Origin of the sequence: Brachyspira pulli (assembly GCF_036997785.1) — a bacterium.
Taxonomy (GTDB): Bacteria; Spirochaetota; Brachyspiria; order Brachyspirales; family Brachyspiraceae; genus Brachyspira; species Brachyspira pulli.
Genome location: NZ_JAWLQI010000011.1, coordinates 1 through 57,671, shown reverse-complemented (window position 1 = coordinate 57,671; position 57,671 = coordinate 1). Strand labels below are relative to the sequence as shown.

The 57,671-nt window shown below is 27.6% G+C and carries 46 protein-coding genes and 1 tRNA gene (1 of these 47 running past the window's edge); 38 read left to right on the top strand and 9 right to left on the bottom strand.

What is annotated here, in order from left to right; translation table 11 throughout:
* The 3 genes in view from gmk to miaA are tightly spaced (at most 25 nt apart) and all read left to right on the top strand, a layout consistent with a single transcriptional unit that may run on beyond the window.
* Positions 1 to 357: the 3' portion of a guanylate kinase gene (gene gmk / locus R4K56_RS04215; protein WP_335771940.1), read on the top strand. It extends 195 nt beyond the left edge of the window; 357 of the gene's 552 nt are visible here — the last part of the coding sequence; its start codon lies beyond the left edge, outside the window; it ends in the stop codon at positions 355 to 357.
* A 25-nt stretch (positions 358 to 382) separates the two neighbouring features.
* Positions 383 to 793: a DNA-directed RNA polymerase subunit omega gene (locus R4K56_RS04210; protein WP_297297514.1), complete on the top strand. Its 411-nt coding sequence runs from the start codon at positions 383 to 385 to the stop codon at positions 791 to 793.
* A gap of 5 nt (positions 794 to 798) precedes the next feature.
* Positions 799 to 1,725 (top strand): tRNA (adenosine(37)-N6)-dimethylallyltransferase MiaA, encoded by a 927-nt coding sequence (gene miaA, locus R4K56_RS04205; protein WP_335757943.1) that lies wholly within the window; start codon positions 799 to 801, stop codon positions 1,723 to 1,725.
* Positions 1,726 to 1,746: 21 nt separating this feature from the next.
* On the opposite strand, the gene R4K56_RS04200 is transcribed toward miaA, so the two are convergent.
* Entirely contained in the window at positions 1,747 to 2,403 is a 657-nt protein-coding gene (locus R4K56_RS04200; RefSeq protein ID WP_335757944.1) for a tetratricopeptide repeat protein, read from the bottom strand.
* Positions 2,404 to 2,639: 236 nt separating this feature from the next.
* Here R4K56_RS04200 and R4K56_RS04195 point away from each other — a divergent pair, with 236 nt between their 5' ends.
* From R4K56_RS04195 to R4K56_RS04140, 12 genes are all read left to right on the top strand, one after another.
* A complete protein-coding gene (locus R4K56_RS04195; RefSeq protein ID WP_335757945.1) occupies positions 2,640 to 3,119 on the top strand; it encodes a CinA family protein in 480 nt (159 codons plus the stop codon).
* 234 nt (positions 3,120 to 3,353) lie between these two features.
* Positions 3,354 to 5,057: a flagellar basal-body MS-ring/collar protein FliF gene (fliF, locus tag R4K56_RS04190; protein ID WP_297297521.1), complete on the top strand. Its 1,704-nt coding sequence runs from the start codon at positions 3,354 to 3,356 to the stop codon at positions 5,055 to 5,057.
* Positions 5,058 to 5,106: 49 nt separating this feature from the next.
* Positions 5,107 to 6,138, top strand: coding sequence for a flagellar motor switch protein FliG (fliG, locus tag R4K56_RS04185; RefSeq protein ID WP_297297523.1), 1,032 nt, complete (start codon positions 5,107 to 5,109; stop codon positions 6,136 to 6,138).
* Between the two features lie 41 nt (positions 6,139 to 6,179).
* On the top strand, positions 6,180 to 7,082 hold the full coding sequence (gene fliH, locus R4K56_RS04180; RefSeq protein ID WP_297297525.1) for a flagellar assembly protein FliH: 903 nt from the start codon (positions 6,180 to 6,182) through the stop codon (positions 7,080 to 7,082).
* A 40-nt stretch (positions 7,083 to 7,122) separates the two neighbouring features.
* Positions 7,123 to 8,580, top strand: a complete 1,458-nt coding sequence (locus R4K56_RS04175) for a FliI/YscN family ATPase (protein ID WP_335757947.1) — start codon at positions 7,123 to 7,125, stop codon at positions 8,578 to 8,580.
* Between the two features lie 36 nt (positions 8,581 to 8,616).
* The gene (locus R4K56_RS04170) at positions 8,617 to 9,069 is read left to right on the top strand and encodes a flagellar FliJ family protein (protein ID WP_297297529.1); all 453 of its coding nucleotides are present in this window, start codon (positions 8,617 to 8,619) and stop codon (positions 9,067 to 9,069) included.
* 24 nt (positions 9,070 to 9,093) lie between these two features.
* Positions 9,094 to 9,834, top strand: coding sequence for a lytic transglycosylase domain-containing protein (locus tag R4K56_RS04165; RefSeq protein ID WP_335771939.1), 741 nt, complete (start codon positions 9,094 to 9,096; stop codon positions 9,832 to 9,834).
* A 72-nt stretch (positions 9,835 to 9,906) separates the two neighbouring features.
* Positions 9,907 to 9,979: transfer RNA gene (locus R4K56_RS04160), tRNA-Thr, on the top strand.
* Between the two features lie 50 nt (positions 9,980 to 10,029).
* Positions 10,030 to 12,132, top strand: coding sequence for a 6-bladed beta-propeller (locus R4K56_RS04155; protein ID WP_335771938.1), 2,103 nt, complete (start codon positions 10,030 to 10,032; stop codon positions 12,130 to 12,132).
* 178 nt (positions 12,133 to 12,310) lie between these two features.
* Positions 12,311 to 14,665, top strand: a complete 2,355-nt coding sequence (hsdR, locus tag R4K56_RS04150) for an EcoAI/FtnUII family type I restriction enzme subunit R (protein ID WP_335771937.1) — start codon at positions 12,311 to 12,313, stop codon at positions 14,663 to 14,665.
* Positions 14,666 to 14,896: 231 nt separating this feature from the next.
* Positions 14,897 to 16,357 carry a class I SAM-dependent DNA methyltransferase gene (locus R4K56_RS04145; protein WP_335771936.1) on the top strand — a complete coding sequence of 487 codons (1,461 nt, stop codon included), beginning with the start codon at positions 14,897 to 14,899 and terminating at the stop codon, positions 16,355 to 16,357.
* Between the two features lie 374 nt (positions 16,358 to 16,731).
* A complete protein-coding gene (locus R4K56_RS04140) occupies positions 16,732 to 18,309 on the top strand; it encodes a restriction endonuclease subunit S (protein WP_335771935.1) in 1,578 nt (525 codons plus the stop codon).
* Positions 18,310 to 18,787: 478 nt separating this feature from the next.
* Here the strand turns inward: R4K56_RS04140 and R4K56_RS04135 are convergent, their stop codons facing one another.
* From R4K56_RS04135 to R4K56_RS04115, 5 genes are all read right to left on the bottom strand, one after another.
* Positions 18,788 to 19,633 (bottom strand): Rpn family recombination-promoting nuclease/putative transposase, encoded by an 846-nt coding sequence (locus R4K56_RS04135; RefSeq protein WP_335771934.1) that lies wholly within the window; start codon positions 19,631 to 19,633, stop codon positions 18,788 to 18,790.
* 118 nt (positions 19,634 to 19,751) lie between these two features.
* Positions 19,752 to 21,749, bottom strand: coding sequence for a ribonuclease R family protein (locus R4K56_RS04130; protein ID WP_335771933.1), 1,998 nt, complete (start codon positions 21,747 to 21,749; stop codon positions 19,752 to 19,754).
* A 346-nt stretch (positions 21,750 to 22,095) separates the two neighbouring features.
* Positions 22,096 to 22,944 carry a prephenate dehydrogenase gene (locus R4K56_RS04125; RefSeq protein WP_335756532.1) on the bottom strand — a complete coding sequence of 283 codons (849 nt, stop codon included), beginning with the start codon at positions 22,942 to 22,944 and terminating at the stop codon, positions 22,096 to 22,098.
* A gap of 45 nt (positions 22,945 to 22,989) precedes the next feature.
* Positions 22,990 to 24,096, bottom strand: a complete 1,107-nt coding sequence (locus tag R4K56_RS04120) for an NYN domain-containing protein (RefSeq protein ID WP_335760768.1) — start codon at positions 24,094 to 24,096, stop codon at positions 22,990 to 22,992.
* Positions 24,097 to 24,198: 102 nt separating this feature from the next.
* A complete protein-coding gene (locus R4K56_RS04115) occupies positions 24,199 to 26,358 on the bottom strand; it encodes an ATP-binding protein (protein ID WP_335771932.1) in 2,160 nt (719 codons plus the stop codon).
* A 153-nt stretch (positions 26,359 to 26,511) separates the two neighbouring features.
* Between R4K56_RS04115 and R4K56_RS04110 the strand changes: the two genes are divergently transcribed.
* The 5 genes from R4K56_RS04110 (at position 26,512) to pta (ending at position 32,482) form a co-directional block, all read left to right on the top strand.
* Entirely contained in the window at positions 26,512 to 27,180 is a 669-nt protein-coding gene (locus R4K56_RS04110) for a hypothetical protein (protein WP_335760770.1), read from the top strand.
* 27 nt (positions 27,181 to 27,207) lie between these two features.
* Positions 27,208 to 28,566, top strand: coding sequence for a magnesium transporter (gene mgtE, locus R4K56_RS04105; protein WP_335771931.1), 1,359 nt, complete (start codon positions 27,208 to 27,210; stop codon positions 28,564 to 28,566).
* Between the two features lie 159 nt (positions 28,567 to 28,725).
* Positions 28,726 to 30,363: an ankyrin repeat domain-containing protein gene (locus tag R4K56_RS04100; protein WP_335771930.1), complete on the top strand. Its 1,638-nt coding sequence runs from the start codon at positions 28,726 to 28,728 to the stop codon at positions 30,361 to 30,363.
* A gap of 89 nt (positions 30,364 to 30,452) precedes the next feature.
* A complete protein-coding gene (locus R4K56_RS04095; RefSeq protein ID WP_335760773.1) occupies positions 30,453 to 31,334 on the top strand; it encodes a DMT family transporter in 882 nt (293 codons plus the stop codon).
* A 140-nt stretch (positions 31,335 to 31,474) separates the two neighbouring features.
* Positions 31,475 to 32,482: a phosphate acetyltransferase gene (pta, locus tag R4K56_RS04090; protein WP_335756539.1), complete on the top strand. Its 1,008-nt coding sequence runs from the start codon at positions 31,475 to 31,477 to the stop codon at positions 32,480 to 32,482.
* Between the two features lie 101 nt (positions 32,483 to 32,583).
* Here pta and R4K56_RS04085 read toward each other — a convergent pair whose 3' ends face one another.
* A complete protein-coding gene (locus tag R4K56_RS04085) occupies positions 32,584 to 33,606 on the bottom strand; it encodes a diguanylate cyclase (RefSeq protein ID WP_335756540.1) in 1,023 nt (340 codons plus the stop codon).
* Between the two features lie 174 nt (positions 33,607 to 33,780).
* Between R4K56_RS04085 and R4K56_RS04080 the strand changes: the two genes are divergently transcribed.
* The 5 genes from R4K56_RS04080 to R4K56_RS04060 are packed head-to-tail and all read left to right on the top strand — an operon-like array spanning position 33,781 to position 39,194.
* Positions 33,781 to 34,665 carry a toxin A gene (locus R4K56_RS04080; RefSeq protein ID WP_335771929.1) on the top strand — a complete coding sequence of 295 codons (885 nt, stop codon included), beginning with the start codon at positions 33,781 to 33,783 and terminating at the stop codon, positions 34,663 to 34,665.
* Between the two features lie 20 nt (positions 34,666 to 34,685).
* On the top strand, positions 34,686 to 35,780 hold the full coding sequence (locus R4K56_RS04075; protein WP_335771928.1) for an FtsW/RodA/SpoVE family cell cycle protein: 1,095 nt from the start codon (positions 34,686 to 34,688) through the stop codon (positions 35,778 to 35,780).
* Positions 35,777 to 36,847 (top strand): UDP-N-acetylglucosamine--N-acetylmuramyl-(pentapeptide) pyrophosphoryl-undecaprenol N-acetylglucosamine transferase, encoded by a 1,071-nt coding sequence (locus R4K56_RS04070; protein ID WP_335769725.1) that lies wholly within the window; start codon positions 35,777 to 35,779, stop codon positions 36,845 to 36,847. The genes R4K56_RS04075 and R4K56_RS04070 overlap by 4 nt, the downstream gene beginning before the upstream one ends.
* A gap of 60 nt (positions 36,848 to 36,907) precedes the next feature.
* Entirely contained in the window at positions 36,908 to 38,296 is a 1,389-nt protein-coding gene (gene murC, locus R4K56_RS04065) for a UDP-N-acetylmuramate--L-alanine ligase (RefSeq protein ID WP_335756544.1), read from the top strand.
* Positions 38,265 to 39,194, top strand: coding sequence for a UDP-N-acetylmuramate dehydrogenase (locus R4K56_RS04060; protein WP_335771927.1), 930 nt, complete (start codon positions 38,265 to 38,267; stop codon positions 39,192 to 39,194). The genes murC and R4K56_RS04060 overlap by 32 nt, the downstream gene beginning before the upstream one ends.
* Positions 39,195 to 39,289: 95 nt before the next feature.
* Here the strand turns inward: R4K56_RS04060 and R4K56_RS04055 are convergent, their stop codons facing one another.
* The gene (locus tag R4K56_RS04055) at positions 39,290 to 40,336 is read right to left on the bottom strand and encodes an ABC transporter substrate-binding protein (protein WP_335771926.1); all 1,047 of its coding nucleotides are present in this window, start codon (positions 40,334 to 40,336) and stop codon (positions 39,290 to 39,292) included.
* Between the two features lie 576 nt (positions 40,337 to 40,912).
* On the opposite strand from R4K56_RS04055, the gene R4K56_RS04050 reads away from it, so the two are divergent.
* Positions 40,913 to 41,845 (top strand): tyrosine-type recombinase/integrase, encoded by a 933-nt coding sequence (locus R4K56_RS04050; RefSeq protein ID WP_335771925.1) that lies wholly within the window; start codon positions 40,913 to 40,915, stop codon positions 41,843 to 41,845.
* A 281-nt stretch (positions 41,846 to 42,126) separates the two neighbouring features.
* On the opposite strand, the gene R4K56_RS04045 is transcribed toward R4K56_RS04050, so the two are convergent.
* Positions 42,127 to 42,789 carry a helix-turn-helix domain-containing protein gene (locus R4K56_RS04045; RefSeq protein ID WP_335756548.1) on the bottom strand — a complete coding sequence of 221 codons (663 nt, stop codon included), beginning with the start codon at positions 42,787 to 42,789 and terminating at the stop codon, positions 42,127 to 42,129.
* Positions 42,790 to 42,954: 165 nt separating this feature from the next.
* Between R4K56_RS04045 and R4K56_RS04040 the strand changes: the two genes are divergently transcribed.
* From R4K56_RS04040 to R4K56_RS03985, 12 genes are all read left to right on the top strand, one after another.
* The gene (locus tag R4K56_RS04040; RefSeq protein ID WP_335756549.1) at positions 42,955 to 44,370 is read left to right on the top strand and encodes a hypothetical protein; all 1,416 of its coding nucleotides are present in this window, start codon (positions 42,955 to 42,957) and stop codon (positions 44,368 to 44,370) included.
* A 4-nt stretch (positions 44,371 to 44,374) separates the two neighbouring features.
* Positions 44,375 to 44,890 carry a hypothetical protein gene (locus tag R4K56_RS04035; protein WP_335760439.1) on the top strand — a complete coding sequence of 172 codons (516 nt, stop codon included), beginning with the start codon at positions 44,375 to 44,377 and terminating at the stop codon, positions 44,888 to 44,890.
* Between the two features lie 97 nt (positions 44,891 to 44,987).
* Positions 44,988 to 45,170, top strand: coding sequence for a hypothetical protein (locus tag R4K56_RS04030; RefSeq protein WP_335771924.1), 183 nt, complete (start codon positions 44,988 to 44,990; stop codon positions 45,168 to 45,170).
* Positions 45,167 to 45,391 carry a hypothetical protein gene (locus R4K56_RS04025; protein ID WP_335771923.1) on the top strand — a complete coding sequence of 75 codons (225 nt, stop codon included), beginning with the start codon at positions 45,167 to 45,169 and terminating at the stop codon, positions 45,389 to 45,391. Before R4K56_RS04030 ends, R4K56_RS04025 begins: the two co-directional genes overlap by 4 nt.
* A gap of 110 nt (positions 45,392 to 45,501) precedes the next feature.
* Positions 45,502 to 48,093 carry an ABC transporter substrate-binding protein gene (locus tag R4K56_RS04020; RefSeq protein ID WP_335771922.1) on the top strand — a complete coding sequence of 864 codons (2,592 nt, stop codon included), beginning with the start codon at positions 45,502 to 45,504 and terminating at the stop codon, positions 48,091 to 48,093.
* A 91-nt stretch (positions 48,094 to 48,184) separates the two neighbouring features.
* Positions 48,185 to 50,128: an ankyrin repeat domain-containing protein gene (locus R4K56_RS04015; protein ID WP_335760436.1), complete on the top strand. Its 1,944-nt coding sequence runs from the start codon at positions 48,185 to 48,187 to the stop codon at positions 50,126 to 50,128.
* A gap of 464 nt (positions 50,129 to 50,592) precedes the next feature.
* Positions 50,593 to 51,207 carry a hypothetical protein gene (locus R4K56_RS04010; protein WP_335771921.1) on the top strand — a complete coding sequence of 205 codons (615 nt, stop codon included), beginning with the start codon at positions 50,593 to 50,595 and terminating at the stop codon, positions 51,205 to 51,207.
* A gap of 48 nt (positions 51,208 to 51,255) precedes the next feature.
* Entirely contained in the window at positions 51,256 to 52,710 is a 1,455-nt protein-coding gene (locus R4K56_RS04005) for a hypothetical protein (protein WP_335756557.1), read from the top strand.
* 57 nt (positions 52,711 to 52,767) lie between these two features.
* The gene (gene fmt / locus R4K56_RS04000) at positions 52,768 to 53,706 is read left to right on the top strand and encodes a methionyl-tRNA formyltransferase (RefSeq protein ID WP_335771920.1); all 939 of its coding nucleotides are present in this window, start codon (positions 52,768 to 52,770) and stop codon (positions 53,704 to 53,706) included.
* Between the two features lie 24 nt (positions 53,707 to 53,730).
* On the top strand, positions 53,731 to 54,507 hold the full coding sequence (locus R4K56_RS03995) for a PASTA domain-containing protein (RefSeq protein WP_335756559.1): 777 nt from the start codon (positions 53,731 to 53,733) through the stop codon (positions 54,505 to 54,507).
* A gap of 75 nt (positions 54,508 to 54,582) precedes the next feature.
* Positions 54,583 to 55,386 carry a methyltransferase domain-containing protein gene (locus tag R4K56_RS03990; protein WP_335756560.1) on the top strand — a complete coding sequence of 268 codons (804 nt, stop codon included), beginning with the start codon at positions 54,583 to 54,585 and terminating at the stop codon, positions 55,384 to 55,386.
* Between the two features lie 26 nt (positions 55,387 to 55,412).
* Complete coding sequence (locus R4K56_RS03985; protein ID WP_335756561.1) at positions 55,413 to 57,149, top strand: DUF342 domain-containing protein; 1,737 nt, start codon at positions 55,413 to 55,415, stop codon at positions 57,147 to 57,149.
* The last annotated feature ends 522 nt before the right edge of the window (positions 57,150 to 57,671 follow it).

The window sequence follows — 57,671 nt, the reverse complement described above, 5'->3', positions numbered from 1 at the left end:
GATTTTATAGAATGGGCATCTGTTCATGATAATTATTATGGTACATCTTTCAGAGAATTAGAAAAAGCAGATGATGAAGAAAAGATTTTGATACTTGATATAGATATTCAAGGTGCTTTATATATAAAAGAAAAAGGAATAGATGCTAATTATATATTTATAACACCTCCTTCTATGGAAATTTTAAAGAAAAGGCTTGAAGGCAGAGGCACTGAAACAGAAGAAAGTATCAAACTTAGATTATGGAATGCCAAAAGAGAATTAGAATATAAAGATAAATTTGATATTATCATAGAAAATGATGATATTGATGAAGCTTATAAAAAACTTGAAGAAGCTATAAATTCTAAATTATAAAAATCAACTATATGGAGTTTAATATATGGGTATAATACCGTTAGAAAAACTTATAGAATATAAAGGCAATCGTTATGAGCTTAGCAGAGCCATGATAGAATTAGCTAAAAATGGAAATGCACTTCTTAAAGGTGAAACTAAATACAGAGGCGGAAAATATATACCTACTGTTATGAAAAATATACTTGACGGAAAAATTAAGTATGAATATGAAGAAGGTGTTGATATGACTATAGATGAAGAAGCACCTTTTAAACATTCTGAAACATCTTATGATGAAACTGAATATGCAACAGAAGAAGAAGTAGTAGAAGAAGAAGCTGTTCCTGAGTATTCTGCTTCTGATATGGACGATTCAGATGATGATTTTGAAGATGAAGAAGATGATGAAAAGCCAAAAAAGAAGAAAAGAGCTTCTAAGAAAAAAGATGAATAATTAAAGTGAAAAAAATAGTATTTATATCTGGTGCAACTGCATCAGGAAAAAGTAGCTTTGTACATAAACTAATAGATAATTATTTCAATAAAGCCGCCATAATATCTATAGACTCAATTCAAGTTTATAGATATATGGATATAGGCTCAGCAAAACCCTCCAAAGAAGAAATCAATAAATATAATTACAAAATGGTTGATATACTTGAACCTACAACCAATTTTAATATAAAAGATTATCTTGATATATTTAAAAATGTCATTGAAAATACAGATAATATTCCAATATTTGGGGTAGGGGGTACAGGTTTTTATATAGATGCAATAAAATACGGCATTTTTGATGAAGAAAATGATAATAAAGAAAATTCTGAAGCTATAAGAAAAGAACTTTATGATAGAATAGATAAATACGGACTTGAAAGCTTATATTCAGAGCTTTTGAATGTTGATAAAGAAGCAGCGGAAAATTTAGATAGATTCAATGCAAGACGTGTTGTAAGGGCATTAGAAGTTTATTACAATACCGGTAAGAAGTTTTCAGAATTAAAAAAACAAAGAAAACCTGTGGTTGATTTAGAGTATTTAAGCTATATTATTGATATTGATAGAGATGTTCTTTATGATAATATTAATAAAAGAGTTGACATAATGTTTGAAAAAGGCTTGCTTGATGAGGTAAAAAGAGTTATAGAACTTGGAGTTGATAATAGTTATACTTCTATGCAGGCTATAGGCTATAAAGAAGTATATGATTATTTAGTTAATAATTCTATGACTTTAGAAGAAACTATTGAACTTATCAAAAAGCGTACTAGAAATTTTGCTAAAAGACAGTTAACTTGGTTCAGACGTGAGGAACACAGAAGAATAAACGAAAATGATTTGGAAAAAGTTGCTGAAGAAATAAAATCTTTTTATAATATCAATTAAATATTTATAAAAATCTATAATTCATAATTTAAAAGATGAAAATATTTTTTTAAATAAATTTTCTTTTGGACTTAGTCTTTTTAAATTTCTTTTTGCAAATATAAATGACGGATCCAATTCTAAAGATTTAGAATAAGCGTTTTTAGCGTCTTCTTTTCTTCCAATGTGTTCTAAAGCATAACCATAATCATTCCACATCATAGCATTAGTAACATTCAAATGTATAAATTTTTCATAATAATTTACGGCTTCTTTGTATTTCTTTTCTCTTAAATACGCTTCAGCTAAAAAATTTTGTAATGGAGCTATTTGAGAGCTTTCTATATCATAATTATTTATCAATTCTTCTAATTCTTTTATAGCTTTATCATTAAATCCAAGCATTAAATTGCTTATTGCTGACGGATACAAAAATAAAATGTCGTTTATATTTGAAAATTTGTCTTTTATATTAAAAATATTTTCTTTTATGTAAAGAATATCACTATAACGTTGTAAATAAAAGAGCTTATCAACTGTAATTGAGCATAATTTTAGGAAATTATCAGCATCATTTTCATTGAAATTTTTAAATATATTTTTAATTTCTTTTAAAGCTTTATTGCAAATATTGTTATTATTATCTGAATTTTCTATTTCTTTTATTAATTCTTCTATGTTGTTATTTACATTATCCATAATTTTTAGTTCTTATTACTACTAATAAAAATTGTTTAGTTGCTATGCGTGCCTACAACAAAGGCTCTGTCAAATAAATTTACCAGATGCTCACAATTTTTACAAATAGCTTTTAATATTTATAAAATTAAAACATTTTATTTATGTATTTGGTGATAATATTTTTTTAATTAAATAAATTTTATTTTTTATTTTTTATTATGTTTATTATATATACTTAAAATTAAGGATTTATTATGAATTATGATAAAGCTAAAGAAGTTGTTGAATTATTGATACAAAGAGGATTAAAAATAACATCAGCCGAATCATGTACAGGCGGATTATTTGCAGCACATATAACATCAGTTTCAGGTTCATCAGAATGTTTTGAAGGCTCTTTTGTAACTTATTCCAATGAAATTAAACATAAAATGATAAATGTAAGAGAAGAAACATTGGAAAAATATGGGGCAGTTAGTGAAGAATGCGTTATAGAAATGGCAGAAAACAGCAGAAAAATAATGAATAGTGATATTGCTATCTCTATAAGCGGTATAGCAGGCCCATCAGGCGGAACAGAAGATAAACCAGTTGGTTTAGTTTGGATATGTATATCTGCTGAAGGTTATACTAAAGCTTATAAAAATATATTTTCTGGCGACAGAAATGAAGTAAGAGAGCAGAGCGTGCTATTTTCTTTGAATTTGGTTGAAAATTTCATAAAGAAATGCTGAGTTATACCGAGTTTTATATATAAAGTTGCAATTTATCAAAAAAATCTAAAAAGTCCAATATAAATTCAAAAAATATTATGTTTACTTGTTGACAAAAACAATTATGTAAACTAATATTCATTAAAATAAAATTATTATGTAAACTTATAAATTAAACGAAACATAATTTTTTTATAAAGTAAACATAACTATAACCGATAAATTCTAAAGATAACTTTTATTAGGTGGTTTCTAATGCAGGACTTTATAAATAAATTGACAAGTCAAGTAAAAAATATTTTATCTAAGACTACAACATTGCAAAAAGCAGTGTTAATAGGAATTTTAGTAGTAGGTCTTGGGGCAATAGTTGCAACAATAGTTCTTACTTCAAGAAAAACAGGAACATTATTGTTTCAGCAGGCATTGACTCAAGAAGATGCTAGAAATGTTATAGCAGTTTTAGATGCTAATAACATTAAATACCAATATAGAAATGGTTTTATCACACTTAACAGTCAAAATGATAAAGCTAGAGCAGAATTGGAATTAGTAAAAGAGGGAAGAATGCCAACTGGTGTTGATGGTTGGGAATTATTCGATGCACCTCGTATTGGTATAACAGATGTTGAACTTGATATAAACAAAAGAAGATCTTTAACAAAAGCTATTACTCAGCTTTTAACTAAATTAGATTTTGTTCAAGAAGCAACAGTTGATTTAGCATTCCCTAAAAAAGAATATTTAACAGATATTGATTCTCCAGTTACAGCATCAGTAGTTATTAAAGCTCAGCCTTTCAAAGAGGAAGTTTTAAGAGATCCTAAAACTGTTAGAGGCTTACAGCAATTAATAGCAATGGGTGTTGATAAATTAAAACCAGAATTTGTAACAATTACAGATAGTACTGGATATGTATTAACTGATTTTACAGATGAGGCAGCTAATTTAAAATTAAAAGTAGCTCAGGAAGAATTAAAGATTGTTGATAGAGAAAGAAAAAATATAGAAAATAAAATAAGACAAACATTAGGAAGAATCTATACAAACAGAGTAGAAACAACAATAGCATTAGAATTAATTTGGGACGATGTTAGTATAACTAATAATTTAGTACTTCCTATAATCTTAAAAGAAGATGATCCTACAACACCTTATGATGACAGTCAGTTTACTAATAAGGTTCAGGTATCAACTCGTACAGTAACAGAGGACTGGAAAGGACAGCAATTTATACCTCAAGGTGCTGCAGGAGCTGAAGAAAATGTACCTCCAGGATATAAAGATAAAAGCGACAGATGGCAGACATATACAAAAACTGATTCACAAGACAACTATGAATTAAGCAAAAGATATGAAGCTATAAAGAAAGGAAGTTATCAAATAGGAAAGATATCTGCTGCAGTTGCTTTAGATGGTAGATGGACAAAAGTATATGATGTTAATGGTGATCCAGTTATAACTAATGGCAGCAGTTATGTTAGAGAATACCACCCAGTAACAACAGAAGAAATAAAGAATGTTACAGCATTGGTACAAGCAGCTATAGGTTATGATTTGAAAAGAGGTGACCAAGTAAGTGTAACTCATATTCAGTTTGACCATTGGGATAGATTCAACGCTGAAGATGCTAAACTTATGCGTGATAGATTTATAAAGAAAACATTAATAATAACAATGATTTCTTTACTTATATTATTCGTATTAGCATTGATAATCAGAGCTATACAGAAAGAGCTTGCTAGAAGACGCAGACTTAGAGAAGAAGAGCTTGAACGTAAGCAAATGGAAATGCGTAGACAAGCTATGATGAATGCTAATGAAGAGCCTATAAACGAAATGAGTTTAGAGGATGCTGCACGTAAGAAACTTATGGACGAAGTTATACGTGTAAGTCATGAAAGACCAGACGATGTTGCACAGTTGTTGCGTACTTGGATGGCTGATGACAAGAGTTAATTAAGGTAAATAAAATTGAGTTATAAAATAAAAAATTAGGAGAAAAATTATGCCTGCAGATAAAGAAAAAGAGAAAAAGCAACGTGTTTTAAGCGGTCGTCAAAAAGTTGCTATATTTCTAGTATCACTTGGTATGGAAACATCTAGTGAGATATTTAAACACTTGAGGGAAGAAGAGATAGAGCAAATAACATTTGATATTGCTAGACTTGAAAATATAGAAGCTGCTGATAAGGATGCAGTATTCAGAGAATTCCAAGAGATGATGATAGCTCAGGATTTTATAACTCAAGGTGGTATAGATTATGCTAGAGACTTGCTTGAGAGATCCGTTGGTAGTCAGAAAGCTAGTGATATAATCAATAGGTTAACATCTTCATTACAGGTTAGACCATTTGATTTTATACGTCGTACAGACCCAGCTCATTTGTTAAACTTCATACAAGGGGAACACCCTCAAACTATAGCACTTATTTTGGCTTATTTGGAAGCTCAGAAAGCTGCTAGTATATTGGGTGCTTTGCCTACAGAGATTCAGCCGGATGTAGCTAAACGTATTGCTATAATGGACAGAACATCTCCAGAAGTTTTAAGAGAGGTTGAAAGGGTACTTGAAAGAAAACTTTCTACTCTTGCTAGTGAAGACTTTACTTCTGCCGGCGGTATAGATTCTATAGTAGAAATTATTAACAGTGTTGATAGATCTACAGAGAAAAGTATTATTGAGAGCTTGGAGGAAGACGATCCAGAACTTGCAGAAGAAATCAAGAAACGTATGTTTGTATTCGAAGATATTGTTTTACTTGATGACAGAGCTATACAGAAAGTACTTCGTGAAGTTGACTCAAGCGATTTGGCTAAAGCACTTAAAAGTGTTGATACAGATGCTCAAGATAAAGTTTATAGAAACATGTCCAAACGTGCTGCTGCATTACTTAAAGAGGATATGGACTTTATGGGACCTGTTCGTCTTAAAGACGTTGAAGAAGCTCAGCAAAAAATCGTTAATATCATACGTAAACTTGAAGAACAAGGTGATATCGTTGTTGCTCGTGCTGGTGAAGACGAAATGGTTGTTTGATGTTAATTATATTTTGATTATTAATTAGGGAGTTTTTAATTATGCCAGAAAAGGTTTTTAAATCCAGAAGTATTGTAGAGCTTACTCAAAAAGTTAATATTGCGGTACCTCATCATAAATCACAGGAAGAATTAGAGTATGAGGAATCACAAGAAGAATATAAAGGACCTTCCATTGAAGAAATAGAAGCTGAGATTGCAGGACTTAGAGCTCAATGGGAAGAAGATTTAAGAGATATGAGAAGAAAGGCTGTTGATGAGGCAGACAGAATCATTGAAGATGCTAAAACACAAGCCTTTGAGATATTTAAATCAAAACAAAATGAAGCACATGTTATTTCAGAGCAGGCTAAAGTTGATGCTTCAAGAATAATACAAGATGCTAATGCAGAAAAAGAAAGAATACAAAGCGAATCAGAATCCATAAAAGATGCAGCTTATAAAGAAGGATATGCAAAAGGTTATGATGAAGGTTTTGAAAAATCTTTTTCTGACAGTAATAATGATTTGATTAAATTAACAGAAAAGATGAAAAAAATCTTAGCTGAAACTATTAATAAAAGAAATGAAATAATAGATGCAGCTGAAGCACAAGTTATTGAAGTTGCTGTACTTATAGCTAAACGTGTAGTAAAAATGCTTACAGAAAGAGATAAAGGTATAGTTATAAGAAATATACAGGAAGCTTTAAGGAGAATTAAAGGCAGAACAAAAATTACAATCAGAGTTAATATTGATGATTTGGAAGTTTCTGCAAGACATAAAGATGAATTTTATCAAATGTTAGATAAAATTGAAGGTGTAACAGTATTAGAAGACCCTAATGTTGATGTTGGCGGTTGTATGATAGAAACTGACTTTGGTGATATTGATGCTAGAATAAATACACAATTAAATGAAATAGAAACTGCTATTAAAGAAGTTGAACCTATTAAAGGTTTTTAATATTTAGTTTTTTATATTAATTGATTATAGGGTTGTATAAATGGTAAAAGATGAAAATATAGATTTTGATAAAGAAGTAAAGAAAACATTTGAAAAATACAAAAAAGTTGTTGATGATGTTGCTTTATTAAAATCTTATGGAAAAGTTAAAGAAGTTATAGGTTCATTAGTTATTAGTGAAGGACCATTTTGCAGACTTGGCGATATGTGCCGTATCTATATGAATGATGATACATACTTGGATGCAGAGGCCATAGGTTTTAGAAATCAAGATGTTCTTTTAGCTACTTTTGGACCAGTTAATGGAATAACTTTTGGAAATATGGTTTATTCTTTTGAAAGACCATTATCCGTTATGTGCTGTGATGAGATATTGGGTACCGTATTAGATGCTAGAGGAAAACCTTTAGCAGGAGGCGGACATAATTTTTATGAAACTCCAATTCCAGTTTCTCATAATGCAGTAAACCCTATGAATAGACCTAGAATAAAAAGCCATATACAAACAGGGGTTAGAGCTATAGACGGACTTCTAACTGTTGGTAAAGGTCAGCGTATGGCTATAATGAGCGGTACAGGTGTTGGTAAATCTACACTTTTATCTATGATAGCTAGAAATACTAATGCTGATGTCAATGTTATAGCGTTGATTGGTGAAAGAAGAAGGGAAGTAAGAGATTTTATAGAAAGAGACCTTGGAGAAGAAGGTTTAAAAAGAAGTATATTAGTTGTAGCTACAAGTGATGATGCTCCGCTTTTGAGAGTGCGTGCTGCATATACTGCTACTACAATAGCTGAATACTTTAGAGATAAAGGCAAGAATGTTATGTTTATGGTTGACTCTGTAACACGTTTTGCCTTAGCACAAAGAGAAATAGGACTTTCAAGAGGTGAGCCTCCTACAACTAGAGGTTATACACCTAGCGTATTTTCTGAGCTTGCTAAACTTTTGGAAAGAACTGGTACTTCAAGTAAGGGAAGTATTACAGCATTTTATAATGTATTGGTTGAAGGTGATGATTTAGACGAACCAATTACAGATGCTGTTAGAGGTATATTAGACGGACACATAGTTTTATCTAGGGAGTTGGCTAATAGAGGACATTTCCCTGCTATAGATGTAAATAAAAGTATATCTAGGATTATGAATGAAATAGTTTCTAATATGCATAAGAAAGCAGCCAGAGAATTTTTAAGAATGAGTGCAGATTATAATGAGGCTAAAGAACTTATAATGATAGGCGGTTATGCTAAAGGAAGTATGCCTGAAGTAGACAGAGCCATTGATTATAAGCCTATGATGGATAGATATTTACAGCAAGATGTATATGAGGTTTCAAGTTTTGCTGACAGTAAAGAAGCACTTCTATCTATGTTCTACTCACAAGAAGAAATAGAAGAAGATTTAGTAAACAGCGGAGATGTAAAAAAAGCAGATGATAGAACAAATATTTCCGACAATGTAGAATATGCTAATAATGATGTTGTTATATTGTAGAAATACTGAAGATAATAAAAGATTGTTGGTAATATTATGAAGAAATTTGATTTTAAATTAGAGCCTCTATATAAACTTAGAAAAAATATAGAGAAGCAAAGACAAGCTGAAGTAGCTGAAGTTTCTGCTGAATATAATAAGGAACGTGACGGAAAAGAAAATTGTCTTTTGAAAATCAGTGATGGAATAAGAATTGTTGATAGTATGGAAGACAGTGAAGAAATGCTTAATATGAGTATTTATTTGGGAGAGTATATAACAGCTTTGAATTCCCAAATAGCTATTCATGAAGATAATATGGCAGTAATTAGTGTGGAGCTTAGGAAAAGACAGGAGATTTTACAGGAAGCTTCAAAGCAGAGAAGAGCGGTTGAGATTTTAAAAGAGAAGAAATTATTAGAATATAAAAAATTAATGAATAAAGAAGAACAAGCTAAACTAGATGAGTGGAAAAAAGAGTATGTTGCTAGTGATGCTTATGAATATTGATAATATTATAAGAGGGTATTATTTATGATAGAATCTATACAAAGAATACATGCTAGAATAGGAGAGATTCAGGATACTTTTAATAAATTAGGTTTTTCTCCTATTAATACTCCGCTTCCTACAAAACCTTTTGCTGAACATTTAAATGAAGCTATGTCTAGTATGGATAATAGCACTAAAGATAATAAAGTAAATGAACTTGGTTTAGATGGTTCTATAATTAATGAAAGTAATAAAAAATTAGATAATGGTAAAGTAATTAGCGGGGATACTTCTTCAGATGCTTTCAAAGGGAAAATATCTTTTGGAGTTTATGATGACAGTACAAATAATTTTGCTAAAGCTATTAATGCTTACAAAAAAGCTTCAGCAACTGAATTCCCTACTAAGTATGATGATATAATTAAAGAAGCAGCTGAAAAATATTCTTTACCAGAGAATTTGATTAAGGCTGTTATAAAACAAGAATCAAATTATGTACCTACTGCAGTTAGTCATAAAGGTGCTATTGGTTTGATGCAGATAATGCCTAAAACAGGAGAGGGTTTAGGTATTACAGATAAAGAAATGCTTAAAGATCCATATACTAACATTATGGCTGGAAGCAAATATTTATCACAGATGTTAAATAGATATGATGGAAGACTTGATTTATCTTTATCAGCTTATAATGCAGGGCCTAATTTGGTAGATAAATTACAGAGAATTCCAAATATTGAAGAGACAAAAAATTATGTTAAAAATATTATAGGATATATAAAGTAAAGTTAACATAATAAATTATATGTTGTTTGCTTGACTTTTTTATTCTGTAATTTTATAATATTTTGAAAAATTGCCCACTTAGCTCAGCAGGTAGAGCATCACCATGGTAAGGTGAGGGTCATCGGTTCAATCCCGATAGTGGGCTTTTCTTCATTATTATAAACCAAAAAATATCACACACTATAAAGAGGATTTATGAGAATAAAACTTCTAGCGATTATAGTATTGTTTTTAATGACTATGTCGCTTTCATACACTTTCGATAAAACTCCATATTATGTAAACACAGAAACTTATGATTCTTATAGAGAATTATTAAGAGGGGTGCATTATTATAATCAAGAACGTTATGATGCTGCAATAGCTAGTTTTAGAAACTCTCTTAATACAAATCCTACTGATAAGTTTATAAGATATTGGTATAGTAAGTCTTTATATAAAGCAGGATATATGTCTTTAGCTGTTAATGAATGGCTTAACATTGCTAGAATGGGTTATGAAGATCCTATTATTGTTTCTAAAATCAATAAATATGATTCTGCTAATGCTGTAGAAGAAAAGAAAGATGTTTTCAGTAATTTTATTTATTTGAAGGCTTTTTCTACTAATGCTAATTTCTTAAAAAATATTAATCAGCCTATACAAGTAAAAGTAATGAGTGACGGTACTTTATATGTATTGGATTATAGTGATTCATCTTTAAAGAGATTTGATATTAACGGCAATATGCTAAGCAAAATATCTCATGGTAAAAGATTAGAAATTGATCATACAAGCTGGTGGAAAAAAGTATTACAATTTGTAGCTAAAGTTTATCCTTATGAAAGATTAGAAAATCCTAGAGGATTTACTATAGATAATAATGGTAATATATATATAGCAAATACTAAAAAAGATAAAATATTCAAATATAATGCTAATGGAAATTATATTACTAATATAGGTGTATCAGGTGTTGGAGATGGTCAATTATTAGGACCTTCCGCAGTATTTGTTGACAATGACGGAAATTTATATGTATCAGATACTGGAAACAATAGAGTAGTTGTATTTGATGTTGATGGAAATTTCTTATATAATTTTGGAAGACTTGGAGAGAATGAGGGTGAATTCTTTTCTCCTGCTGGTATAGTTGTTAATAGTAATTATGTGTATATTGCTGATATGGGCAACAAAAGAATACAGCAATTTGATTTAAATGGTAATTATATAAGAACTATTAAACATGAATTATTCAATGAGCCTAGAGGTTTATCATTTGCTAATGACGGCAATATTTATGTTGCTGATGGAAATAAAGTTTTCTATTATGATATAAATGCGGATACTTTTACTGTATTCAATAATTCTGAAAGATATACTGCAACTCCTACTTCAGTTGCTGAGGGACCTAATGGTTCTATATATCTTACTGATTTTATGTCTGGAAGAATTGATGTTTATACAAGAAAAGAAGAATATTATGCTAACTTAGATGTATTTGTAGACAGACAATATTTGAATAAATTCCCTGTTGTTGTAGCATCTGTTACAGTTAGAGACAGAGCAGCAAATCCTGTGGTTGGGCTTACTGCTGATAACTTCTTTGTGAAAGAAAATTCTGCTGTTGATCATAAAGTTGGTTTTTATGATGCTCCAGAATTACATGAATATAGATTTGTGTATTTAATAGAAGATAGTGCTGCTGTTAAACCTTATGAAAATAGAATTAAAGAAGAAATTAGTAATTTCACTATGAGTTTAACAAATAATGATGAAGTTTTAGTTATACATTATAATGATCAAGTTTATAAGGCTGATAATTATGATGCTAGAAATTTAAGAATACTTGAAAATGCTAATAACTTCCATTTTACAGGCGGAATATCTGCTTTAGATGATGCTTATTATGAGGCTATAAGGCTTGCAGGAAACAGCTTTAAGAAAACTGCTATTATACACTTTACTGTGAGCAATCCTGATGATAGAGTATTTGATATGATGAATTTTAGTGATCTTTCAAGTTTTGCTAAGAATAATGCGGTTTCTATAAACCATGTTTATATAGGACCAGATAAATCTAATTATTTCTTAGATTTAATGACAAAGAATACTTATGGATATACTATAAATGCTGATTTATCTATAAATTATTCTCAGGAGCTACAGAGAATTAAAGATATTAATTTTGGAAGATATTTTATATATTATAACAGCTTTAAAAATCTTTCTCAGTCTGGACAATTCAGAGCTTTGAATGTTAGGGTTCAGTATAGAGATATGTATGGTGAAGAAGAAGTGGGATATGTGATACCATAATAAAAGTTTATAATAAAAAGAGGCTTTTCATAGTATTATGAGAAGCCTTTTTTATTGCATTTATTTTATGTTATAAAGTAGTTTAATATGTATGTTTTAGAATTGTAATATAAAAAAATATGGTAAAAATTATATTCTATTATATAATGTAAATAATATTTGTTTTGGAGTCTGTAATATGACAGAAGAAGATGTAAAACAGAAAATAATAACACCGGCAATTAAAAACTCAGGCTGGAAAGATAATCAGATAAATTATGAGTATGCATTTACCGACGGACGTTTTATATTGAAAGGTAAAGATGTTGTAAGAGATAAACCAAAAAGAGCAGATTATTTATTATCTTATAAGTCAAATATACCATTGGCTATAATTGAAGCTAAAAGCGATAAACATACTTTGGGAGATGGAATTCAGCAGGGTATTAATTACGCTGAAATGCTTGATTTACCTTTTGTATATAGCTCAAATGGTTCTGGATTTTTGGAACATAATATGTTAACTGGTGAAGAGAGAGAAATTTCTTTATATGATTTTCCTAGTCCTGAAGCATTATGGAATAGATATAAACAAGATGCTAATATAGATACTGAAAAAGAAAGAATAATTACAACACCTTATTATTACAGACAGGGAGCGAATAGTCCAAGATATTATCAAAGAATAGCAATAAATAGAACTGTTAAAGCAGCATCTGAAGGTAAAAAAAGAATGCTTCTTGTAATGGCAACAGGTACAGGAAAAACTTATACTGCTTTTCAAATAATTCATAGATTTAGGGAAGCTAATTTGGCAAAAAAAATATTATTTTTAGCAGATAGAAATATATTGATTGATCAGACTATGAGTCAGGATTTTAAACCATTTAAAAAGGTAATGACTAAAATTGAAAATAAAAAAATGGATAGTTCTTATGAAGTTTATTTATCTCTCTATCAGCAATTAATAACAAATGAAGATAAAGAAATATTCAGAGAGTTTAGTAAAGATTTTTTCGATTTGATTATAGTTGATGAGTGTCATAGAGGCTCTGCTAAAGATGATTCATTATGGAGAAGAATTTTAGAATATTTTTCTAGTGCTGTTCAAATAGGTATGACAGCCACTCCTAAAGAAACCAAAGATGTTTCAAGTATTTCTTATTTTGGAGAGCCTATTTATACTTATAGTTTGAAACAAGGAATAGAAGACGGATTTCTTGCACCATTTAAAGTTATAAGGGTCGGTCTTAATACAGATTTGGAAGGCTGGCGTCCTTATAAAGGTCAAACAGATATTGAGGGAAATGAAATAGAAGATAGAGAATATAATATAAAAGACTTTGATAAAAACATTGTAATTGAAGAAAGAGATATTGAAATAGCTAAACGCATAATAGAATATATAGAAGAAAATGACAGATTTGCTAAAACTATAGTATTCTGTGATGATATAGAACATGCAGACCGTATGAGAAGAGCTTTAATTAATGAGCATGCTGAATATTGCAAAAATAATAATAAAACTAATTTGGTAAAAGAAGACAGCAGATATATAATGCGTATTACAGGCGATGACAGCGAAGGAAAGAAACAGCTTGATTCTTTTATAGCAGTTGACAGCGTATATCCTGTTATAGTTACTACTTCAAAACTTTTAACTACCGGAGTAGACTGCAAAACTTGCAAACTTATAGTGTTGAATAATAATATTAATTCTATGACAGAGTTTAAACAAATCATAGGACGCGGAACCCGTATAAAAGAAGATTACGGTAAGAAATATTTTACTATAATGGATTTTAAGAATGTAAGCAGATTATTTGCTGATCCTGATTTTGATGGTGGGCCATTAAGTATTCATGAGGAATATTTGAAAAAAGAAGATGATAATATTGATAATGCTGGAGAAAATGTTAATACAGAAGAAGATACTAATGACGGAGAAATATCAATTAATGATAATGAGAAAGAAGAAAAACAAAAAAGACAAAAGATAGTAGTAAAAGGTGTTGAAGTTGAAATATTAAGTGAAAGGGTGCAGTATTTGGGTAATGATGGAAAAATTATAACAGAAAGTTTGATAGATTATACAAAAAAGAATATACTTGGAGAATATGCTACACTTGACAATTTTCTTCATGATTGGAATAGTGATAAAAGAAAATATGTAATTTTGGAGGAATTATCAAAAAGAGGAGTATTTTTGGAAGCATTGAGAGAGTATGAACATATTGATGAAAATATAGATGATTTTGATTTAATATGTCATCTTGCTTATGATAAAAAGCCTCTTACAAAAAGTGAAAGAATTAAGAATGTTAAAAAAAGAGGTTATTTAGATAAGTATGAAGGAGTAGCAAGAGAAGTGATAAACGCTTTACTTGAAAAATATATGGATAATAGTATAAATGATATTACAGACAGAAGCATATTATTAAATAGCCCATTTACTAGATTTGGTTCTGCTGTTAAAATATTTTCATTATTCGGCGGAAAAGAAAATTATAATAAGGCAGTTAAGGATTTACAAAAAGAAATTTATATGGCATAAATATATATATAAACAACTGTTGACACAGGCTAAGCCGCATCGGTGATAAGCTATATACTTGACAAGCTCTGATACGCTTTGCTAAAGGCTATATTTAGAATATATGTTAATTAATATAATTTAGTATTTTTTTACTTGCACTTTTTGGTTCTTTTTGCGGCGGGAAAAAGAACAATAAAAAATAAAAAAATTAAAAATGTTTAATATAAATAAAAAAACGGAGTGAAATAAATGAGTTTAAATAATTTAGTAAAAAGACTTCAAGATATCATGCGTAATGATGCAGGCATAAACGGCGATGCTCAGCGTATAGAACAAATGGTATGGATAATATTTTTAAAGATTTTTAATTATAAAGAACAGCAATGGGAAGCGGTTTATGATGATTATGAGTCTGTAATACCTGAGAATTTAAAATGGGATAATTGGGCAGTTGATAATAGGGACGGAAAGGCATTAACTGGAGATGAGCTTTTAAATTTTGTTAATACTCAACTTTTTCCTGCTCTTAAGAAATTAGAAATTGATGATAGTTCTTTAAAAGTAAAATCTATAGTAAAATCAGCATTTGAAGATAATAATAATTATATGAAAGACGGCATACTTTTAAGACAGGTTATAAATGTAATAAATGAAATAGATTTTGAAGATTATAAAGAGCGTCATGCATTCGGTGAGATATATGAAACTATATTAAGGAGTTTGCAAAGTGCAGGAAATGCCGGAGAGTTTTATACGCCTAGAGCCGTAACAGATTTTATAATGAAGATTATTAATCCAAAACTAGGCGAGAGAATGGCAGATTTTGCATGCGGTACCGGAGGATTTTTAACTTCTGCTTTAAATATAATTTATAATGATTTGCAGGGACCTGAAAAAAGAGAACTTTATAATAATTTTATTTATGGTATAGAAAAGAAAGCACTTCCTTTTTTATTATGTATTACAAATATGTTTATACATGATGTTGATAATCCTAGCATTTTTCATGACAATGCACTTGAATATGATGTGATAGATTTTAAAGAAAGCGATAAATTTGATATTATAGTAATGAATCCGCCTTATGGAGGAAATGAAAAAGATAATATAAAAATGAATTTCCCTGCTGATTTAAGAAGCAGTGAAACGGCTGATTTATTTGTTACTCTTATAATGTATAGACTAAAACTTAATGGAAGAAGTGCAGTAATACTTCCTGACGGATTTTTATTCGGTACTGATAATATAAAAGTGTCTATAAAGAAAAAATTATTTAAAGAGTTTAATTTGCATACTATAGTGCGTATGCCTCATAGTGTTTTTGCTCCTTATACATCAATTACAACTAATATATTATTCTTTGATAAAACTCATTCCACAAAAGAAACTTGGGTTTATAGACTTGATATGCCGGAAGGATATAAAAACTTTTCAAAAACTAAACCTATGAAACTTGAACATTTCAATGAAGTGTTTGAATGGTGGGATAATAGAAAGGAGATTAGCTTAGACGGTTTTGATAAGAGCAAGAAATACAGTATTGATGAGATAGTGGAAAGGAATTATAATATAGACTTATGCGGATACCCACATGAGGAGGAGGAAATACTTCCGCCAGATGAACTAATAAAACAGTATCAGGAACGCAGAGCCAGTTTGGACGCGGATATAGACAGAGTACTTGATAACATAATGAATATATTGAAATAATATATAAATAGTTTTGAATATTTGTTTATAGTAAAAAATATAATATTAATTGTTTGTATATAAAACCTAAAATTTTAGGTATATACTCAAAAATTAATTTTTTATTTTATTGTTTGTGGTGGCTTTGCCCCCTGCGAAGCGTGCCCTTAGGGTACACACCCCCACTTCTTTTGCGACCGAAGGAAGTGCCTGTGGTATTGCCACAGGCGAAGCCCGCCTACGGCGAGAAGCAAAAAGGCTGTATTTTATATAAAATAGATAATCAAATATAAAACATAATTAATATGATTTAGTATTAATTTTATACTTGCACTTTTTGGTTCTTTTTGCGGCGGGAAAAAGAACAATAAAAAAACTAGAAAAGCGAGAAATAAATGACAGCATCGGAATTAAAAAAATCAATACTTCAAATGGCAATTGAAGGCAAACTCACAGAGCAAAGCGAAAAAGATGAGCCAGTTGAAAAACTTTTGAAACGCATAAAAGAAGAGAGAGAAAAATTAATAAAAGAAGGCAAAATAAAGAAAGAGAAGACAATAAGCGAGATATACAAGAAAGACGGCTCATATTATGAAAGAGTTTTTGAGGGTGATAATATTGTAAAAGATGTTTGCATAGATGATGAGCTTCCTTTTGAAATACCAGACACTTGGACTTGGGTAAGACTTGGAAATCTAATATTATTGACATCTGGACAAGATTTATCTAATAATAAATATAATTCTTTAGAAAAAGGAATTCCATATATTACAGGTGCTAGCAGTATTGAAAATGAAGAAGTAATTATAAATAGATGGACAGAATATCCAACCACTATAGCATATAAAAATAGTTTACTATTAACATGTAAAGGTACTGTTGGAACAATGGCTTTTTTAAATTGTGAGAAAGCACATATTGCTCGTCAGATTATGGCTATTTTTCCATTGTTTAAAATGAATTTAAATTATATAAAAATATTTTTAGAATCATTTGTAAATATATTAAAGTCTAGTGCCAAAAGTATGATACCGGGTATAACTCGTGATAATGTATTAAGTATATTGTTTCCGCTACCGCCGATAGAAGAACAAAAACGCATTGTTGAAAAAATCAATCTTTTAATGCCTCTTATAAATGAGTATGATGAGCTTGAAAAAAGCATTACTAAATTAAATAAAGAATTCCCTGATAATATAAAGAAATCTATTCTTCAATACGCTATAGAGGGAAAACTCACAGAGCAAAGCGAAAAAGATGAGCCAGCTGAAGAACTCTTGAAACGCATAAAAGAAGAGAGAGAAAAATTAATAAAAGAAGGTAAGATAAAAAAAGATAAAACTACAAGCGAGATATACAATAAAGACGGTTCATATTATGAAAGAGTTTTTGAGGGTAATAATATTGTAAAAGATGTTTGTATAGACGATGAGCTTCCTTTTGAAATACCTGATAGTTGGTGTTGGTGTAATGTTTCCGATATAGCAAATATATATACTGGAAATAGTATAAATGAAAATGAGAAAAAAACTAAATATATGGGTTTAACTTCTGGATATTGTTATATTGCTACTAAAGATGTAGGATTTGATAATATTATTAATTATGATAATGGAGTAAAAATTCCTAACACTGATAACAAATTTCGTATAGCACCAAAGAATAGTGTTTTATTATGTATTGAAGGTGGTAGTGCTGGAAAAAAAATATCAGTAACAGATAAAGATGTATGTTTTGGAAATAAATTATGCTGTTTTTCTACAATTAGCATAAATGTATTTTTTTTGTATTATTATTTGCAAAGCCCTGTATTTAATTTGATATTTAAAGAAAATATTAATGGGATTATTGGAGGAGTTAGTATAAATAAATTGAAACAATTAAAAATTCCATTGCCGCCGATTGAGGAGCAGAAACGTATTGTTGATAAGATTAATAGGGTCAATGAAGTTATTAATACTATTAAAATATAAGATTTTTATAAATAAAAAGGCTTCCTATTTTACAAATAAAAAACTTGTTCGTAAATAGCTCCTGCCATTCTTACGAATGTCAGGCACTCACAAGTTTTTTATTTTTATTTATACTAAAAAACTTGTTCACTAAAAGTATCTGTCAAGTGAACTTGCCAGATGTTCACAAGTTTTTTATTTTTATTTATACTAAAAAACTTGTTCGTAAATAATCCCTGCCATTCTTACGAATGTCAGGCACTCACAAGTTTTTTATTTTTATTTATACTAAAAAACTTGTTCACTAAAAGTATCTGTCAAGTGAACTTGCCAGATGTTCACAAGTTTTTTATTTCTTTATACATATTCATAAAAAATTATTCACTGAAAATATATAGCAAATAAATTTGCTATATGCTCATAATTTTTTTATTTCTTCTATCATTTATAAAAAACTTGTTCGTAAATAATCCCTGCCATTCTTACGAATGTCAGGCACTCACAAGTTTTTTATTTCTTCTATACTCAAGCCTGTTAATTCACTGATGAGATTTATGTCCATATCTCTAGCTTTCATGTTTTTTGCCATAGATATGGCTTTATTTTTTTCGCCTTGTTCTATGCCTTCTTTTATTCCTAATCTTCTTTCTTCCTCTAACATTATTTGGTTGCCGTATAGATACGCCTCTCTTTTATCATACTCATTCATCATTAATCTATCTTTTATAAAGTTATTGTATCTTTTTTGTACTTCTTCCATTATAGGTTTTTCTTTTACTAAATCTGACATAATTTCCCCCTTATTATCCTTCATTGTGAAAAATTTAAGCCAACAATTTAAATCTGGCTGTAATATATTATATTTAAATTTCTTGAGTTCAATTATATGAATTTGCAAATGATCAGTAAGTAATCTTTTATTATTTGTATCATAAATCATATAACAGGAATGTATAGAGTCATTATCATCTAAATTAAAATTAAGCAAATTGATACTTATTACAGGAGTTAAAGCATCATATTTTTCGCCTTGTTTTAAAAGTTTACTGTAATTTGAAGCCCAATAATATAGTATGCGTTCTGGAAATCTTGAATTGCCTTGAAGCTGAATTTCTATTATAACAACTGTTCCATTTTGTGTAATACATTTAACGTCAACTATAGTTTCTTTATCTTGATAATTTTCTTTGCAATTAAAAGGATTTAGAATTTCCACATCTCTAAATGTCTTCATATTAGAATCAAGCATTATTGAATTAATGAAGTCAAGAAGTATAGCATTACTGTCCGATGATGAGAATAAGTATCTCACAAAATAGTCATTTAAAACATTAATATTTCTCATGACTTTATTATACTAAATTAACTATAAATGTAAAGTTGTAATTTTTTATATAAATAAAAAGGCTTCCTTATTAATTTAAGAAAGCCTTTTATTATTGATTAAATATGTTAAGAAAATATTATCTTCTCTTTTTGGATTTTTTTCTTTCTTTTTTATCTCTTTTGTCCCTTCTGTCTTTTGAATTTCTTTTTTTATCTTTGCTTGATTTATGAGATTTTCTTGAATATATTTCTTTTTTGTTTTTCTTTTTCTTCAAAAAATCTCTGCTGTCTATTATATCTTTGTCATCGAAACTATTATCAAATTCGCTTGCAGGTATAAAGTCAATGAACAATTCTTTTACATCAACTTTATAAACTACTATTCTTATTCTGTCGCCTAATGTGTACCATTTAGCATCTTCTTCGCTGTAGGCTGCCTGTTCATGTTCATCATATCTGTAATGTGATTTTAAAGTAGCATATCTTATTAAGCCCTCAATTCCTCTGTCTTCTATTTCAACGAATATTCCAAAATTGGTAACGCCGCTTACTATTCCGTTATATTCATTTCCAACCTTGTCTTTCATAAATCTTGCAGCTTTTACTTTATCCAAACTTCTCTCGCATTCAACTGCTATTCTTTCAGTCTTTGAACACCATTGAGCTGAATTTGTATAAAACTGCTGCATAGTAGGTTTTAAATTATTTACTCCTTCTAATGCCTGCTTTAAAAGTCTATGAGTTAGTAAGTCTGTGTATCTTCTTATAGGCGAAGTAAAATGAGTATAATATTCAAAACCTAATCCGAAGTGACCTATATTATTGACATCGTATATAGCCTGCTTCATAGAACGTAAGAGTAAGGTAAGAAGTAATTTTTCGTCAGGCTTTCCCATTATAGATTCTATAAATGAATGGAAATCCAAATTACCGTCTGCATCTCTTGTAATTCTGTAGCCTCTGTTGAATGCTATTCTTGTGAATGTGTCTAGCTTTTCCTGATCTGGAGTATCATGCACTCTATAAATAGCACCTTTTATTTTCTTTAATTTTTTTGCTACTTCACAATTTGCAATAAGCATTAATTCTTCTATGATTTTATGAGTTTCTTTTCTCTCACCGATAAAGAAGTCTTTAGGATTTCCGCCTTTATCCAATATTATTTGAGTTTCATTAAGATTGAATTCTATACTTCCATTGTCTATTCTTTTTTGAAGTAGTATTCTTTTTACATCATCAGCATTTTTTAATAATTCTACAAGCCAATCTTCATCTTGTTCTATACCGTCCAAAATATCTTGAGCATAATCATAGGTTAATCTTCTGCTTGATTTTATAACGCTTTTATGAAAAGTACTTTCTTTTACATTTCCTTTATTATCTATTGTTACAAATACTGTCATTGTGAATCTGCTTACGCCTTCATTCAAAGAACATATTCCATTTGAAAGCTCATGCGGAAACATAGGATAAACTGTATCTATTAAATAAACGCTGTTTCCTCTTTTTCTTGCCTCTCTGTCTAAAGCACTTCCCATGACTACAAAATGACTAACATCAGCAATATGAATACCTAATTTATAACCGTCATTTAATTTTTCTATACTTATAGCATCGTCAAAATCTTTTGAATCGGCTCCGTCTATTGTTACAGTTCTTATATCTCTTAAATCTATTCTGTCAAATTCTAATTCTACATTTTCCATACTGTCTGGTAAGAGTTTAGCTTCTTCCAAGCATTTTTTTGGGAATTCAGTCGGCACATTATATGCTTTTGCTATTATCTCAGCATCTTTCTTTGCATTATTAACATCTATTTTTATTTCTGGTTTTGGTATGCTTGTTTTTTTGCCAGATCTTTCATCTTTTTTGCTTTTGCTTGTTCTTCTATTCTTTATTATATCTTTTTCTTTTTCTGTTATTCTTTTTAATTCCCTTTCTAAATAAATTTTTCCTTCATTGGTAAGTTTTAAAGTATTAGATTTCCTCATTACAAGTCCCATTGATATGGACTTTTGAAGCATTTTATCAAAACGTAATTTATCTTTTTTTTCTTTTATATGTTCACTTTTATAAGATGAAATATCTAATTCTTTTTGTTTATTAATTCTTTTTAATAATTTTATTACTTTCATTGTTGTTTTATTTACCTATAATTAAATTAGATTGTATTCATATTTTTCATAAATATAATTATTTGACATTAATTTCATTATAGCAATATTATTTATAATGTCAAACGGTAATAATTTTTTACATATTTATGTTATAGTTGTTTTTTAAATATAGAAAGCGTTTATTTTTATACCCCCTCATAATCAAATATGAGGGGTATACAGTTTAATTAAATGAAGGTTATAAAATATTCGTATCACCTAAGATACAAAAGTAATTGACAAGTATTAATTTTTGTGTTTCTTTATCATTTGTTAGTATATTCTAACATATTTCTGTTTTATGTCAATACTAATAAGCGTAATTTTATTTATTTTTTCTTTCAATCCATTCATTTTTTGTAGTATTTGAATTAGTCATTAATTTTTTTAACTCATCTCTGTTTTTATTATCCAATGCCTTTTTAAAATCTTCCAAACAATTTATATATTTTTGAAGCGTATCAGATAAATATTCACTATTATACAAAAATAACTCACTCCACATATTGGCATCTATTGTTCCAACTCTTGTATGATCTCCCAAACTATTTCCTTCATAACCTAATGAAGCTAAAAAATGGTCATGATTAACAATGCCGCATGCTATTATATGCATAAGCTGACTTGTAAAGGCTATCATTTCATCATGTTTTTCTGGTGTTGAAATTATTACTTTTAAACAGCCTAAATCTTTTGAAAGTTTTTTTATAATGTTAATATCATCTTCATTTGCATTTTCATTATTTACTATTATGGCATTTGAATTTTTGAAAAGAGTTTCTGAAGAATTGCAGTATCCTCCTTTTTCTTTTCCTGCCATAGTATGAAGTCCGACATATTTTTTATCTTTTGCATTATTAAAAATATCTGTCTTCACTCCGCAGAAGTCTGAAAGTATTTTATTATCATCAATTAAGTGTTTATATTTATTTATAATATCTATCGCTATAGAAGGCAATGTGCATAACATAATAATGTCAGACCATTTAATGCATTCTTCTATATTATCATAATTACAATAACCTTTTTCAATATATCCGTCTTTTACAGCAGATTCTATATTTTCTTTATTTGTATCTATAGCATATATATTATAATTTTGATTACTAGCTTTTAATGCTTTAATTAAAGAACCGCCCATCAAGCCCATTCCAATTACTGTTATATTTGGCATAATATTTCCTTTAATATAATTATTTTATGATTGCTTATATTTTTATTATTTGTTTTCTATATCATTTAATATTTCTAATACTTTATTTTTATCTTTTATAATGAAACTGTTTCCTTTATTGCTTAATTCGATAGGTACATCTTTTTTTATTATATAATTGATAAAACGGCTTGGTTTTTTGAATTTAGTATGTTTTACTGCACTTGAACCGCTGTTTATTGAAAATCTTTTATTTATTTCATTCATTACATTAGCTAAAGATATATTCATGTTTTCTTCGCAATTAGCAATTATTTCATTGAATGCATATATAAAATTCTTTTCACTAATTTCACAGTTATGCAAATTTAAAATATTAGACATTACATCTTTAAAAATATTCATATCATTAATATAAAAATCATCACCGTCTATTTTTGTTTCTATTCCATTATTATTTAGATATTTTAGAACATTCTTTATTTTTTTGAATTGAGTTTGTTCTATAGCACTTTTTCCTTTTTCAAGATTGAAGTCTTCATTTATCTTATTACAAATATCAGAGATGGATATTCTTATATTTTCTATTGTTTCAGTATTATTGTAAATTTCTATTATTCTATTATAAAAGAAAGTTAAGAAATCATTTTTGTCTATAGTGATTTCTTTTTTTATTTCTTTCTCTTGTTTATCATTTTTATCAGAAACTTTATAATCTTCAATTTTAAATATATGACAGCATGAATTTTTAAATATATCTCTTGCAGAATTATCAGCTATTGTAACTATTGAAACTAAAGCCCCAAATCTTGTTAATCTATCCATAATAACTGTATAATCAACATCTCTAGTTACAAATACTGCTATATCAATTTTTTTATCTATAACAAAATCTTCAAATGCATCTATTGAAGATATCATATCTGCCATATTTTTTGCTTTATTAACTGGAACAGAATAAATAATATCTATATGCAAATCTCTTAAACTTTTAGCATATTTTTTTATTGATTTTGCATCGCCGTAAGATTTTTTTATAGAATAGAAAACTTCTTTATCTTTAAAATTGTTTTTATAATATAATAGTATATTATTAAGCATTGATTCAAAATTAACATCATAAGTTAAATGACATATATTTTCTAAATCTATGTATATACCTATCTTTTTCATAAATACCATCTCTTATAATTTAATTATGATTTATTGTATAAAGAAATTAATAAAAATACAATACTATTTAAGGTAATTTATATATTTTGAAATATGTAATTTTTAAGATAATTCATGTATTACAGCTTCTTTATAATTTTTCATTATATCTCTTATGAATGTATCTTTTGTAAATATTACTATAGGTATATTGTATTTATTTGAATATTCTTTTATAAATGATAATGCTTCTTTGGTTCTATTATTATCAAAAGTTATGAATGGGTCATCTAATAATATTAGTCTACCTTGTTCATGTATTTTTGTAATCATAGAAAGACGCATAGCTATATAAACTGCATCCTTTGTAGCTGAAGAAAGCAATTCTACATTTCTGCTTTCATTTTGTTTATCTTTAACCATAATTTTAGATTTATCAAAACCAGACATTGTAATTCCGTTATCTGATAAACTTTTTCCTGTTATATGATTATATAAAACTTTAGCTTCATTTGAAAGTGAATTGAATATATCATCATTCTTTTTATTGATTTGAAGCAGCATATCCTCCAACATTTCTAAAGCCTTTTTCTTTTTATTCATATTTTTTATTTCTTCATTATTTTCTGCATATTCGCTTTCAAGATTTATTATATTATTATGTACATTATCTGCACTGTTTAGTTCGCCTTGAATATATGAAGCATTAGACATTACTTTATTCATATTTTCTTTTAAAGCATTTATTTCTTTTTCTAAATCTTTTAATTTATTTTCTATTGCTTTCATTTCCATTTCATTAAAATCTTCAGGATTAACTCCTTTTTCATCTAATTCTCTTAATATTCTATTACAATTAGCTTCAAGTGTTTTTATATCTTTAAGCCCGAATTTTTTTGCTTCTGTCATAAGTTTTGCAAATAATTCTTCTGTATTTTTATAAACATTATCAAAATTAGTTTTTATCTCATAATAATTTTCTTTGCTTTTTACATTAAGTTTATTTAATAAATCATTAAAGTCTTTATTGTATTTTTCTAAATTTATTAAAGCTTCTTGTAATTGTTTTTTATAATTTTCTAATTCTTCATCATCTTTTTTAGAAAGTATCAATTCTATTTTTGCCAATTCTTTTGTTAATATATCTTTAAGTGCAGAAAGTTCTAAATTATTTGCATTTATATCAAGTTCGGGTAGGGTATCTAGTATATCATTTATAAACTTATCATTTTTACCTTCTTTTATTAAGAGGAATGGTATTGAAGGAAGTATTATTAAAAACCAATAAGGATTTTTAAAATATAAACTTAGTAGCGATGATATTAAAATTACAGCTGATAAGAAAACTATTTTTGGTATTTTATTTGTTTTTTCTCTAAGTACATCTATCTTTTTTATTGCTTTATCTATTCTTATCATTATGCTTTCATAATCAATTTTATTTTTTTCTTCTACAGCTTTTTGTAAAGGTTCTATTTTTCCTTTTAAATTATATATTTCTTTTTCGCATTCATTTATTTTTTCACTTATATTGTTTATTATTTTTGAATGATCTTTTTGTAAATATATATTATCATTTATAAATTTATCTTTTTTGTTGAAGTCATTTATCATAGTTATAATATTTAATATGACATTCTTTTCTTTTGATTTATTTTTTTCTTCTCTTAAAGCATTTAATTTATTATATTCATTTATTTTTTCTTTTATGATGTTATCACTTTCTTTTAATAATTCATTTAAATCTTTTAACTTGTCTTTTTTATCTATTTCAGTATTAACTTTATTATATAAATTATCTAATTCTTCTTTTATTTCTTCATTTCTGTATTTTAAATTTTTTAATTGAGCTGGTATAGCATTTTGAGCTTTTCCAGAATGTTCGGCTTTTACTTCGGATATTATTTTTCCAACATCTATATCAGAAGCAAATAATTTTTTCTTTATTTCGCTTTCCCAATCTTTTGAATCTTTTTTACTATCGGACATTTCAAATATAATTTCGCTTTGTCTTATAGAATATAAATTATTATATGATTGAGGATGCATCTTTTTTGAAGGTTCTATTTCAGGAATAATATTAATATCTATATCATCGCCGTATCTTGATTTTATTTGTTTTGCAAATGTGGAAGTTCTTTTATTTTCTGAAAACAATAACATTAATGAGTCAAATATAGTAGTTTTACCGGATTCATTTTCTCCGTAGAATAAAGTGAGTTTATCAGATATATCAAAAGATTTATTTTTAAATTTTCCAAATTTGTTTAAATTCAAAACCATTTTTATTTCCTATATTTATAATGATGGCATTTTATCATTTTTAATACAAATTTCAAATTTAATAATTTTGTAATATTTGTATAAAATAAAGAATTGACATTCTATTATTTTTTTATATTATAATAATAAACAGTTAATTTAAGTGAGAAGAATATGAAAAAGTTAATATTATCATTGTTTTTTGTAATAGTTTTTAGTTCTGCTTTATTAGCACAGCATGGCGGAGGTGTTGCTTTGTTTGTGCCATTAACAGGCAGTTTTGCTTTTTCTGATGTAAGAGGATTAGACGGAAGTAAATTAAATATATTAAAAAATGGAAATTCCTTTGATTTTGGAGTTTTAGTTCAGCCGGGATATTTCTATGATTTCGGCGGATTATTAGGTTTTGATGCTTTGGCTGATATTGGATATTATAGAAGTTCTTACAGATATATAGATTCTGCTGAAGGAAAAGTAGTTTCATATTCATTTGATACTTTAAATGCTGGTGCTATGTTCAGAGTTACTTTTTTAGTATTAGCTTTCGGTATAGGAGCCGGAGCAAAAATACCATTGGCAGCCAATATTAGAGATGGTAATTATACTGCTAAATTAAATAGTGATGATATAAAAAAGTCATTTGATAATGCTGTAATACCATATTTAAAGTTTACATTAGATTTTAAATATAATTTAAGCAGTTTTGCCGCCATTGCCGCAGGTCTTTATTTTAATTATGATTTTGCTATGAATTATAAAAATCCTAATTATTCAAAATATAATATACATTCATTTGATTTTGGAATACAAATAGGTACTTATTTGGTTGGTACTAAACACTAATACATTATTTTTCATCTGGAGCGGAATATGCTTAAAGAACTTTTACAGCCAGAAATTGAGGATTTGATAGAGGAAAAAGAATGGGAAGCATTAAGAGATATACTTCCATTATGGCAAGAGGTAGAAACAGCGAATTTAATAACTTCATTAAAGAATGAAGATAAGTATAAAGTATTTAGCGTACTTCCAAAAGATTATTATTTAGGAGTTTTTCCTGAATTAGTTCCTATAGATCAGCAAAGAATAATAGAAAATATGCCTGAAGCTGATGTTAAAGAGCTTTTAGAAAATATGAATCCCGATGATAGGACATATTTTTTAGAGTCAATTCCTGAAGAAATGTCAGAAAGTATATTAAAACTATTAGGAAATGAAGAACGTGAGATAGCTTCTTGGCTTTTAGCTTATCCAGAAGGCAGTATAGGACGTTTGATGACTCCGGAATATATTAGTATTAAGCCTGATTGGACTGTTGGAGAGGCTTTTGAATATGTTAGAAGCAATATAGCAGAATCAGAAACTTATACAACTATATATGTTATAGATTCAAGAAGAACATTGATTGGCTCTATAGCTTTAAGAAAATTGTTTTTTACAAATAAAGATGCTCTTATATCAGAAATAGCAAATAATTGTCCATGTATATTGGTATATGAAGAACAAGAAAATGCTATTGAAATTATAAAAAAATATAATTTGCATTCCCTTGCCGTTGTTGATGACAGACATTCAATGCTTGGAATTGTTACGGTAGACGATATATTTGATATCGCTGAAGAAGAATATACAGATGATTTTCATAAAATGGCAGGTATTACATCAAGTGAAGATCAATTCGATGATAATTTAAAGATTACACCTATATTGACATTATATAAACAGAGAATATTATGGCTTTTGGTATTAGTATTTATCAACATATTTTCTGGAGGTGTTATAGGCATATTTCAAAATACACTGCAAAAACATATAGTCTTAGTTGTGTTTTTGCCATTGCTTATAGGAAGCGGAGGAAATGCTGGCAGTCAATCGGCAACTTTAGTTATACGTTCGCTTGCCATTGGTGATGTGGTTTTAAAAGACTGGTTTTATATGCTTACAAAAGAAATTATAGTAGCTTCAATATTGGGGTTAAGTATGGCAGTTGGTGCGTATGTTTTAGGCATAATAAGAGGCGGATTTGAAATAGCTGCTATTGTAGGCATATCTATGTTCAGTATAGTTTTTATTGGAAGTGTTATAGGGCTTTGTTTGCCTTTTATATTGACAAAATTAAATATAGACCCAGCTATAAGCGGGGCTCCTATGCTTACATCTATATGTGATATAATAGGTACAGCAATATATTGTTCTATAGCAACTTTGGCATTTATAATATTTAAATAATGTTATAAAAAAATAATATTTTTTTTATTATTTTTAAATTTTTTTTAAAATATTGTTAAATTATAGTTATAATTTATAATACATTAAGTAGTAATAAAAAATGTATTTGACTATTTACTCTTTTATATTAAATTTATAGTAAACGAGGTTTGTTACTTTATGAGAGAAATTGAAATAGAATTACATGAAGCTTCGGCAAAAAATAATATATTAGCTGTGGAAATTCTTCTACAAAATAAAGATATAGATGTAAATTTAAGCAATATATTAGGTTTGACACCTTTGACTCATGCATGCAGAGCAGGATATAAAGAAATAGTTGAATTATTATTAAAAGCTGGTGCTGATCCAAATAAAGCTGATCAATTATATATAACACCATTAATGAACGCTTGTGCTAATGGTCATACTGATATAGTTAATATTTTGTTAAAAAATGGAGCCATTGTGAATTTATCTAATTGTAATAATGAAACTCCTTTACACTATGCTTGTTCAGAGAATCATTTTGACATTATTAAGATACTTGTAGAAAATGGTGCTGATGTTAATGCTAAAACAGATACTAATGTTACTCCATTAATGTATGCTTGTCAGAAATCTAACTTTGAGGCAGTAAAATTTTTAATTGATAATAATGCCAATATAGATGATGTTGATATATACGAAGAAACTGTATTATCTTATGCTATATCTAGCGGAAATATTGATATAGTAGAATATATGCTTAATACAGGAAATATAGAAATTCCTAAATATTCTTTAACAATAGCAGCTATAAGCGGAAATCTATCATTAGTACATTATATACATTCTAAATTATCAGGAAATAAAAATAATGTATTTTCAAGTGCATTTATATCCGCTGCTTATAATGGGCATTTAGATGTAGTTAGATACTTTTTTGATAATTCTAAGAAAAAAGCTCCTAAAGCTTTAGCTATTGCTGCTTCTGCAGGTCATAAAGATATAGTAAATTATTTCCTTATGAATAAAGTACCGCCTGATGGTGTAACTGATAATGGAAAATCTGCTTTAATTTCAGCTATAGAAATAGAAAATAAAGAAATTATAGATTTGCTTATAAAATATAATGTTGATGTTAATAAAGCTGATGATGATGATGTAACTCCTTTGATGTATGCTTGTTATATAGGAAATATTGATGTAGTAAAAACTTTGCTTGATAATAATGCTGATACATCTGCAATAGATGGTATTGAAAGAAATGCTATTGTACATGCTGTTATAGCTGGAAATATAGATATAGTTGAACTTCTTCTTATGTACGGAATGACATTAAAATCATCGGAAGATACTATTACACCTTTAATGTGGGCTGTTATATATGATAATTTAAAATCTGTTAAGTATTTGATAGAAAAAGATGCTGATATAGAAGAAAGTGATATTAATGGTTGGAATTCTTTTATGTTTGCTTGTGCTAAAGGATATATTGATATAGTTAAATATATTTTAGAACTATATCCTGATATCATTAATAGAAAAAGTAAATCTAATGAAACACCTTTAATAATAGCAGCTGATAATGGTAGGGTAGATGTTGTTGATTATTTATTGAAAAATAATGCTTCTATTAAAGATCAAAATTCTAATGGAGATACTGCATTATATATAGCTTCTTCAAACGGATATTTTGAAATATGTGAAAAATTAGTTAAATATTATGAGATAAACGATACTACTAAAAATGAATTTGAAAAAGAATGTGTAATTGCCAAAGAAAAAGGATATAATAGTATTGTTAATCTATTTGAAAATAAATTAAAATCATAAAAATACTTTAATATTTAATTCTATTTTTGACATTTTAGTGTAAATATTATATTATCTATAGTAGTAATCTTAAATAATTAGGTTTGTATATGCATAACAAAGAAAGACTTGGTACTATAGGTGTATTTTTAACTGCATTAATTTGGGGATATAGTTTTGTTGCAGTTAAAGTTGTAGTTCAGGAAATAGAGCCGTTTTATCTTGTAGGATTCAGAAATTTAGCTGGCGGTATTTTTCTATCAATAATATTTTTTAAGAAACTTATAAAAACAACAAAAAGAGATATATTATTATCTATTCCAGTTGGAACGGCATTATTTTTAGGATTTTTCCTTCAAACTATGAGTTCTAAATTTATAACTGCTTCAAAGGTGGCATTTTTTACAGGGTCTTATGTAATATTTATACCATTTTTTAGCTGGATAGTGTATAAAAAAAGACCTCATATTGCCGCATTTATAGCAGCTATAATCACTATTATAGGTTTATATCTATTAACATCTTTTGACGGATTTGGAAGCATTAAGGCAGGGGATTCATTTGCTTTGCTTTGTGCTATAGTATTTGCTATCCATTTGATGCTTATAGATAAAATGCTTGAATATGTAGATGGTATAAGAATGGCAGCCTTACAGCTTATAATAGCTGGTACAATATCTTTTGCTGTAGGTATAATAACTTCTACGCCTTTTAATATTAATGCTGTATCTTCTGAAAGTATATATTCGCTTCTTTATTTAACTATAGGTGCAACAGGAATAGCTTATTTACTTCAAACAGTATCTCAAAAATATGTTAATCCTAGTAAAGCAGGGATTATTTTAAGTTTGGAATCATTTTTAGGTGCTTTGGCAGGCATTATATTTATGAAAGACCCTCTCACAATTAATTTTATTATAGGCGGAATATGTATGGTAGCGGCTATATTTATATGTGAGATAGGAAGTAATATGAAAAAATCAGATTCTTAATATTTATTAGTTGAAGTTTTTTTATAATTTATTAATTTTTATTATGAAATTGATACGTATATATGGTATATGTTTGCAAAATTGTGATTTATATATTAAAATATATGGGTAGTAATTTTATTTAAAAGAGGTTTTTTATTATGGCTTCATTTATGGATAATTTAAGAGAAAAAGTAAAATCTAATCCTAAAACTATAGTATTAGCTGAAGGATATGATGAAAGACATGTTAAAGCTGCAGTTATTCTTAAAAAAGAACAATTAGTAAAAGGTGTTGTATTAGTGGGAGATACTGCTAAAATAGAAGCTTTGGCAAAAGAAAATGCATTAGAATTAGACGGTAATTTTGCTAAAATTTTTGACCCTAATAAAGATGCTAAAACAGAAGGTTATATAGAAATGCTTTTCAAAGCTAGAGAAAAGAAAGGTATGACTAAAGACCAAGCTAAAGAATTAATAGTTAATAATTCTGTTTATACTGGAGCAGCAATACTTGCTTCTAATGAGGCAGATGGTATGGTTGGCGGTGCTGTTTATGCTACAGGTGAGATGTTAAGAGCAGCATTATTCTTAATCGGACTTAAAAAAGGTATTAAAACATTATCTTCTACTTTCTTTGTAGAAAGTCCTGATAAATCTTTATTTACTAATGGTATAGCTTGTTTTGCTGACTGTGCTGTTATTCCAGATCCTACAGCTGAACAGCTTGCAGATATTGCAGAATCTACTGCAGAATCTTACAAAATTATGACAGGATTAGAACCTAAAGTAGCATTGCTTTCTTTCTCTACTAAAGGTTCAGCTAAACATGATAGCGTTGATAAAGTTATAGAAGCTAAAAAAATATTAGATTCACGTAATGTAAGCTTTGTTTATGACGGTGAAATGCAATTTGATGCTGCTATAGTTGAAAAAGTTGGTGCTCAAAAAGCTCCTAATTCACCTATTAAAGGTAATGCTAATGTACTTATTTTCCCAGAATTAAATGCTGGTAATATTGGTTACAAAATAGCTCAAAGAGTTGGTAAATGTACTGCTATAGGCCCTATGCTTCAAGGTATAGCAAAACCTGCTAATGACCTTTCAAGAGGATGTTCTGCTCAAGATATAGCTGATTTAGCAGTTTTAACCTCTTTACAAGCTCTATAATGAAATTTATTTTATAAGAATAAAACAAAAGGCCTTAATATTATTAATAATATTGAGGCTTTTTTATTTATAGTAAGTAGTAAGTATATTGAAGTTTAGAATTAATGTAATATAACTTTATTTCTTCCAAGATGTTTAGCTTCATACATTGCAGAGTCAGCGTTTTTGATTGTGTCGGCTATTGGTTTTTTTGATGTTCCTTTATGTTCTGCTATTCCAACACTAACGGTGACATTGATTATGGTTGATTCATAATTAAATCTTTTCTTTTCTACTGTTTTTCTAATTCTTTCAGCTACTATATATGCCTGTTCTTTTTTGGTATTTGGACATATAACTATAAATTCTTCACCGCCGTAACGTATAGCAATATCGCTTTTTCTAAGCATGTGTATATTATCTGAAGCATTGCTTAATAATTTACCTATTCCATGAAGTACAACGTTTCCGCAATCGTGACCGTAAATATCGTTTATATCTTTAAAATGGTCAAGATCCATAAATATTATTGAAATACTGTATTTATATCTTTTAGCTCTTTCAACTTCTTCTTCTATGATTTTATTGAAGTATCTAACATTAAATAATCCAGTTAAAGGGTCTATTGTAGATTGAGAATGTAAAGTATCAATTTCTTTCATTAATTTTTTTATGACTTTATCCTTTTCCATAGAAGACTTTTTTTCTATTTCATTTATGTTTAAAGTCATATTACGCATTTTGATTTTTACTACAGTTTCAAATAGATCATATATATTGATTACACCAATAGGATAGTTGTCATTATTTATAATAACAAGATAATCCATTTTGTTTTCTTTCATTATTTCAAAAGTCATAAGAATATCATCTTCAGGGTGTGCTATTACAAGATTTTTATTCATAAAAGCAGATATTTCTTTTGTTATAAAGTTTTTGGAATTTTTTTTGGATACATCTTTCAATAAATTTATAAGAACATCGTTGAAATTTATTATACCTACTATTTTATCCGAATCATTTACAACAGCAAGTATTTTATTGGAAGATTTAGATGCAAGTGATGCTAGCTCTAATAAATTAGAGTCTTTTTTTACTACACCTATACGATTTTCCATAATGGATTTTACAATACTTCTATACATTAGAAATACCCTAAATAAGATATAACCTTTCTATAATATTAACATATATACAGTTTTTTTTCAATATATTTTTTTAATATGTTCATTTAATAGAAAATGTCTGTTTTATCTTGATTTTTTTGCTTTATAAAGTATCATAGTAGCAAACTTGTATATTGGATATCGTAGATTTGTATGAAAAAAATAAATATTTTTATAGTATTATTTTGTTTATATCCAACAATTATTTTTGCTGATATAAATACACTTTTTAATATTGATATATATGAAAGAAAGCTATCAGTAAATACTAATACAGGCATTTATAAGAATGAACTTTTTATAGAACAAACTGCTTTGGGAGGATTTAATTACATAAAATTTAATTTAGAAACAAGATTATATTATAGATTATATATGTATAAAAATGCAACGAATTATTTGTTTAAAGATACTAAAGTAGATTTTGGAATAGAAAATAATTTTTCTTTATCATCAGATCTTATAGGAGCTTTCATAGACATAAAACCATTATCTTTTTTTGGAATAAGAATAAGCGGCTATGCAGATTTTATGTTTAATGCGATGAATTTTGGTTATGCAGGTTTTGATAATAAAGATGTTAGTTATTCATTTGATGAATTATATGCTATGAAGAAAGGAGATGCTTTCGGTTATATAATAAATGTTTCTCCTTATTTTGTATTTAAATTTAAAAATTTTGCTTTGATAAATAATCTAAATATGTCTTATGTTAATGTGGGTAAAAAGGCGTACTATTATGATCCTAGAACTTCAATATTGCATCAAAAAAGCGAGTTTGAATTAATTAATGATTTTTATCTTTTAGGTAAAATCAATTTATTTTATATAGGCGGATATTATGGACTTACATATTTAATTAATTCAAAACATTTATCTCATAAATTAGGAATAGCAGGACTTATGAATTTAAAATTTTTAAAAGAAAGATTGCTTCTTAATATTGGGGCATCAGCTGGTTTGCATGTTGGTCTTCCGCATTATAATAATAGTACTTTTATAGAGCTTAAAGTTTCATTAGCTTATAAAATAATTTAGAAATATTTGAAAGAGAGTTTATGGTAAAAAGAAGGTTAATTCCAGATATATATTTATTAACTATATATATAGCTTTGCTTATAGCAGGATTGGTAGCTATATATGGTGCTCAAACAGTACATGAACCTAATGGCGGGTATTTTATTAATCATTTGAAATTATTATCAATTATGTTATTGGCTACTATTGTTGTATTGATAGTTCCAGATTTTTTTGATGTTTTAGACAAAATGGTGCCGTTTCTTTTACTTTTTACTTTGATTTTACTAGCATGGGTGTATTTTTTTGGTATAACAGTTGCTGGAAGTTATGCTAAAAGATGGCTTCTTATTCCTGGAGGTATTACTATACAGCCTTCTGAAATAGCTAAAGTAACATGCAGTATATATTTTGCAAGTGTACTAAGTAAAAAAGGTGAAAAATTATTTGATATGAAAAAAGGTTTGTTTCCGCCTTTAGTAATTTTATGTTTAGTTTCAGGTCTTATACTTATAGAGCCGGATTCCGGAACAGCACTTTTATTTGCTATGATTGGCTTTTCTGTATTTTTTTATGGAGGAATACCTTTAAAATCTTTACTCTTATCAGCATTGCTTTTAGCTGTATTATTTTCTTTATTTATATTTAATGTTCCATATATGAGAAGCAGAGTAAATTCATATCTTGATCCGCAGGCACAGTCTGAAGAAGATGTTTATCAAATTAGAAGGGCTAAATTGGCTTTTAATTATGGAGGTATTACTGGAATACCAGATGAAGAAATAAGAGATGTAAGTACTCATTTGCCTGCCGCATTAACAGATTTTATATATGCTTCAGTATCTCAAAGATATGGTTTAATAGGAAATTTAATAATATTACTTCTTTTTCTATCTTTCACTATTAGAGGTTTTATTATATCGTCACGGACGAATGATTTATTTTTGAAGAATCTTTCATTTGCCATAACTATGTTTATTAGTGTACAGGCTTATTTAAATATTATGGTGGCAACTCTTATGATACCAACTACTGGAATTCCGCTTCCTATAATTAGTTATGGAAGAAATGCATTGGTTATTAATATGATAATGGTTGCTATACTATTAAAAATAACTCAAAGGAGTGAAAAATGAATATAATTTTATGCGGCGGAGGTACAGCTGGTCATATAACACCTGCTATTTCGATATATGATTATGTTAAAAATTTAGGACATAAACCTAGACTTGTTGTTGCTCAAAAGGATTATCATCTTATACCTAGCAATTATGATTTTAATACTATAAATATAAATCCTCCAGGAAATTTTTGGAAAAAAATATTATTTATGTTGAGATTTATACCAGCTTTAATGAAGTCTTCGCGTATAATTGACAGACATAAACCGGATTGCATAATAGGAATGGGCGGTTTTGTATCACTTCCTATGCTTTATGTTGCTAAGTGGAGAAATATACCTATTTTTTTATGCGAACAAAATTCTATACCTGGAAAGGTTAATAGAATATTTTATAAAAATGCTAAGCAAGTATATTTAACTTTTTCAAAGACATTAGAGTTTATGCCTAATGGAAAAGTTTTTGGAAATCCTGTTAGAAATGATTTCTTTGTAGTAAATAGGGAAGGAGCCAGAGCAGTTTTAAAATTATCAGATAATGATAAATTATTGGTAGTTATGGGAGGTTCTCAAGGAGCTTTGAAATTAAATGAATTATTTTTTGAATGTATAAAGGATATAAAAAGTAGAGTTAATAATTTACGCATAGTATGGCTTGCTGGTCCTAAATGGGCTAATGATATAATTAATAGAGTCAATGAAGCTAAATTTGATAATGTTTTTGTGCATAGCTATTACAGAGATATGGCTAATTTGCTTCATGCTGCTGATTTCGTTATATCAAGAGCTGGAAGCAGTTCTATAAGTGAAATATTGGCTGTTAATGTGCCTTCTTTATTAGTTCCTTTTCCTTATGCTACTGATAATCATCAATATTTTAATGCTTTGGATTTGCTTAATAAGGATATGGCTTATTTGATAGAAGAATCAGATTTAGATAAAGAAAAATTAGAAAATGTTATAATAAATAATTTGAATAATGATGAAAGATTAAAAACTATTAGAGAAAATATAAGAAATAATTGGAGTTCAAGAGCGGTATCTTCAATAGTTGATGATATAATGAGTGTTTTGGAAAAGTAAATTAAATATTATTTTGGTGATTTTGTCTTACTTAAATATTAAATTAAAATTGAGGATTATATGTTTACAAAGAGAAAAGAAAAAATACATTTTATAGGAATTGGCGGAATAGGAATGAGTGCTATAGCTAGTGTTTTAAATGCTATAGGTTTTACTATAACAGGAAGTGATTTGGCAAAAACTGCCAAGACTGAATCATTAGAGAAATCAGGAATAAAAGTATATTATGGTCATAAAGCAGAAAATATTGAAGATGATATTACAGCGGTTGTAACTTCTTCAGCTATAAGCCCTACAAATGAAGAAATAATTACTGCTAAATCTAAAAAGATAACTGTGATATCGAGAGGTGAAATGCTTGCTGAGCTTATGCGTTTAAGATATGGTATAGCTATATCAGGTTCTCATGGAAAAACTACTACAACATCTCTCATAAGTCAAATAATGATGTGTGCAAAACTTAATCCAGTTTGTATAATAGGCGGAAATCATTTTAATTTGAAAAGTAATGCTGCTTGTAATGATTTGAGCAGTGAATATATGGTATGTGAGGCAGATGAGAGTGACGGAAGTTTTTTAAGACTTTCTCCTGTTATAAATGTTGTTACCAATATAGATAATGACCATTTGGATTATTACGGTAATGTTGAAGCTTTAAGAGTTGCTTTTTTAGAATTTATAAATAAAGTTCCTTTTTACGGCTGTTCATTTTTATGTTTTGAAAATGATGTTGTGAAGGATTTATCTAAAAGTGCAAATAAAAAATATTATTCTTATGGTTTTTCAAGTGATTATGATTTTTATGTAGATAAGGATTCTATAAGAGTTGAAGCCCCTATAACTTATTTTAAAGCATATCATAATGGAGAACTTTTGGGAGAATTTAATGTTCCGCTAATAGGAATTCATAATGTTTTAAATTCACTAGCTTCAATTGCAGTAGCTTTTCATTTAGGTATAGATGTTGATACAATAAAAGAAGGATTAAGAACTTTTGAAGGTGTTGGAAGAAGATTGAATAAGCTTTATGATAAGGATATAACATTATTTGATGATTATGCACATCACCCAACAGAAATAAAAGCTACTCTTTCATCGGTAAAGAATGCTTATCCTAATAGGCGTGTAATAGCAGTATTTCAGCCTCATAGATACAGCAGGACTGAATTACTTTTGAATGATTTTGAGTATGCATTTAATGATGCAGATGAGGTTATAATTACCGATATTTATGCTGCAGGAGAAGCTCCTATTCCCGGTGTAAGCGGTGAAATTATATGTGATATAGTAAGAAAACAAAATAGTAATGTAAGATATATACAAAATATAGAAGATGTATTACCAGTATTGGACAATATGAAAAAAGATGGGGATATAATATTAACTTTGGGAGCTGGTAATATAGTGAGGGTTAGTAATGAGTATGCAAGACAATTACAAAATAGCTGAGAATTTTCTCAAAGAAAAAAATATAGAATATTATAGAAATCACCCATTTAGAGAATTTAGCAGTTTTTATATTGGCGGGAATATTGATTTATATATTGTTGTGAAGAAGATACAGGATTTTTTGGATATAGCTAATTTTTTTAATACTAATACCATAGATTATTTTGTTATGGGGGATACAAGTAAAGTTATTGTTTCTGATAATGGTTATAATGGTATTATAGTATCACTAGAAGGGGAGTTTGAATATTTTGAATTTTTAGATGACGATGTTTTGATTGCCAATAGTTCTTCAATTTTGGAAAGACTTTCCCATGAGGCAAGAATAAGAAATTTAACCGGATTGGAATTTGTTGCCTTGGTTAATACTAGACTTGGTGTAGCCGTTTATGATAAATTGGAATCTTTTGGTACTTCGATTTTGAATTTTATTGTTTCGGTAAAATTTTTTGATAAGAAAAATTGCTGTGTTGTAGAATTAAATAAAGATGAGTATTTAGCTTTAACTGATAAAGAAAAAGAATTTATTATTATATTATCAGTTGTATTTAAATTGGAAAAAGATACACCGGAACGTATAGATAATAGAATAGATTGGTTTAGATATATAAGAGGTTCTGTGTCTCCTATGGAATCATATATAGGTCCAGTGTTTGAAGATTGTTATGATATTAAGGCTTATGAAATGGTTGAAAGGGTAGGCGGGCTTGGTATGAAATTGGGACATATGAGATGGCATAAGAGATTTCCTAATTATATAGTTAATGAATGTTTATATGATAATAATAATGAATTGTTTAAAGCTCAAGATGTTATTAATTTGATAGAAGATACTAGAAAGAAGATAGAACAGCATTATGCCTTTAATCCGAAAATCAATGTTGTTTTATTAAGCTGATAATTATTAAAATTGTATAAGAAAAGCGGAAATCTATTTTAGCTTTAATAAAGTTATAATAGTTTCCGCTTTATTTTTATATAATTTATTTAAAATTATTGTTCATTTAATACATTGTTATTCATAAATCTAATTTGAACGTATTTATTAATATCTATATTTGTAGAAAGAACTTTTGTGAATATAAATATATTTTGCTGTGATTCATACCATTTATTAACTTCGCCGCCAATATATGCATTTCTAACATCTTCACCTGAGAACCATATACCTGTTTCTTTTTCTAAAGCTACAGCTTCTATTGATTTTTTATTAAAATTAGCAACCATTTCTATAGCTTCTTCTAAATTGGCCGCTCTGTAATCCATAGCTTTAAGTATAGCTTTTGAGAATCTAGCAACTATATCTGGATTTTTTCTTTGATAATCTGGAGTTACTATCCAACTGCTTGGGAATGAACCTACATTATAAAAATTTGTTATAGTAGTGATTACTTTTACATCATTACTAAGTTTTTGCATTATTTCAAAAGTATACGGAGCCTGTATAGATACAGCGTCAATAGTTTTATCAAATATAGAAAGTACCATTTTCGGACCGTCCATATAAAGAACTTTCACATCTTTTCTTTGTACTCCTGATGTTTTTAGTGCTAAATCCAATAAAATGTCTGATGAAGTTCCAATTTGTGTTCCAATTTTTTTACCATTTAAGTCTGCAATTGAATTTATTTTAGCATCTTTTCTTGCTATTATTTGTTCTGATTTACTTAATCCATTAGGAAATAATACATTAACTTTTCCTTGTACAGCTAATGAATGTGCTCCATGTCCTATATAAGCAAATTGTATATCATCTTTTAACATAGCATCTACTTCAGAAGGGCCATCTAAAAATTTTACTAATTCAACGTCTAAATGTTCGTTTATGAAATAACCTTTTTCTTGTGCTATGATGGCTGTTGATGTTCCAGAGAAGTCTGCCATATATCCAACTTTTATTTTTGTCATATTTGTTTCTAAATTTTCATTTGCATTTTCTACTTTATCAATATTTGTAAAGCCTTCTAAATTATCATTTTTCTTACAAGATATTATCAGTATAATAAATAAAATTAACAGTATAATTTTTGATGTTTTCATGTGTCCTTCCTTCTATTTAGTAGTATTAATTATTTAATAATAATTATATATTTATATTCTTTTTAATTAAAAAAAATAGCAATATGAAAATATGAAGAAAATTGATATATATAATTTTTTATAGTAAATATTTTGTATAATGATAAAATTGTATCATTTGTATTTTTATATATACTATAATTTCTAAATATATTGACCAAGTTAATAGAAAATAATATTATAGAAATATGCTAGTAAAGCCCATAATATAAAATATATTACAGGCTATTACTAATGATATAAACTTTTTCTACATAAAAATTAAGTAAACTAAACTTTAGTTATATGTCAATTTATAATTTTTTTATTGTCTATTTATTAAGTGTTATATATGTATTATAATCAATTAAGTAATAAAAATCAAATTATATTATTAAATTTGGGGATATAAATGTGTATTTTTATATAATGAAATTATTTGGAATAAATTTAAAAAAATTATATCAAGTTAACATACTACATAAATTTATGATTTAAACTTTCGATAATAAAACAACAATATGTCAAACAGATATACTTTTATTATGGGGTTTTATTATGAATATGCATAGTGATTATGTTTTTAATGAAGATAAAATGTATATTTTACTAGAAGAATTCAGTGATTATTTACAGACTTTAAATTATGCAGCACACACAATAAACAGTTACAGTAAAGATTTAAGAGAATATTTCGGATTTTTAGAAAGTAAAAATATTTTATTAAATGATGCAGATCATTATACAGTTAGAGATTATTTAACTTTTTTAAAAGGAAAATCTTTAACCAATTCTACTATGTCAAGACATCTTTCTTCTATTAAAAAATTTTATAAATATTTAATAAGAAATGGATATTCAGATAAAACAAGAATAGTAGACATGAAAAGCCCTAAGAGAGAAGAACATATAGCTAAATTTTTATCAATAAGTGATATAGACAGTATATTGGCCATAGATGATGAAGGAGATTTTACATTATTAAGAGATAAAATGATGGCTCTTTTTATGTATGCAATAGGATTAAGGGTTTCTGAATTGGCTTCACTTAGATTTAGTATGATAAAAAAGGGAAGTGAAACTTTAAGAATATGCGGAAAAGGTTCCAAAGTTAGAGATATTCCAGTTCTACCTATAGTATATGATAATTGGGATATATATATGGAAAAGAGGAGAATTATACAAAAAGAATACTCTGTAAATAATGATTATCTTTTTATAAATAGATTTGGAAAGCCTATAAGCGATAGAAGTATAAGAACTTCTATGAAACGTTTAATAAGAAATGCAAATATATCAGTTGATTTTTCTCCTCATACATTAAGACATACTTTTGCTACTCATTTACTTAATAATGATGCTGAAATTAGAGGCGTTCAGGAATTATTAGGTCATGAAACTATAGCAACTACACAAAGATATACTCATGTAACAAATTCAAGATTATTTGAGGTATATAATAAATTTCATCCACATTCTAGTAATCAATAATTTGTTGATTATTAATTTTTATATTTCTTGTATGTAAATATATTGTGATGATATATTTTTATTTAAAATAATTCTTGACGAATTATTATATAAAATATTTTTATGCAACAGTTTTCATGCTAATGTTAATAAATCGATAATTTACTGATTATTAATTTATTATATTTCTTGTATAAAATATATTGTGAAGATATATTTTATTTAAAATAATTCTTGATGATATTATTACATAAAATATTTCTATGCAACAGTTTTCATGCTAATGTTAATAAATTAATGATTTACTGATTATTAGTTTTTTTATATTTCTTTATACTTCTTATGTGCAAATATACTGTATGATGAGATATGTTTAAATAATTAGCTACTATTTGTACTGATTCTTTAAACTCAAATATACCTTGATTAAACAACTTTTTTATTATAGTTTTATTGTACACAGACGGACCAACTTCATCTCGGTCTATTCCTATAATAACTTTTTTTATGCTGTCTAATATAATATCTTCTGATTTGCTTTTTTTCTTATCTTTATTATTATTAAGACTATCAGGAATAAAAATTTTTAGAGTATTAATCAAAGAAATGTCAAAATTCCAACTTATAATTAACATACCTATAGGAATTTCAAGTGCATTTTTTATTATTGTGTAATTTAGCTTGGAACATTCTCCAGTTACTGATTCTACAAAATTGTTTTTATAATTAGTTTTATTATTTAAAAGTTCATTTAAAATATTATCATCTCTGTCTGATAGAATGTCGCCTATATTTTTATTTTGCAAATTATTATTAACGATATTGATTATTGATTTTTTATTATTTTCAAATGAATATAAAATTATTTCAGCGTCTTTACCTAAATAGCTTCCAAGTGATTGAGAAAGAATTTTGTATGTATCTAGTATAGCAAAATCTTCCTGATTATATTTGTAATCGTTCATTGTAAAGCTCGCCTCCATAATATTCCGCTCATATATAATATACTATAATATAATAAATTTTTTTTGTTTTCCAAATTTTTTTAATTAAAATATTTGTTTTATTGTTTTATATGTGTATAATAATACTTATAAGAATAAAAAATAATTATAAAATAGGGTTTTCTAATGGAAATAGATTTAAATAATTATACCTCAATCTCTTTAGATAAAATCAGAGATTATAAAGAATTAATATTAAAAGATAAAATAGATATTATTTCTAAAAATGGTTACGGTGTTATAAATGTGATACCTTATAATAAAATTGATTTTTTATTTGATGATAGTTTGAATAATAATATTCTATTTAATAATTCTGAATTTTATGTGTATAAATCATATTTGGATATGGTATCATTTTTTGTAGATCCAAATGAATTGAATAATAAAGATTATTTTTATTCGATTTTTACTAATTGTAAAGATTCATCAGATGATATAAGAATGGCTCAGGAAACTATGCTTGAAGAAATATTATCTATGAATAATTTTAAGAGAGTAGAGGATATTAAGAATTTAATAATAGAATTAGAAATAGAAGAAAACAGAGATAAATTCACTTGTAAAGCCGCTGAGATTCTTGGAAAAATATTAATAAAATTGGGTTTGATGCAAAGAATTAATGTTATAAGTAATATTAATAAAAATGATGATCATCATAGTAATATATTTGACAGCAAAAATTATAATATAAACTATGAAGAATTAATAAGAAGCGTAGCTGAAAGTGTTTTTGTATTATTAAATAAACCTTATGAAAAAAATGATATGATTTCTACTACAATAGGTTTTACTGGAAGCAATATTATAGATCATAGTAATAGAGTATTTCTTAATATCATGGAGTTTATGATATTCTATAATAGAAATATTAATATGGGTATACTTTCAAGAATAAGAGCTAAATGGAAAACAGAATACATGGCTTATTATGATAAAGTATCCAAGAAAAATAAATTTTTAAAAGATATTAGTAAATTGGATAATATATTTAAATTAGGAATAAGACAATTTGATAATATAGAAATTGTTAATATGGGTATTGCTGGATTACTTCATGATATTACATTAACTGATATTATAAATTATTTACCTTCAGATAGAGCAAATAATGAATTATATTCTCATTCTATAAAATCTTATAACTATTTAAAATATTCTATATCTAGTAATCAAGATGTAAATTTGGCTGTAGGCCTTCATCATGAATATTATGGATATGGTTATGGTCTTGGTATTACTTTGCATGATGCTATGAAAGCAAAAAGACCAAATTTTGAGTATCAATATCTAATAACATTTGATGCTAAAGATATACTCAATTTTTCCGCTTCTGTATATTATCCTGTTAAAATTTTAGAAATATTAGATTTATATGATTTTCTAAAATATAAACATGATATATGCTTTAGTGAAATTGAAACAGATGATCAGATAACAGATTATATGTATGATAATTTCTTAAAAGATGAAGTAAAAATAGATTATATTTTATTTACAATATTTAAATCTTATTTATCAGAGATGAAAAAAATTGAGTGAGGTGTTGATGAGATTATTAATTACTTTGTTAATTTGTACAATGCTGATTTTAACATCATGTTCTAATCAAGCTAATAATTCTAAATCAGATAATACTAGCACAAAAGAAAATGTATTGGATATGGTGCAAGTAGATTCTCCTAATTCATTTCTTCCTTTGGGTATAGGAATTACAGTAGCTCCTCCTGAACATGGACAGAATGCTAAATATTTTATAATTAATAAATATGTTGCTGAAGTAGATTTTGATTATATGAATAATGCTTATATTTACAGAGCTTCAAAAAATTCAAATAATTTAATTTCATTTTATAGTGACTATACAAACAGCGGAAAGAATTTTATAGAAGATGAATATTCTATAAATGTTGAGTATAATATTACTGCTAATGGTGAGAAGTTTACATTGTGGAGAGTAGACGATATTTATTATGCTTTATCAACAAAAACAGAAGATGATAAAGATTTAACTAATCTTTCTGCTTTGTATATCAAGTCTATACATTGGCATAAAAAATAATAATAGCTTTATATAATATTAACGTGTATGTAAATTGAAGTTTATATGCACGTTTTTATTGGCATTATAATTTAGCATTACTAAAAAGGAGTATATTATGGCTATTTATGGAGTAAGTGCTACTTTTGATGAAGTAGATGTTAGTCAGTATTTTATTGATAATAATGTGGCAGGTATTGGCTGGCCTATTAAATATGCACCAGATTTGCATCAATTTATACAGTCTTTAAAAGTTGGTGATATTATTTATATAAAATCATTTGCTAAAAAACTCAAATGATAACAATAAAAGCTGTAGGTATAGTAATTGATAATGAAATTGTTAAAAATTTTCCTATTGGAGATAGTAAAATAAGAATTGGAAGAAATGTGAAATGGATTGATAAAGAATCTATTACAATAGAAAATCCTAATGGTAAAAATAATGTTGTAAATAATAGTTTTTATGAAGAATTTAATCCTGAAATTCAAAAGATTATTATAGATAAATTTAAAGTTTGATTAGATATAATTTTTACTTGATATAGAAGATTATGATTATATTGACATTTATCGCTTATGTTATATATTATGTTAAGTTATATTCTTATTATATATAAATGAGGCTTTAAATGAAATCTTTTAATAAATTTTTTCTATTAATATTTATATTATTATTATCATGTTCAAATAATGAAAAAGAAATAGAGCAAAGAGAAATAGACAGAGGCGGAGCATTAATAGATAAAATAATATATGAAGTAAGAACTGACATGACAATAGCTATTAAAGATGTGGCAGACGGCAGAGCTGATTTAATGGCAAGCGGTATAGATGGAAGTGTTTATTTATCATTAAGTGAAAATGATTTGGAAAAACTTGATACTTATGCAGTTCCTTCAGGTTCTTGGTCTTTATTGTTTAACCCGGTACCAAATAAAGCACCTTATACAGTTACAACTAGAGATGGAAAAACTCATTTTAATCCTTTGGCAATAAAAGAAGTAAGATTTGCTATGAACTTTTTGATTGATAGAAAAAAACTTGTTGATGAAATTTTAAGAGGAGCAGGTCAGCCATCATTTACTCAGGCAACCCCAGGACAGCCTGGTACTTATAGATATAATCTTATACCTTCAAAAATGGGTATGACAGAAAATGGCAATCAGGAAAAAGCTCTTAATGATATAAATAAAGCTATGGAAAAAGCAGCTAATCTTCCAGAGAATAGGGGAAAGTTGGTAAAAGAAAATGGTTGGTGGAAATATAATGGTGAAGTTGTAACTATTAAATTTGTTATAAGAGTTGATGACCCTACAGGAAGACTTCCAGCAGGTAATGCCATATCTGATTTAATAGAAAAGACAGGAATAAAAATTGAAAAATTATTATATGACAGAAATAAATCTACACAGGTAGTATACGGTTCTGACCCAAAAGATTATGAATGGAATATTATAACAGAGGCTTGGGGAGCAGGTGCTACTCGTGCTTGGTGGGACGTTACATTAAGACAAATGTATGTAAGAGAAGGTAATTACATGCCGGGAGCTAATGTTGCAGAGTTTTGGAATTATGATAATAAAGAGGCTTCAAGAATAAGCGATAAGAATTCAAACGGCTGGTTCTTGACTGCTGATGAATATTGGAATGGCAATATGCGTTTGCAGGAAATAGGACTTGAAGATGCTGTTAGAATATATTTAAACTCTCAAACTCAATTTTTTGTGGCAAATAAAGAGAGATTTAACAGAAGAATGCTTTATGGTGTAGGCGATGGTATAAATGATTGGTCTATAAGAAGTGCCGATATAAAGCCTAACCGTAATGGTGAGAAAGTTCTTAGAGTGCTTCAGCATTCTGCCCAAGGTTCATTATTTATAAGTCCTTGGGATCCTGTAGGTGTTGGAGGATTTTCTGATGCTTATTCTGCTATAATGATAGGGCCTTGTTCCGATGCTGGTGCTTCTTTTGAATCTCCTTCCACAGCAAAAACAGAATTTATACTTGGTGAAGCTGATACTAATAGTTTAGAAATAGGTGTTATAGCTGGTAATAATGGAATACCTGTAGGTACAATAAAAGTTCCTCAAAATGCTAAGATGTACAATCCTTATACTCAAAAATGGGAAGAAGGCTTAACTGTTAAAATGAATGAAAATGGTGAGATGGTTTATAAAAAATCTGATAATCTTACTGCTTATGTTAAATGTAATTTTAAACCTAAAAGTTTTAAATGGCATCATGGAATACAGTCATCTTTAGTTGATTTGATGTATGGAAGTGTATTCATTGCAAATATAATAACTAAAACCAATGAAAATGATAAATATTATGATTCAGCTATGGCTGGAAGATATGCTTCTGCTATGGACAATGCAGTTGGAAGTGTCATAAATGATGATGGAAGCTTTACTATTTATGGAAATTATTACTGGCCTATGGATATGAACAGACAAATAGGTATTGCATCAGTAGGGCCAAAAATAGGAAACCCTAATAGAAACACTGTTATTCCTTTCGAGATAAATGAAGCTATAATGAAGCTTGTGTTAGAGGGTTCTAAATCTGGTAATGTTTATACTATTTCTCAGGATCAGTCATTGACAGCTATAGATGTTAAAAATCCTACTTGTGTATCTGATATAAAAGAAAAATTAATTGAAATGCGTGATTCTCAATATGTACCTGTAGGAATAGAGGAATATATCACAAAAGAAGAAGCGGTAAAAAGATATCAGGCTGCTATTGATTTTATAGATTCTTATGGTCATGCCTATATATCAAATGGGCCTTTCTTTATTTCAAGAATAGATTCAAAGGCTAATTATATAGAATTAACTGCCTTCAAAGACTATGGCTATACTGCTGAATATTGGATAGAAAAATTATCTACTAAAATGAGCAGAATAGAAGATATTGATATTCCTGCAATAGCAAACAGAAACAATAATATGAATATAGATATTTATGTTTCTACATACAACTATCCTGATAATGCATTTGAATTGCCTACTGATGATACTAAAGTAAAGGTACTTCTTCAGCTTCAAAATGGAGGCGAAAGAGAATATGATGCAGTTTTACAAGATGATGTATTCAAACTTACTATACCAAAAGAGGAATTATCATCACTTCCAAGGGGTAATTATATTGTTGTTATAGAATCATATATAGCTGATGAGACTCCTTATATAGAAACTAGAAGTTTTGTATTACAATAGGGTGGTATATATATTTTTAGAATTGTGTCTTTAAATTTATTATAAATATGTTATTATATTTCGGAAATTAAATGGGAGTAGTATTTGATTTATGGAAAATTTAGAAAATAATAACAATAACAACGAGAATAATAATTTAATTAATAATAATCAAGATAATTCAAATAATAATATAAATTCAACCATTCAAAGAGTAGATAAATCTAAAGAAGCAGAAGAAAATAAAAAATATATATTTAAAGTTGCTGTAGTAGCTTGTGCAATTGTATTTGTACTTCTTGTAGGTGCTGGAATACTTGTTGGATTATTTTTATTCATAAAAGGCAAATCTGATATGGATAAATTAGTTAGAAATTATGAAATATACAGTGAAGAAATATATAATAAAAGATATGGTGATAGAGTTGTAAAAGAAATGGTTAATAATTATTCTGCTGATGTTAATGAAACAGGCAGTGATAATGAAACTCCTTTATTTTATGCTGTTAAAAATAATAATATTAAAGCTGTTAAATTTTTAATAGAAAATAAAGCAGACACAGAAATAGCTAATAATTCAGGAATTACTCCTTTGTTATTAGCTATAAGCAATAATAATACGAAAATTGCCGAACTTCTTATAAAAGAAGGAAAAGCTAATGTATACGGCGGTTCTTATACAGAAAATGAGCTAAATAAATATCCAATGTATTATGCTGTTTCTCAAACTAATAAAAATATGATAAAACTTTTATTAGATAATTCATTTGATTTAAAGAGAGAACCTTCTCTTTTAAGTTATGCTATAGAAAATAGCGATGAGGGTATAGTACGTTATTTAATAGATAATGGGGCAGATATTAATTATAAAAATGCTAATGGAACAACAGTGCTTTATAATTCTGTTTTATCTCTTAATCCAGCATTAGTTGATTATTTCTTATCTAAAGGTGCAAAAATAGAAGAAGCAGGTGAAAGTGACCAATATGGTAATATAATAATGGCTGCTGCTGGTTCTAAATTCAATAATACAAGTTCATCTCCTGTAGATTTAGTTTTATTATCAAAGTCATCTACTAATAGTGCTAAGATAATGGGGAATATTATTTCTAATGCTAATAAAACTACTATAAACAGACTTGTTAATGGTAAAAATGCATTAATAATAGCTGCCGGAAATTCATACATAGATACTGTGAAAATACTTCTTGAGAATGGTGCTGATGTAAATTCTGCTGATAATGACGGTTGGACTTCTTTAATGTATGCAGCAAATAATGGAGATGTTGATCTTGCCAAAGTTTTAATAGAAAATAAAGCAGATGTTAATGCTGAAAGTTATGACGGACAGACTCCTTTATTATATGCTATGAACAGTCCTATAGAATCAAGCAGAGTAGATATGATAAATCTTTTAGTAGAAAATAAAGCTAATGTTAATGCAGAAGACAGCAGAGGATTAAGCCCTTTAACAATTGCGGTAATGAATAATGATGTTGAACTTACTAAATTATTAATAGCTAATAAAGCTAATCTTTCTATTGTAACTAAAGATGGCGAGAGTTTAATAGAATATGCTATTAATAATGATAATGTTGATTTACTTCAAATATTAGTAGAAGCTGGTGCTGATATAAATTATGCTGGTATATCTAGTTATACTCCATTGATGATAGCTGCTAAAAGCGGTGCTGAAAACATTGTTAGAATATTATTAACACAAAAAGTAGATATAAATGCTATTGATAAATATGGAAACACAGCTTTACATATAGCAGCAGAAAATTCAAAGCTTCCTATTGTTAGAATGCTTTTAGAGAAGAAGCCTAATCTTAATTTACAAAATATTGATGGTGATACTCCTTTACATAAAGCTGTTAATTCTGGCAATATAGATATAGTAAGCGAATTAGTATTATCAGGTGCGGATGTTCTTGTTAGAAATAACAGAGGTAAATACCCTATAGACATAGCTAGAGATAATAATAACAGTGCTATATTTGAGATATTAAAAGAGGCTGAAGAAAATCAAAACAATGCCAATACTAATGAATAAAATATAAATAAGTGTAATTTATATTTATTATTATGGTTTTGTTTTAAATCCCGCCCTTTAATGTTTATAATTTTATTTTTAAATTATAAATTTATTAACTTTGTTGTTTAAATAAAAAAAGCATGCCCGCCCAAGTGTTAATTAGGGTTAATGTTTATTTAACGCACGGTTAATGAATTTATATTTTATGATTAATAATTTATATTATATTATTCATATTTATAATTTTATTCAGCGTGCGGTATATTGATTGATTAACTGAATAAAACTAGGGTGGGTGCTATAATTCCTTTTTAAACAAAAATGAATAAAAATCAGCAATTTCTATATGTATTCTAAATGATAAAGGGTGGGATTTAGAATAAAATTCCTAAATTTATATATAATAATTTTATTAATAATTATAAAGGATTATAAGAATTATACCGTTAATAATGATAGTACTTTAATTGTAAGTTTGAATTATGAAAAAAATAGTATTATTATTGATTTTAATTTTTAGCGTAAATGTATATCCTAAAATAGGTATGAAAGAGTCAACTATAGTAGAGAAAAAAGACTATGGTTATATAGTTTATGCTGAGGACTATTATAGACTTTATTCATTGCCATCTTATTATGCAGAATATGATTTACTTAGAAATGTAGATTATCTTGAGCGTGCTTTAGATGCTCCATTCGATTTTGTAAATAGAGCTTTAACTATTATAACAACAGAAGAAGCTTATACTAGATATAAAGACCTTATGCATATGCAGTTTAATTATCTAATAACACAGAATTATATCTATCTTGCTGGACTTTATGATAAAGAGAACTATTATTTTTATAACTCACAGTTTGATGAGGATATAAAGAAAAGTTTTGAGTATGCAGTATATTTCTATAATTTAGCTAAAGAAAGATGGGCTATTACTAAAGATTTAGCATCAAAAGTTATGAAAAATAAAGCTAAATTGGAAATGGATAATCTCATTGATAAAGCTTATAAAATAGCATTAGGCGAAATAGATTATAATAAAACAGCTGACAGACAATTAAAACATATAGAAGAAATTTTACAGGAAATGGAAAAATAATTATAGAAACTAAATAATTATAGAAACTAAATAGTTTTAGGAGTATTTATGTTTAAAGCAATGAATAAATACTATGAAATTAATTTTGATAAAATTACAGATTTAAAGGATATAATATTAAAGGAAAACATAGAAATAACTTGTGTTAATTCTAGCGGAATAAGCATCATTATTCCGGGTTCTTCAGTTGATGTATTGATAGAAGAAAAAGATAATATTTTGCTTAAAGATGCTAAATATTATATATCATCATTTTCTAGTAAATTTTTTAATTTAAATAACCCAAATACCAATAAAAGCACAGTTGTAGCTGGTGCTGATGATAGTGAATATAGTGAAACAGAGTATTTTTATCATATATATAAGAATTGTGAGGCTGTCGGAGAAAAATTAAAATCTGCCAATTCATTATTTTTGAATAGAATAATTAGAGAGAAGCCTAATAATAGATTATCTTTATTGAAACCTTATTTAGATGAATTAAAATTAGATTCTAAAGCAAATAAAATATCATCAGAAATGTCCTCTAATATAGAACGTATATTAACAGGTTTAGGTATTATATCAAGATTAGATTTTATAAGATATCTTAAATATATGAAAACATCTAATAAACTTTCTAATGGTATTATTGGTTCAGAAATAGAAACTACGATTTCAAGTATAATGAATTCTGTTGTAACATATTTAGAAAAAGAATATTTTAGTGCTGATATATTTGATGGTTTAGATTTACTTAACGATGCAAATATATTGAGTCATAGCAATAGAGTTTGCATATTGATGATAGAGTTCTTATATTTTTATAATAATACATTTAATAAGGGTTTAAGTAATAAGTTAAGACAAGATTATAAAAACAAATATTTAGATTATTATAAGGTTCTTTTTAATAAATATAATATAACTACAGGAATGGAGAAGCTAGAAAAAGTATATAAACTTGGTATAAGAAAGTTTACAGGTTCAGAAATAACTTATTATGCAACAGGAGCATTTTATCATGATGTTGCTATGCTTAATATGATTGATTTTATTCCAACAGATGACTTTATTAAAGATGGAGACTTTAAAGATTTCCACACTCCAAAAGCTTATTATTTCCTTAAATATGTATTGAATCAAAAAGATGAAGTATCTCTAGTTTCCGGACTTCATCATGAATGTTATGGATATGGAAGCGGAGTTTTGAAAAATTTCTTAGATAAAAAAGCTAATGATCCAAAGCATAAAATAGATTTTATAATGACATTTGAACCAGAAGATATTTTAAATGCTGAAGCTTTTGCATATTTCCCGGCAAAAATGTTAGAAATAGTTGATATATATGATACACTTATGTTTATGGAAGGCAGCAGAAATACAAATATTCAAGATATAGTAATGTATATGAAGAGAGCGTTTATAGAGGATAAAATAGCAATAGACCCTATAGCATTTGATTTATTTAAACAATTTTTATCAGAAGTTAAATATGTAGAGATTATTGAGGAAGAATATTAATTTATTTTTAATAGATTAAATTTGACTTTTAACAATAAAAATATATAATCATTTCCTATGTATAACGTTATAGTAGCAGGTTCAACCGATTTTACAAGAGATTGTATCTTACAATTAATGAAAACAGATAATGTCAATTTGAGTGCTGTAATAGCTCCAATAGACACAAAAAAAGATAGAAAGGGTAATATAATTAATTCTCCAACTGTAGAAGTGGCTTTGGAGAATAATATAAAATTATTCCAGCCTGAAAGCATCAATAAAGATGATTTTTATAGCACATTGGAAGAATTAGCCCCTGATTTCTTAATAGTTGTGGCTTACGGCAGAATTTTGAATAAAAGGACATTAGCCTTGCCAAAAATTATGCCGCTTAATATTCATGGATCTCTTTTACCTATATTAAGAGGTGCCAGTCCAGTAGAACATGCTTTACTTTATGGTTTTGAAAAGAGCGGTACAACATTACAAAAAATGGATGCCAAATTAGATGAAGGTGATGTTATACTTCAGCATGAGGTAAATATAGAAAAAGATTGGCAATTTAATGATTTATATGATAAAATAAAAGAAAGCGGAGTATATTTACTTAAAGAATTTTTCACAGATGTTGATAAATATATATCTAATCTAAAAAAACAAGATGATTCTATAGCTACTTATTGTAGTAAAATAAAAAAAGAAGATGGTAAGCTTGATTTCTCAAAAGATGTTTATAGTCTTCATAATATGACCAGAGCCTTTGTAAGATGGCCTACAGCTTATTGTTTTTACAAAGATGTATCAATAAGAGTTTTTAAGAGTGAATATATAGAAGATTCTAATTGTCAAAATGATTTTGGTAAAATAATCGATTTTAATAATGATGGAATATATATTCAAGCACTTAATGGTATCTATATTATAAAAGAGTTGCAAAGGGAAGGTAAGAAAAGACAAACTGTAAAAGAGTTTTTGTGCGGAAATAAATTAATCAGAGGCGAATATTTTGCGTAATAATTTTGGAGTTAAATTGTAAGTATGAGTAAGAAGAAAAATAAACCTGAAATAAAAGCTAAGTCTAAAAATAAAATAGAAAAATCTGTTAATACCACAGAAAAATATGAAAATATTGTGAATAACTCTGAGAATAGAATAGAAACTGTAAAAATTAAAGATAAAAAAGAATTTAATAATATATTTTCAAAAATCCTATATTATATAAAAAGATTTATAGAGATTATTTTACCAGATGGTATAGTAAGCGATTCCAAATCATTATTAGTTTTTGGAAGATTAACACTTTTTGCTATTATACTTTTTGTTATGCAGGTATTGGTAGTATGTTTGGTAGTATTTGTGGTTGTTAAATCCGGAGGAGAATCTTTTGTGCTTCCAGATGTTCAAGGAAAAGAAATATTTCAAGCATTTAATACTTTAGAAAAAGAGGGTATGAATCTTAATATTCAAACTCACTATTTTGATAATTACCCTTTAGGTACAGTTGTTAGTCAAGAGCCTAAAGGCGGTATAAAAGTAAAAAGAGGAAGAACTGTTTATTTAGTTATAAATGTTGCTGAACAAGCAGTTGTGAAAATGCCTGATGTTACAGGTATAAAATATGATGAAGCTCTTAGTATAATTAGTAATGAAGTTATTAGTACAATGACAAATGTTACTATACTTCCAAAAGTTGAGATAAATGATTCTATATACGAAAATGATGTAGTTGTTTCCCAAATCCCTTTAGCCGAAGAAGTTGTTGGTGTTAATACTGAGATAATCTTAACAGTTAATAATAAAAAGTCTCAAAATTAATAACAATATTATTTGTATATTAAGTATAAAGAAAGAGCTGCTTCTTTCCGAAAATAATTATTGGAGAGTTATATTGTGGAAGGAAAAGAATGTGAATTTTGCGGCAGCACTAAATCTGAAGTTTATATAAAAACAGATTTAGTAAGCTACAATAAATGTTTAAATTGCGGTCTTATATATCAATATCCAGTTTTGAGCCAAGATGAGATAAATGATATATATAGTGATAATTATTTTGAGTATGAAGTGGCTAATCAGGAAAATTTTTTCGGTCTTATGAAACTTGCTATGAAAGATATAGGTTTTGATAAGATAGAAAGTACATTGCCAAATAAAAATGTTCTTGATATAGGCTGTGCTACAGGAATGATGCTTAATTATTTAAAAACTAAAGGCTATAATGCTCAAGGTATTGAAATATGTGCATCTTCAGCTGAATATGCCAGAAAAAATTACGGCATAACAGTTCATGAAAAGCCTTTGCTTGATGTTGGTTTTGACAGTGATTATTTTTCCTTTATACATTTTTCACATGTTATAGAACATGTGCCTAATCCTGCCGATACTTTAAAAGAGATTTACAGGATACTTGCTAAGGGCGGATATTTAGCAATAACAACGCCTAATGCCGATGGTATGTTTGCTAAAAAATACGGCGGAGCTTGGAGAGCGGTAATGCCTCAGCATTTATGGCTATTTTCCAAGCCTACTCTTTCAAATTATATGAAAAGTATAGGTTTTAATATTATTAGTGATTTTTCTTGGGGATCAATTCCTATAGAGAAAAAGCCTAATAAAATTGTTAAAGCTTTTTTTGATAAATATGTTAAATTATTTAATAGAGGAGATGTTATGCTCTTCTTATGCAAGAAAGCATGAATTGTTTTTATCTTTAAGGAGAATATATGAGTAAGGAAATTACTAAACCAACATTATCAATTGATCCTAATAATTATGAATTCTATTATGACAATGATATGAATACAAGAGAAATATACGATCAAATTGTAGATATTGATAGTAAGGACCAAAATTTGTATGAAGAATTGTTAAAGAATTATGTTCACCCTGGAGATACTATACTAAAATCAATTTCTAAACGTGAAGGTATAAAAGCTAGCAAGAATGTAAAATTTGACAAAATGACAGGCTTGTACAAAAGTACGGTTCACGGTTATGTATTCTATGATCAGTTGAAATCAGTATCTGTTATACCAGTAATTAATGTAGCAGATAAATGGCGCGGTGTTATGGTTCTTCCTCCTCAAAAGCGTCAAAAGAAACAGCTTGTTCTTGAGGAAATACAAACTATTATATCTGAAATACCTATTAAATTGATGGTAGATTATGATAAAATAGGAGAACTTGTTGCCTATAATTTGAAATATGATGAAGGCGTTATGTGTGTATTTGTAGAGGGAAGAAAGCCTATTGATGGAAATGTTCAGAAAGTTATACTTGATTATGATTTTACAATTGATTCAGGTAAGGAATCAGAGTCTGGTGCTATAGATTTTAAAGAAAGAGGATTTATTCATAATATAGATGCTGGAATTCAAATAGCTCACTTTATGGAAGAAAAACCTTCTATTGATGGTCTTGATATATATGATGTTTTAATGGAAGCACATCATGATGATGATCCTTGTTATAAATTAGGTAAGAATATTACTGTTGATCCCGATGGTAAAACTATAAGAAGCGGTATCAGAGGTATATTAAGCAATCATAATAATACTTTATCTGTAAGTACAGTAGTAGAAATAGATAAAGTAGACTTATCTACAGGTAATATAGAAGTTAATGGTTCTCTTATAATTAAAGATAATATTGAGCCGGGCTTTATAATTAAAACAGAAGGCGATATATTAGTTCGCGGAAATATAGAAGATGCTGAAATAGATTGTGCAGGAAATTTAATTGTTTCAGGCGGAATAATAGGCGGAGCAAACAGTAAAATTAATGTTAATGGTAAAATATGTTCACAGTTTATCAGAAATGCTAATATAATATGTAAGGGCGATCTTATAGCTCAGCAGCTTGTTAATGCTGAAATAGCTTGTAATGACAGAGTAGTAGTACTTGAAGGAAAAGGTGTTATTATTGGCGGTAACGTTAAAGCCTTGAATGGTGTTTGGGCTAAGAGTATAGGTTCTATGAGTGAATCAAAAACTACTATTACAGTTGGTAGAGATGCTGAGGCTGATGCAGAATTCAAGAATATTGTTTCTACAGTTAAGACTAATAGAGAAGAAATAAGTAAAATAAAATCTCTTTTAGGTACAGAGTATTTCAAAAATCCTAAAGCATTTATAGAAAGAATACCAGTTAATAAAAGAGAAGGAATAAAAGATATATTAAAAAGAATTACAAATCTTGTTAGAGAAACAGCTCAGTTGGAAGCTAGAAGAGATGAAATGAGTGCTGAGTTTGAAAAATTATCTCATAGCAGTATTACTTCTATGGAAGGATTTTTCCCAGGAGTTACTGTTTATATTTCAAGTATGAGAAAGTATATATCTAAAAAGATTTCAGGTACAGAATATTTTTATTCTAAGGAACTTAGAGATATATCAGAGAAAGCTCCTAAAGCATTGCCTTTAGAAGAATATGATTTCCCTAGAGATATAAAAAGAGATTAAAAAATAATTTGTATAAAATATAATTAGGTTATTGATTGATAGAGTTTAATAATTCTATTGATTAATAACCTAATTTATTTTAAACGAAAATATTTTATTTTTTATTTTTATATATTATTATATTAGTTGGTGCTTTAATAAAATTATTCATATATTTTCAGTAGTAATAGTATATACCTAAACAACTATATTTTGTCAAAATAATTTTTTTAATTTAAAATATTTTCAGGGCTTTGCCCACCGCTCTGCGTGCTTACGCAGAACCCCAGTTCTTTTACGACCGGAGGAAGTACTGTAAGTATTGGTATAAAAGAACCAAAAGAACTGCATTTTTGACCTAAAACTAGGGTATTACACTATATTTAATATATATTCTTAAAATATAAAGTTCTAGCAATTTCGTTTTTTGCAACTTTTTTGTGCGGCAAAAAAGTTGATAATTCTATATAAAGTGCATCGGTTGACAAACTTAAAAATTTTCAGTATATACTGAAAATTTTTAAGTTTGTCATTTTTTTTAAT

Excerpts from the sequence above, each read along its gene's own strand:
- R4K56_RS04130 (WP_335771933.1), bottom strand. The coding sequence starts at position 21,749 with ATGAAAGTAATAAAATTATTAAAAAGAATTAATAAACAAAAAGAATTA.
- R4K56_RS04025 (WP_335771923.1), top strand. The coding sequence starts at position 45,167 with ATGATAACAATAAAAGCTGTAGGTATAGTAATTGATAATGAAATTGTT.
- R4K56_RS04120 (WP_335760768.1), bottom strand. The coding sequence starts at position 24,096 with ATGAAAAAGATAGGTATATACATAGATTTAGAAAATATATGTCATTTA.
- R4K56_RS04155 (WP_335771938.1), top strand. The coding sequence starts at position 10,030 with ATGAGAATAAAACTTCTAGCGATTATAGTATTGTTTTTAATGACTATG.
- R4K56_RS04095 (WP_335760773.1), top strand. The coding sequence starts at position 30,453 with ATGCATAACAAAGAAAGACTTGGTACTATAGGTGTATTTTTAACTGCA.
- R4K56_RS04100 (WP_335771930.1), top strand. The coding sequence starts at position 28,726 with ATGAGAGAAATTGAAATAGAATTACATGAAGCTTCGGCAAAAAATAAT.
- R4K56_RS04135 (WP_335771934.1), bottom strand. The coding sequence starts at position 19,633 with ATGAGAAATATTAATGTTTTAAATGACTATTTTGTGAGATACTTATTC.
- fliH (WP_297297525.1), top strand. The coding sequence starts at position 6,180 with ATGCCAGAAAAGGTTTTTAAATCCAGAAGTATTGTAGAGCTTACTCAA.
- R4K56_RS04145 (WP_335771936.1), top strand. The coding sequence starts at position 14,897 with ATGAGTTTAAATAATTTAGTAAAAAGACTTCAAGATATCATGCGTAAT.
- R4K56_RS04085 (WP_335756540.1), bottom strand. The coding sequence starts at position 33,606 with ATGTATAGAAGTATTGTAAAATCCATTATGGAAAATCGTATAGGTGTA.
- R4K56_RS04010 (WP_335771921.1), top strand. The coding sequence starts at position 50,593 with ATGAAAAAAATAGTATTATTATTGATTTTAATTTTTAGCGTAAATGTA.
- R4K56_RS04040 (WP_335756549.1), top strand. The coding sequence starts at position 42,955 with ATGGAAATAGATTTAAATAATTATACCTCAATCTCTTTAGATAAAATC.
- R4K56_RS03995 (WP_335756559.1), top strand. The coding sequence starts at position 53,731 with ATGAGTAAGAAGAAAAATAAACCTGAAATAAAAGCTAAGTCTAAAAAT.
- R4K56_RS04045 (WP_335756548.1), bottom strand. The coding sequence starts at position 42,789 with ATGAACGATTACAAATATAATCAGGAAGATTTTGCTATACTAGATACA.
- R4K56_RS04170 (WP_297297529.1), top strand. The coding sequence starts at position 8,617 with ATGAAGAAATTTGATTTTAAATTAGAGCCTCTATATAAACTTAGAAAA.
- R4K56_RS04005 (WP_335756557.1), top strand. The coding sequence starts at position 51,256 with ATGTTTAAAGCAATGAATAAATACTATGAAATTAATTTTGATAAAATT.
- murC (WP_335756544.1), top strand. The coding sequence starts at position 36,908 with ATGTTTACAAAGAGAAAAGAAAAAATACATTTTATAGGAATTGGCGGA.
- R4K56_RS04165 (WP_335771939.1), top strand. The coding sequence starts at position 9,094 with ATGATAGAATCTATACAAAGAATACATGCTAGAATAGGAGAGATTCAG.
- mgtE (WP_335771931.1), top strand. The coding sequence starts at position 27,208 with ATGCTTAAAGAACTTTTACAGCCAGAAATTGAGGATTTGATAGAGGAA.
- hsdR (WP_335771937.1), top strand. The coding sequence starts at position 12,311 with ATGACAGAAGAAGATGTAAAACAGAAAATAATAACACCGGCAATTAAA.
- fliG (WP_297297523.1), top strand. The coding sequence starts at position 5,107 with ATGCCTGCAGATAAAGAAAAAGAGAAAAAGCAACGTGTTTTAAGCGGT.
- R4K56_RS04210 (WP_297297514.1), top strand. The coding sequence starts at position 383 with ATGGGTATAATACCGTTAGAAAAACTTATAGAATATAAAGGCAATCGT.
- R4K56_RS04080 (WP_335771929.1), top strand. The coding sequence starts at position 33,781 with ATGAAAAAAATAAATATTTTTATAGTATTATTTTGTTTATATCCAACA.
- R4K56_RS04020 (WP_335771922.1), top strand. The coding sequence starts at position 45,502 with ATGAAATCTTTTAATAAATTTTTTCTATTAATATTTATATTATTATTA.
- R4K56_RS04070 (WP_335769725.1), top strand. The coding sequence starts at position 35,777 with ATGAATATAATTTTATGCGGCGGAGGTACAGCTGGTCATATAACACCT.
- R4K56_RS04050 (WP_335771925.1), top strand. The coding sequence starts at position 40,913 with ATGAATATGCATAGTGATTATGTTTTTAATGAAGATAAAATGTATATT.
- R4K56_RS04125 (WP_335756532.1), bottom strand. The coding sequence starts at position 22,944 with ATGCCAAATATAACAGTAATTGGAATGGGCTTGATGGGCGGTTCTTTA.
- R4K56_RS04110 (WP_335760770.1), top strand. The coding sequence starts at position 26,512 with ATGAAAAAGTTAATATTATCATTGTTTTTTGTAATAGTTTTTAGTTCT.
- R4K56_RS04060 (WP_335771927.1), top strand. The coding sequence starts at position 38,265 with ATGAGTATGCAAGACAATTACAAAATAGCTGAGAATTTTCTCAAAGAA.
- R4K56_RS04055 (WP_335771926.1), bottom strand. The coding sequence starts at position 40,336 with ATGAAAACATCAAAAATTATACTGTTAATTTTATTTATTATACTGATA.
- fliF (WP_297297521.1), top strand. The coding sequence starts at position 3,354 with ATGCAGGACTTTATAAATAAATTGACAAGTCAAGTAAAAAATATTTTA.
- R4K56_RS04075 (WP_335771928.1), top strand. The coding sequence starts at position 34,686 with ATGGTAAAAAGAAGGTTAATTCCAGATATATATTTATTAACTATATAT.
- R4K56_RS04200 (WP_335757944.1), bottom strand. The coding sequence starts at position 2,403 with ATGGATAATGTAAATAACAACATAGAAGAATTAATAAAAGAAATAGAA.
- R4K56_RS04195 (WP_335757945.1), top strand. The coding sequence starts at position 2,640 with ATGAATTATGATAAAGCTAAAGAAGTTGTTGAATTATTGATACAAAGA.
- pta (WP_335756539.1), top strand. The coding sequence starts at position 31,475 with ATGGCTTCATTTATGGATAATTTAAGAGAAAAAGTAAAATCTAATCCT.
- R4K56_RS03985 (WP_335756561.1), top strand. The coding sequence starts at position 55,413 with ATGAGTAAGGAAATTACTAAACCAACATTATCAATTGATCCTAATAAT.
- R4K56_RS04115 (WP_335771932.1), bottom strand. The coding sequence starts at position 26,358 with ATGGTTTTGAATTTAAACAAATTTGGAAAATTTAAAAATAAATCTTTT.
- fmt (WP_335771920.1), top strand. The coding sequence starts at position 52,768 with ATGTATAACGTTATAGTAGCAGGTTCAACCGATTTTACAAGAGATTGT.
- R4K56_RS04015 (WP_335760436.1), top strand. The coding sequence starts at position 48,185 with ATGGAAAATTTAGAAAATAATAACAATAACAACGAGAATAATAATTTA.
- R4K56_RS04030 (WP_335771924.1), top strand. The coding sequence starts at position 44,988 with ATGGCTATTTATGGAGTAAGTGCTACTTTTGATGAAGTAGATGTTAGT.
- R4K56_RS04175 (WP_335757947.1), top strand. The coding sequence starts at position 7,123 with ATGGTAAAAGATGAAAATATAGATTTTGATAAAGAAGTAAAGAAAACA.
- R4K56_RS04140 (WP_335771935.1), top strand. The coding sequence starts at position 16,732 with ATGACAGCATCGGAATTAAAAAAATCAATACTTCAAATGGCAATTGAA.